This window comes from Pseudomonas sp. Tof1, from assembly GCF_055390395.1.
In genome coordinates this window covers 3021313-3077997 of sequence record NZ_AP024344.1, presented here as the reverse complement: position 1 = coordinate 3077997, position 56685 = coordinate 3021313, and the positions used below count along the sequence as shown (strand labels likewise).

Genomic DNA, 56685 nt, shown 5'->3' with positions numbered 1-56685 from the left:
GCCCAGGGGGACCGCGACCGGAGTCGAGGTCTCCAGGGCGACCGTGGCGGTGTTCTTGAATTGCGTAATGCTCATGGATTGCACTCCAGCGGATGAATGATCCGGCGCCCCAGCGCCGGCTACTGCATGAAACTTTCCATGAAGCCGGCCAGGCGGCTGGCCAGCTTGCGGCGCCAGGGGGCGGCATTGGGGTTGGCCAGCACCTGATCCTCGTGGACGAAACTGCGCACGATCGCGTTGTAGCCCAGCCAGCGGCAGGGCTCGGGCTCCCAGGCCCGGAGCGCGGCCAGCCCGCCTTCATGAATCACCCAGGGCTGCCGGACACGCGCGCTATCCTCGCGCAGGATCAGGTCGGCCAGGGTGCGCCCGCCCAGGTGACTGGCCCCCACGCCCTCCCCGCCATAGCCGCCGGACAGCGCGATACCGTTGGCACGATCGCAGAGCATGTGCGGCCGGAAACGTCGCGACATGCCCAGGTTGCCGCCCCAGGAATGGCTGATACGGACCTTTTTCAACTGCGGGAACAGCTCACCGAACAGGTAGCGACGCAGCTCGATTTCCTGCCCGCTGAGGTTGAAGTCATGCCGCAGCCGGCCGGCGAAGCGATAACCGCCGCGGGCACCGAAGACCAGTCGATTGTCGGCCGAGCGCTGGCCGTAGGTGACCTGGCGGCTGCCTTCGCTGAAGGCCTGGCCGCGGTCGAGGCCGATTTCCTCCCAGGTGGCCGCCGGCAGCGGTTCGGTGGCCACCAGCAGGCTCTGCACCGGTAACTGGTAGCGGCCCAGCGGTGGCAGGGTCACCGAATAGCCCTCGACGGCCGGCACCACCCAGTGGCTGCGGACCTGGGCCTTGGCGGTGCGCAGCCCCCCGGGGCGCCAGTCGGTCACCGGCGTGTTTTCGTAGATCGGCACCCCCAGCCGCTCCACCGCACGGGCCAGCCCGCGGGCCAGCCGGGCCGGCTGGATCGTCGCCATGTGCGGCGAGAAGATCGCCCCGTACGGCCGGGCGATGCGAATCTGCCGGGCCAGCTCGCTGGGGCTCAGCCAGGTGTAGTCGGCTTCGTCCAGGCCCTGGCGGTGCAGGCCCTGCAGGTAGGCCCGCAAGCTGTGTTCCTGCTCGGGATAACGCGCGGCACAGTAGAGCACCCCGCCCTTGCGATAATCGCAGTCGATGGACTCCTGATCGATGACCGCTCTCACCTCGTCGGGAATGCCGTGCAGCAGCTCGAAGGCGTCGCGCCGTTGCTGCGGCGACAATCCGGCCAGCAGGCGATCCTCGCCCAGCAGGTTGCCCATCAGCCAACCGCCATTGCGCCCCGAGGCCCCGAAGCCGGCGGTCTGCGCCTCGATCACCACCACCTTCAGCTGCGGAGCCTGGCGCTTGAGGTAGTAGGCGGTCCACAGCCCCGTGTAACCGGCACCGATGATCGCCACATCGACGTCCAGGTCCTGCTCCAGGCTGGGCCGTGGCGTCAACGGCTCATCGAGCTGATCCATCCATAAACTGATATTTCGCCAGACCGGCATGCAGCACTCCGCAACCTGTAACAGATGGCTGCGATGCTAGTCCGGCTGCTCAAGGCGTGTCTTGCGCGCGTGCACGCAAGGAAATTTGCCGGATATAGGCCTTGGGCGACAGGCCGGTGTGCTGGCGGAAACAGCTGTAGAAGGCCGACAGCGAGTTGAAACCGGCGGCGAACGCCAGGTCGTCGATCCGCGCCGACGGCCCGGCCTGCTCCAGCGCCGCGAGCAGATGCCGCAGGCGGGCCTGGTTCACATAACGGTAGAAGCTCTGGCCGAGCACCTGGTTGAGCAGGTAGGAAATCTGGTTGCGGCTGTAGCCACTCTCCCTGGCCACCCGTTGCAGGTCGAGGCCGGGTCGAGATAGGGTTGCTGGCGCTCGAAATACTGCTGCAGGTCGTCCGCCATGAAGCTCAGTTGCCGGGGCGAAAGGCCCAGGCGGCTGGTCGCCGGACGCAATGGGCTCGCCTCGGGGCTGGCGGCCTGCTCATGCACCAGCGAGGCGTATTCATTGACCCGCCAGATCAGCCCGTCACGGACGGTGATCGCCTCGCTGGAACGAAACGACACCAGCCCCGCGCCACCGCGCAGGGTGAGCTTGTACTGGATGAACGCCGTGTTGCCGTCGAGACGGATCCGGTCGCTGTGTTCCAGCGCCTCACCGCAATCGCGGGGCATGCTGGCCTGCACGTAGTCACGCAACTCGCCCAGGCCCATCACGCGGTTCTGGAAGAAATCGTGGTACTGGACATCCGGGTGATACAGGGCCATGACGCCGTCCAGGTCGCGATGTTTCCAGCGCAGGTGGTAGCGCAGGACGATTTCGCCGGTGGCCCGGGTCTGCAGTGGACCGTCATCGTCGTCGAACATGGAGTGCTCGCAAGTGAAGGTTTCATGACATCGATCAAGTTACAGGAAAACAATCGCCCCACAGGCCGAAAAAACTCCCTGCGGGTGATGGACGGGTGCTATTTTTAGCACTCGGCTTTTTAACACAAGGCCAGGTCGGACCATGAGGTCCTGCCGTTCCTACCCGCGAGCACAAGGAAGCGCTCAATGACACAGGTGGGCAACATGAGCAAATTCTTCAGCAAGGTCACGTTTCCCAATGCCTGCCAACTGATGCGCTGGCATTTTCATCCGATGGGTTTCGAAGCCAGCATGGACGCGCCGGGCAGCATGGTCGCCCGACTGTTCGACCGGGCCAGCGGCGAGACCCTGATCGCCATCGCCGGCATCCCCTGTGCGACGGTGATGAATGCGGCCGATGTGGAACGCATCATCGAGGCGATCGAGGCCGAGCTGGAGTCCTTTGTCCCCCCCAGAACCTGCAGGTCCTGGCCTGATCAGTCACACGCTGTCGCCAGCAGGCCGGCTCCCACGGGGTACACCCGTGCCGGGTGCCTACCTTGTCAGTGACGCCACCGTTCACCTGGCGCGCCAATCGGCAAAAAACGCCTTGCCCGCCGCGATCCGATCGGACGCCTTCGGCGCATTCGCCGCCTGGGCATCCGGAGCGTCCAGAAACCAGTAGCAGTGCTTCACCGCCCGGGTGATGCCCACGTAGGCCAGGCGCAGGATCTCGTCCTTCTGCGCGCTGTCATACGGCTCGGCATCGCCGTCCCGGCCCAGCCCGGCCATCCGGTAGACCTGGTTCTTGTACGGCGAACGCGTCAGGTGCAGGCAATCACCCAGGAGAAACACCGCATCCGCCTGCAGGCCCTTGGCGCTGTGGTAGGTCAGTTGCTTGAGCCGCCGCTGCTCGAACGGCAAGCTAGAATCAGCATTAACTACAGCCTGAATATGCTCTTCAATCAATAACTTATCGCTACTTTTTCGAAACAGCATCAAGATACTGTCGCCGTTCCGATAGTGCTCTGCCAGGCGCCTGCCCAACTCCGCATCATCGCGCTCGAACACCTGCACCGGCCCCCCTTCCCTGGGCTCGCCGGCAGCCTTGGCCTTCTTCCCGGCGATGGCCGGCGCCGCGCGCACGATATGCTCGGCGGCATCGATGATGTGCTGGTGGCTGCGGAAGTTGTCGCTGAGCATCACCCGCGTGGTCGACGGCGACGGGAACTCCTTGCCGAACTCCATGAAGTACTTGGGCGAGCTGCCCCGCCAGCCGTAGATCGACTGCCAGTCATCGCCCACGCACAGCAATGAGGAGTGCTGGGCGCTGCGCCCGACATGCAGTGCCGGACCGCGCCGGCGAATCTCCCGCAGGCTGGCGCGCAGCCAGGAAACGATCTGCGGCGAGACATCCTGGAACTCGTCGATCATCAGGTGCGACAGCGGTCGCAGCAGCTCGTCGCTGAGCAGCGCCTGGTTTTCCGGGCTGTTTTCACCAAACAGCGAGAACATCCGGTTGTAGGTCATGATCGGCGGCGACTGCGCCAGCAGGTGCGCTTCCAGGGCCTTCCAGAACAGGCTCAGGGCTTCGAAGAAGAACCGGTCCGGATCATCCCTGGCAAAGCTCATCCGGCCGACCGCCACGCTGACGTCCAGGCCAAGGTTCTCGATGAACCCGGCCGCCATGACAAAACAGTCGAGCAACGGCGCCGAGGCCAGCTCACCCTTGACCTTGTAGTCGAATCCCGGGCCGGCACTGGCATTATCGCCCAGGGACGCCAGTACGCGCTTGGCCGACTCATAACTATCCAGCCATATCAATGGCTTACGACAGAAAGCTTGAAACAGGGTGCGCTTTACCGCCCACTCCGCACGCACCGTCAGGCGCGACCCCGGGCGGGTGATCTGCGGACTTTCGCGCGGGTCGAAGCCCAGCACCACCCAGGCATCCAACTGCTCGATGTAGCCGTGGCAATGGAACGGCGAGCCGTTGATCTCCAGGGTCTCGCGGTTCGGTTCGATGCCCTTGATCGGCCAGGCACCGGCGCGGAACCACAGGTCCTCGATGGTATCGCACAGTTCCTCATCGCGCCGGGAAGCCAGCTCGGTCACCGCCATGCGCTTCTGCACGTCAGGATGGTCCTGCTCCAGTTCCTTGAGCTGCAGGGCATGCTTGTACAGCGGCGCCAGAATCTCGCGAAAACGCGGATTGTCCCGCTGCAGGCGGTGGTAGCAGGCGTTGAGGTGTTGGCGCTGGGCGTCGTTGATCCGCAGGTCGAACGGGTTGCTGTCGCTTGCTTCGTCGTCGCCGGCCGTGCGTGTCCCCAGGTTCTCGAACGCCTGCAACTGGCCGAAACCCGGCAGGCCGCGAACCATCGGCAGGATTCGCGAGTGGAAAGTGCGCACCACCTCCCTGGCCTCGCGCAGGCCGAGCGGGCGCCCCCACAGGGCGAAGACCTCGATCAGCTTGGCAATGAAATCCTTGCGCGACTCGCGAGTGAAGGTCACCACGGTCAGCGAGTCGAGCTCGAAGCCCAGGTAATGGGTCAGCAACAGGATGCGCAGCACCAGCGAAGTCGACTTGCCCGCGCCAGCCCCGGCGATCACCGCAGTCGACGGGGTATCGCTGAAGATCATCTTCCACTGCGCCGCGCTGGGTTGCCCATGGGCAGGCAACCGTCGGGCGACGTCGGCCTTGATGCGTTTCTTCAACTCGCCGCTCAGCGGCAGGCGCCAGTCGTCGAACAGGTTGTCATCGACCCCGGGCGCCCGGTGCTCCGCAGGACGGGTATCACGGATCAGCAGAACCTGGCGGCCTTGCTCCAGGCCCTCGGCGTGCCCTTCCCGATAGCCGTACTCGACACCGGCGCTGTGGCCGCTGCGAAAGCCGTCCGCCTGGCCCTGCAACCAGGACGCCACGTGCTGCGCCCGCAGGCGGCTCAGGCCACCGCCCAACAGACGGGCCAGCAGGCGCCTGAACAGCGGCAACTGGGCCAGGGAGGAAAGTTCGGCAGGCGGTTCGGGGCTGTATTGCGACACGCTGACTCCAGGTCTGGGACTGTCCGGGCGAAAGGCCTATGGTCGCCCGATTGGACCAGCAGTTCTAGTCAATTGCTTTTCAATCAGCCATTTAGATGACGAAGTGAAAGAACAGACATCACTCTGCCACTGACCAATAATCGATTAAATCGATCATTATGAAGAACAATTTACGCTTTTTATCGATATTGCTTTGACCGATGATGAGTCCATCAACCACCGGTCATCGCGACACCAGCCCGCGACGAACCTGAACAGGAGCAGAATCATGCTGCAACTTCGACCTTTCAACAGCCTGGGCGGGGCCCATCATGGCTGGCTGAACGCACACCACCACTTCTCGTTCGCCGAGTACTACGATCCGCAACGCATGCACTGGGGCAACCTGCGGGTCTGGAACGACGACGTGATCGCCCCCGGCACCGGCTTCCCGACCCATCCGCACCGGGACATGGAAATCATCACCTATGTGCGTGAGGGCGCGATCAGCCACGAGGACAACCTCGGCAACAAGGGCCGTACCGAGGCCGGCGATGTGCAGGTCATGAGTGCCGGCACCGGCATCGCCCACAGCGAGTACAACCTGGAGTCGACACCGACCAAGATCTTCCAGATCTGGATCATCCCGCAACAGGCCGGTGCGGCGCCTTCCTGGGGCACCCGGCCGTTTCCCAAGGGCGAGCGTGGCGAAGGCTTCGTGACCCTGGCCAGCGGCCGGGAGGGTGATGAGCAGAGCTTGCGGATCCGCGCCGATGCACGGCTGGTGGCGGCCAACCTCAAGGCTGGCGAAAGCGCCGAGTACCCTCTGGGCATCGCTCGCCGCGCGTACCTGGTGCCAGCCACCGGGGTGATCGAGGTCAACGGCCTGCGCGCCGAGGCCCGCGATGGCGTGGCCGTGGCCGAGGAAGAGGTGCTGCGGGTCACCGCGGTGCAGGACAGCGAGATCATCCTGGTGGATGTGGCTTGAGGCGGCGGTGACTGTACCGACGCTTTCGCGGCTGAATCCGACGCCCACAGGTTCTGTGCAGTACACAAAATATGTGTGCGCCCCGATCCACTGTGGGGGCCGGATTCAGCCGCGAACGGGCACAGGCATCAGGCCGGGGAAATCGCCCCGTCCACCAGCACCTGCGCCTCTTCCACCAGGCGCTTGAGGTGATCGTCGCCGATAAAGCTCTCGGCGTAGATCTTGTAGATATCCTCGGTGCCCGATGGCCGCGCGGCGAACCAGCCGTTCTCGGTCATGACCTTCAGACCGCCAATCGCCTGCCCGTTGCCCGGCGCATGACTGAGAATCTGCCGAATCGGCTCCCCGGCCAACTGGGTCGAACTCACCTGCTGCGGCGACAGCTTGCCCAGCAGCGCTTTCTGCGCCGGCGTGGCAGCGGCATCGACCCGCACGGAGAACGGTTCGCCCAGTTCGTCGGTCAGGCCACGGAAGATCTGGCTCGGATCACGACCGCTGCGCGAGGTCATCTCCGCCGCCAGCAGCCCCGGAATCAGGCCGTCCTTGTCGGTGGACCAGACACTGCCGTCCTTGCGCAGGAACGACGCACCGGCACTCTCCTCGCCACCAAAGCCTAGGGAGCCGTCGAACAGCCCGTCGGCGAACCACTTGAAGCCCACCGGCACTTCGTACAGGCGACGGCCCAGGCGCGCCGCCACGCGGTCGATCAGGCCGCTGCTGACCACGGTCTTGCCCACGGCCGCCTCGGCGCGCCATTGCGGACGGTTCTGGAACAGGTAGTCGATGGACACCGCCAGGTAGTTGTTCGGCGCCAGCAGGCCGCCAGAGGGGGTGACGATGCCATGGCGGTCATGGTCGGGATCGCAGGCGAAGGCGACGTCGAAACGCTCCTTCAGGCCGATCAGGCCCTGCATGGCATGGCTGGAGGATGGGTCCATGCGGATCTTGCCGTCCCAGTCGACGCTCATGAAACGGAAGGTCGGATCGACCTGGGTGTTCACCACCTCCAGGTTCAACTGGTAGTGATCGGCGATCGCCGACCAGTATCGCACGCCGGCGCCGCCCAGCGGGTCGACGCCCAGGCGCAGATTGGCACTGCGGATGGCGTCCATGTCGATGACATTGGCCAGGTCCGCCACATAGCTGTTGAGGTAGTCATGGCGGTGGGTGGTGGCGGCCTTGAGCGCGCGCGCGTAGCTGATGCGCTTGACCCCGGCCACCTGGTCGGCCAGCAGCTCGTTGGCCTTGGCCTCGATCCACTTGGTGATATGGGTATCGGCCGGGCCGCCATTGGGCGGGTTGTACTTGAAGCCGCCGCTTTCCGGCGGGTTGTGGGACGGGGTGATCACCACGCCGTCCGCCAGGCCACGGGTGCGACCGCGGTTGTAGCAGATGATCGCGTGGGACACCGCCGGCGTCGGGGTGTACTCGTCGCCCTGGGCGATCATGGTTTCCACGCCATTGGCGGCGAACACTTCCAGGGCACTGGCTCCCGCCGGGGTGGACAGTGCATGGGTGTCGATACCGACGAACAGCGGACCGTCGATCCCCTGGGCCTGGCGATACAGGCAGATGGCCTGGCTGATGGCCAGGACGTGCCATTCATTGAAACTCAGCTCGAACGAGCTGCCCCGATGTCCTGAGGTACCGAAGGCGACACGCTGGGTGGAGATCGTCGCATCGGGTTGGCCGGTGTAGTAGGCCGATACCAGTCGCGGGATATCTACCAGCAACTGTGCCGGTGCCGGTTTGCCCGCAAAAGGACTGAGTGTCATGCAAAACCTCTGGAAGTGAAGGGTACGGGGAAAGCGCGCAGTTTACTGGCAGTTCGACACCGCCGGTAAGCTATCTATCCCGTGGCGGGAAAGATTTTTATGAGAGGCACCCCCTTCGGGCAAAGGGGGCGCGGGAGGGAGAGTCGTGCAGCGCGAATCCGGCGTCAGGACGCCCTCGCCCGCTCCTGCTGATGGCCGCCACCCTGGCTGTATTGCAGGTCATGGCGCAGCTTGGCGATCAGCTCCGAAATGGCGCGGCTGCTATCGAGCTTCGAGGCGCAGATGCCGGTGACCATCAGGTCCACCCGCTCGGATTTCCTGTCGAACACCTTGACGGTGAGGGATTCATCCGCCCCGACACTGCACTGGCAGCGCGTCGGCAGAAAGCTGCTTTCAATGATATTGCGTAATTCAAGCGACGATAGCGATAGCATGGCGACTCTCTCCGTTATATGAGACTGCCAGTTTCGAAGCCGGGACGGTCATCGACCGCCTGCGGAGGGTTCACACATCACAAGCCCTGCAAGCGCCACCGCCCTGTCCTATCCTGAAAGGCGGGTGCACCAACACAGACTAGGCCGTTTCCCCGCCATGCGTGAGCGCTGTTCGTCCGACAGGCGCACCACTGGTCGAGTTAATAGCGAAATGCCGCTATTCGGCCGGCAAGAAAAAACCTTTGCCGAGGCGGCATTTGCCCTTATCTTCGCCAGTTGTTTGCGGTTGCACCGTGAAAACGGTGCGGACCACCCGCGTTGTATCTTTCCACCGAGGGCACGACCCCTCCTGACCCCAGGGCACAGAAAGCTCATGAATTCGACGACCATCGCCGCCACCTTCCTGCTGGCCATGACCACAGCCGCCAGTGCGGTCGCCGCCGACAAATCGGACCTGGCGCCCTTCCCCAAGGCGGAAGACGGCTTCACTCGCACGGTCATCCGTGTGCCGAAAATGACCAAGGACTCCGACCACCGGGTCGAGATCATCGCCGGCAAGGTCCTGCCCGTCGACTGCAACCAGAAACGCCTGACCGGCAACCTCGACGAGAAAAACCTGGAAGGCTGGAGCTATGCCTACTATCGCCTGGAAAGCGTCAGCGGCCCGGTTTCCACCCTGATGGCCTGCCCGCCCGGCACCAAGCCGAAAAAGGACTTCGTTCCGGTCGTCGGCAACGGCTACATGCTGCGCTACAACAGCAAGCTGCCGCTGGTGATCTACGCGCCGGACGATGTGCAGATCCGCTACCGGATCTGGAGCCCGTCCAAGCTGATCAAGAAAGCCGTCAGCGAATGACCCGCAGAGCCAGCCGATGATCACCTGCCACGTCAAATACGTCATCGATCCGTATCAACTGGCTGAGTTCGAGGCCTATTCCAAGGCCTGGATCGGTATCGTCCAACGCCTGGGCGGTACCCACCACGGCTACTTCCTGCCCAGCGAGGGCGCGAGCAATATCGCCTATTGCCTGTTCAGTTTCAGCTCGCTGGCCGAGTACGAACGTTATCGCCAGGCGGCCCTCAGCGACCCCGAGAGCACCGCCCTGGTCGCCTCGGTGGTGGAGAAGAAGTTCATTCTCAGCTACGAGCGCAGCTTCATGCGCCCACTGCTGTCCTGAGCCAGCCCGCTCAGGCAGGAATCGCCTGCGGCCTGACCAGGGCCGCACGCTCGACCACATGGCGCAGGCTGTCGAAATTGATGTTGGCACCGGAGTTGATCGCCACCAGCGTCTGCCCCCGGGCCCCACTACCCGCCACGTACTTCCTGATCCCGGCCACCGCCAGCGCGCCCGACGGCTCGGTGATGGAGCGGGTATCGTCATAGATGTCACGGATGGCGCTGCACAACTCGTCATTGCTGACCGTGATCACCTCGTCGACATGCCGCCGGCAGATCTCGAAGCCGTACGCACCGATCTGTGCCACCGCCACCCCGTCGGCGAAGGTCCCGACCTGCGGCAACACCACCCGCTCGCCGGCCTGCAAGGCCCTTTGCAGGCAATTGGAATGCTCCGACTCGACCCCGATGATCCGCACCTGCGGTCGCAGGTATTTGACGTAGGCGGCGATCCCGGCGATCAGGCCACCACCACCGACCGGGACGAAGATCGCGTCCAGGGTTCCCTGGTGCTGGTTGAGCAGTTCCATCGCCACCGTGCCCTGGCCGGCAATCACCTCGGGATCGTCGAATGGCGAGACGAAGGTGTAGCCTTTTTCCTGCGCCAGGGCCAAGGCATGCGTCAGGGCGAAGGGAAAGCTGTCGCCGTGCAGTACCGCCGTGGCTGCACGGCTGCGCACACCCTGCACCTTGAGCTCGGGCGTACTGGTGGGCATGACGATCGTCGCCTTGATCCCCAGGGTACGCGCCGCCAGGGCCACGCCCTGGGCATGATTGCCCGCCGATGCGGTGATCACCCCGCAGTTGCGCTGGGCTTCGCTCAGTTGCACCAGCTTGTTGTAGGCACCACGGATCTTGAAGGAAAAGGTCGGTTGCAAGTCCTCGCGCTTGAGCAGCACCTGGTTGCCCAATGCCTCCGACAACGCCGGGGCCGGTTGCAGGGGCGTGCAGATCGCCTGATGGTAGACCGGTGCCGCAAGAATCCTGCGGACATAGCGGCCCAGCAGTTCGTCATCGACGTTGGCGTGTTGGCTGGCGGTATCGGTGTTCATCTGGCTCTCCGGGTTGGCACTTGACCTCGGAGGCAGAAACGACAAACCCGCCTCGGAGGCGGGTTTGGGTAAACAGGTGCAGCTCAGCCCGCCGGATAAGGAATGGCGATAATAATAATGCTTGGCTGAGGCAGAACGTGGACGTAGGTCATGGCCCGAAACTATCCGGGAGCGATGGACAAGTCAATGGGGAAAATTCGCCGTGGCTTGCCTGAGATATACGAAACATATACGCTTCGTATATCAACTTCCTCAAGAGAACCCCATGGGTATCGTCAAGATCTCCGATGAACTGCATGAACAGGTCCGCATGGCCAGCGCCGCCATGGACCGCTCGATCAACGCCCAGGCCGAGTTCTGGATCAAGCTCGGCCTGCTGGCTGAACTCAACCCGCAACTGGGCTACAACGAGTTGGTCAATCGTCTGCTGCTGAACCGGGACGATCTCATCCGGGGGCGCAGCTGATGTCCGTCGGCCTGATCAAGAGCGAAACCGAACTGGCGCTGATGCGCGAGGCCGGGCGCCTGCTGGCGCAGGTCTTCAGCATGCTCGACGGCCTGGTGACCGCCGGCCTGTCGACCCTGGAACTGGACCGGCGGGTCGAGACCTTCATCCGCCAGGAGTTGCTGGCCCGCCCGGCGAGCAAGGGCCAGTACGACTACCCCTACTCCATCAACACCTCGATCAACGAAGTGGTGTGCCACGGCATGCCCGACGCCCGGGCGATCCTGCACGAGGGCGATATCGTCAATATCGACATCACCCTGGAAAAGAACGGTTTCATCGCCGATTCCAGCAAGATGTACCTGATCGGCGCCGTCAGCCCAAAGGCCCGGCGTCTGGTGGACAAGACCTTCGAGGCGCTCTGGGAAGGTATCCGGGTGGTACGCCCCGGCGCACGCCTGGGCGATATCGGCCATGCCATCCAGAAACACGCCGAAGGCAATGGCTACAGCGTCGTGCGCGAATACTGCGGGCACGGCATCGGCCGGCAGATGCACGAGGAACCGCAGGTGCTGCACTTCGGCCGACCGGGTACCGGCCTGGTGCTGCGCGAAGGCATGGTCTTCACCATCGAGCCGATGCTCAACCAGGGCAGCCCACGCACTCGTGGCCTGAAGGACGGCTGGACCGTGGTGACCCGCGACGGCAGCCTGTCGGCGCAGTGGGAGCACACCGTGGCGGTGACCCGTGACGGCTTCGAGGTGCTGACCCTGCAACCGGAACTTCAGGATTGTCCGACACCTCAGTGAAACCTCACGCAAACGCGATCAACTGACGCGGTCAGCCTTCCCGGCCAGACGATTGAGCCCCACGACCATCAACCCCGCCCCCGCCAGCATCGCCAGCAGGAACAACGGGTAGGATACCCACCACGGCGTGCCGGCGGTCATCATGCTGTATTCGGACATGCCACCGATGCTGGCGATCAGGTTCAGCGGCAGGAATACCACGTTGATCAGGGTCAGCTTGCGCAACAGGCCATTGGTGCTGTTGTTCATCAGGTTGCCACGGGCATCGATCAGCGCGGAAAACACGTTGGAGTAGATTTCCGCCTGCTTGTAGCACTGGTTGTTCTCGATGATCAGGTCGTCGATCAGGCCGATCGCCTGTTCGCCGAAGGCCTGCTTCTGCGCATGATTGCGCAGCCGCGTCAGCACCGCGCCGTTGCTGTGCAGGGCATTGATGTAATAGATCAGGCTCTCGCTGAGATTGAACATCTGGATCAGGTGGCGGTTTTCCATCGAGGCATAGAACTTCTGCTGCAGCTCGCGGGCAACCAGCTTGATCACCTTCAGGTGCCCGAGATAGTGGTGGATGTTGTTGAAGAGCATCTCCAGCAGCACGTCGAGCGGCGTGTTCAGCGCCTTGTGGCTGCCCAGGCCATCGAGCTGGGAGGCATCGGTGGCGATCACCAGCAGGCGCTCCTCGCACAGCAGCAGGCCGCAGGAGGACACTTCGAAGGACAGGCTGTCCGCTCCCGAGTAGTTCAGCGGGCGCTTCCAGATCAGGAACAGGTTGTCCGGGTGGAACTCGATACGCGAGATCTCGTCCGGGTCCAGGGCCGAGGCCAGGGCATGCTCGTCGAGCTTGAAATGACTGCGCAGCAGTTCCCGCTCGACCGCATCGGGGTTGCAGAACAACATCACCGCGGCCTCCAGGTGCGCGACAGCCTGCAAGGCCCCCTGCCGCAATTCGAAACGCCTGATCATCGCCGCCCTCCTACCAGGCCTGGCCGCGACGCTTGAGCTCAAGGCGCCGGATGAACTCCTCGAGCACCAGCCCATACAGGTCATCCTGCAGGTAGGCATCCTCGATCCCGGCATCCAGGTTCGGGTTGTCGTTGACCTCGATCACCACCACCTTGTCGCCGGACTGCTTGAGGTCGACCCCATACAGCCCGTCGCCGATCAGATTGGCCGTCCTGACCGCCAGGTCGACCACTGCCCGCGGCGCCTCGTGAATCGCCAGGGTGCGGCATTCGCCGTTGACGTCCTGGCCCTTGGCCTTGTGGTTGTAGATCTGCCAGTGTCCCTTGGACATGAAATACTGGCAGGCGAAGATGGGTTTGCGATTGAGCACCCCGATGCGCCAGTCGTACTCGGTGTAGAAAAATTCCTGGGCCAGCAACAGCACCGAATGCTCGAACAGTTCGGCGGTCGCCTCCAGCAAGGCCTGCTGGCTCTCGACCTTGATCACACCGCGGGAGAAACAGCCGTCGGGGATCTTCAATACCAGCGGAAAGCCCAGACGCTCCCCCACCCGCTCGAAATCTTCCGGTCGCTCCTTGTACAGGATCTCGGTCGCCGGCATGCCCAGGCCATGGCTCTTGAGCAGGTCGGTCAGGTAGACCTTGTTGGTGCAGCGCAGGATCGACGCCGGATCGTCCATCACCACCACGCCCTCGCTCTCGGCCTTCTTGGCGAACCGGTAGGTGTGGTTGTCGACGCTGGTGGTCTCACGGATCAGCAGGGCATCGTATTCGGCGATCCGCCCGTAGTCCTTCCTGCCGATCAGTTCGACATCGATACCCAACCCCTTGCCGACCCGGATGAAATTCTCCAGCGCACGGGCATTGGAAGGCGGCAGGGCCTCCTGGGGATCATGCAGGATCGCCATGTCGTAGCGGGCCAGGCGACGCGAGCGCGGCAGGCGCCAGATCCTGCGACTGAAACCGTCCAGCGCCTGGGCAAAGTGGTCTTCCTGGTCATCACGCAACTTGTGCAGCGTTCCGGCCTTTACGCCTTCGACATGCCAACCATTGGTCTTCTTGAAGTCCACCAGCAATAGAGGACAGGGAAATACTTCAAACAATTGCCGGGCAAGTTCCTGCAAGGGCTCGATAACCGTACTGCCAAAATACAGCGTCAGGGTAAAACCTTCGGTATCACGATAAAGATGATCACCCAATGCCCGGTCCAGGGTCTTGTCCAGATCATCCAGGGCTAACCCGTAAAGGGATTTGCGGGCCAACTCGCTGATGGTCTTCACCGACGGAATGACCCGATGCCCACGCGCCTCGGCCAGCAACGAGCAGTAGTAGCCGTGCCCCAGGTACTTGTAGCTGCGACACAGGTTGATCACCTGCACGCGCTTGCCCGGCTCACCGGCACGGGACTGTTCGAGGTACTCCTGGGCCGTGACGATATCCTCGCAGGGAAAGTACGAAGCCCAGTCTTCCTTGCGTTCGACAATAATAACCAGCTGACTGCCCAGATTATTCGACAAGGACAAATAAGTTTCTGGGGATATTGCTACCGGAAAACTTTGATCGGATACTTCGCGCCAATCACCTTGCACCGCTGACATAGAGATAGATCCGTTGAACAAGACACTTTCTATTAAGCACGAAGTTTCGGGAAAGTCCCGTTTCGTTACGCAACTTTTACGGTGGTTATATGGATCTTGTCTTTCGCCCTGCCACAACCGATGACTTGCCCGCCCTGCTGCAACTGGAGGAGCACTGTTTCACCAGCGACCGCCTGACTGCGCGCAGCTTCCACTGGATGATCAATCGCGCCCATGCCCGGCTGATCGTCGCCCAGCAGGCCGACGCTCGGCTGGCCGGCTATGCGCTGCTGCTGTTCCATCGCGGGACGTCCCTGGCACGCCTGTACTCCATCGCCATCGCGCCCCACGCCCGCGGCATCGGCCTGGGCAGGCAACTGCTGCAGCGCAGCGAAGCCTGCGCCCTGGACCACGATTGCGCCTACCTGCGACTGGAGGTCCGCACCGACAACGGCGCGGCGATCGCCCTGTACGAGCACAACGGCTATCGCCGTTTCGGCCTGATCAACGACTACTACGAAGACCACGCCGATGCCCTGCGCCTGGAAAAGCGCATCCTGCACCATCCGGCCAGGCGCGAGGCCCAGGTGCCCTACTACGCCCAGACCACCGAGTTCACCTGCGGCCCGGCCTGCCTGTTGATGGCGATGGCGGCCCTGCAGCCCGAACGCCCGGCCACTCGGCGCGAGGAGGTACAGCTCTGGCGCGAGGCGACCACCGTCTTCATGACCTCCGGCCACGGCGGCTGCAGCCCCCAGGGCCTGGCGCTGGCGGCCTGGCGGCGCGGTTTCGCGGTACGCCTGCAAGTGAGCATCGATGGCCCCCTGCTGCTCGACGGCGTGCGCAATGCGCATAAAAAAGCCGTCATGCGCCTGGTGCATGACGGCTTTGAAGAGGAACTGCGAGCGACCGATGTCGAACAGGTGCTCGCTGGCACCCTGGACCTGCCCCGCCTGCTGGCGGCCGGCGGCAAGCCACTGGTGTTGATCAGCAGCTACCGCCTGACCCGCTCCAAGGCACCGCACTGGGTGATCGTCACCGACTGCGACGAGGAGTTCGTCTACCTGCATGACCCGGATGTCGACCACAGCCAGCATCGCCAGCCGCTGGACTGCCAGCATCTGCCGGTCAGCCACGGCGAGTTCGACAAGATGAGCGCCTTCGGCCACCGCAAGCTGCGGGCCGCGGTGATCCTCTACTCCAGGCCGACCCTGTAGAGTGCGCCGTCATCGGCATCGGTCAGTACATACAAATAGCCGTCCGGCCCCTGGCGGACATCGCGTATGCGCGACTTCAACCCACTCAACAGGCGCTCCTCATGCACCACCTGGTCGCCATCGAACTGCAGGCGGATCAGTTCCTCGGCGGCCAGCGCGCCGATGAACAGGTTGTGCTGCCATTTCGGGAAACGGTCGCCGTCATAGAAAGCCATGCCGCTCAGGCCCGGGGATTTTTCCCAGACATGATGGGGAGGCACGGTGCCCTTGACCGTCTTGCCCTGGGCCTCGGGAATGGGCTGGAGCGAGTAGTTGATGCCATGGGTCGCCAGCGGCCAACCGTAGTTCTTGCCGCGCTCGATGATATTGATCTCGTCGCCGCCACGGGGCCCGTGCTCATGGGTCCACAGGGTACCGGTCCAGGGATTGAGGGCGGCGCCCTGCTGGTTGCGGTGGCCGAAGGACCAGATCTCGGGGCGTACCCCCTGCTGGCCGACGAAGGGGTTGTCGTCGGGCACCCGGCCATCGGGGAAGATCCGCACTACCTTGCCCTGCAGCTTGTCCAGGTCCTGGGCGGTCGAGCGCTGGTTGTTTTCGCCGAGGGCGATGAACAGGTAGCCATCACGGTCGAACACCAGGCGCGAACCGAAGTGGTTGCCCTCCGAAAGCTTGGGCTCCTGGCGGAAGATCACCTTGAAGTCGACCAGTTGCTTCAGATCCGCCGACAGCCGCCCACGCCCGACCGCCGTGCCGGCCTTCCCGCCTGCGCCACCGCCTTCGGCATAGGACAGATAGACCAGGCGATCCTCCTTGAACGACGGCGACAGCACCACGTCCAGCAAGCCCCCCTGGCCCTTGGCCCAAACCTCGGGAACGCCGCCCAACGGCGCCGAGAGCTTGCCGTCGGGGCTCACGACCCGCAGCCGCCCCGGACGTTCGGTGACCAGCATGCCCTGTTTGTCCGGCAGGAAGGCCAGCGCCCAGGGATGCTCCAGGCCGCCAACGATCTGCGTGGCAGTGACCGGCCCCAGCTCGGAGTCGACCGTCTGCGCCGCCAGGGCCGGCTGCAGCGGCAGGCTCAGCAAGGCGCCGGCGCAAAGCGCGGCTATCAGATTTTTTCGCAACATGGACAGTTCCTTACGGGGATAAAGAAGGGCCACGGCAACGTTCAACGCTGCGTGTTCGGAGTGCGGGTACCCGGCTGGATCGGCACCGCCATCGGTGCCTGCTGCTGGCGTGGGTAGCCGTTGCCGATCGCGCCGTTCTCGATGGTCGAGGGACGCGGCGTCGGCAGCGTGTTGGGCCCGCGCAGGGGCGGCGTGCTGGGTTCGGAGCCCTGGCGGCTGTTGGGGTTGGCGCGCCGGATCGGGCTGTTGTAGGGGTTGTCGCTGTTGGGCAGGTTCTGCGCCAGTTGCAGCGCGGCGGGCCGGCCGCCGTCCAGGGACGCCGCAACGGCGGGAATGGCGACGGTCAACAGGCCGGCTGCCAACCAGGGTGCCAGGCCGATTACCACTCTGTTCATGACGCCTCTCCTGATGCGATAGATTCATTCCCTTGATTGGATAGCACCCTGGCCCGCAGGTTCGAACCTGAGGGAAATTTCATATGACAGAATGCTTCAGCGCCGCGTCCGGCGCCCCTTCGGCGAAAGCCACAGGCCACCCGGGGGTGGAACTGGACTGCTGGCGCAACCCTCTCGTCGGCTCCCGAGCGCCTCCAGGCCCCCGGGAGCCTCGCCGGTTGCTACTGATTGGCGGGTTGACGCACCCTGTGCATTGGCAGCGATACCGCATAGGCCATCGCTTCTTCCCGGGTCTGGAACGAACCGAGTCGATCGGTCCCGGTGCACACCTTCCAGGGGCCACCGCCAACGCGGATCACATCATAGCCGTTGACATGCGTCTTCAAGAGCTGGGAAACGCTCATGGTCACCTCCTTTTCACGTCCAAAGATCCAAGGCGTTGCCCCGCCACCATACACCCGCCTGGCGCCAACGGCCCCTCCGTATGTCGGGCGCCGGACGGGGGTTGTATTGGAACGATAAGTCCCGCACGATGATGGCGTTTAGACATTTATCGCCGCGAGCAGGCAGGAACCGCCGTTGGGGATGATGAAATCATCAGCACCCCTGCCTCGTGGAGACGCCCTCATGAACAACCGCCCGCTGCAACCCCACCAATACCTGTGCGCGGAGGAACGGGCGGCCATCGCGGAGATCGAGGCGACCACCAGCATCCTGCGGCTGGTCACCCGCGTCACCCAGATGCGCTTCGCCGCCATCGCCAAGTTCACGGACACCGAATGGATCACCTGCTCCGTATACGATCCGAGCAACCTGGGCATCGAACTCGGTGAAAGCGCCCTGGTGGAAACCACCATCTGCAACGAATTCAAGCTCAATCCGCAGGCGCTGCTGGTGCCCGAAATCAGCAAGCACGAGCGTTTCGCGATCAGGCCGATCGTGAAGCGGTTCGAGCTGGAAAGCTACGCAGGCGTGCCGATCTTCCTGCCCGATGGCCGAATGTACGGCGCCTTGTGCGCCCTGGACTCCACGGCGGTGCCCCTCGAGGACCCGATGTCGGCGAGACGCTGGGACTGTTCGCGCGCCTGGTGGGCTGCATCTTCTTCTCCAACCTGGTCGAGCCGGGCGCAACGCCGTCCGGATGACGTTCAGGCGCAGACCGGCGTACAACTGTCATCGCACCTATGCGACAATAGGCGCAATGTCCGGTCTCAACCCCCGCATTCATCGCCCAACCATTGGGCCACAGCCTGCAGATGCTGCTGTCGCCCCATGCCTGTTGGTCCAACTCAAGCTCCGACTGGAGCGGGCTGGAAAGACTCAAGATTGGTATCGAGTCGGTATCGGCTGAACGATCCAGCTGCGCAAGCTATTGATAGGTAAGTATTTTGATCTCCACAGCTAACATCACCATGCAATTCGGCCCCAAGCCGCTGTTCGAGAACGTTTCGGTCAAGTTCGGCAGCGGCAACCGCTACGGTCTGATCGGCGCCAACGGCTGCGGCAAGTCGACCTTCATGAAGATCCTCGGCGGCGACCTCGAGCCGTCCAGCGGCCAGGTCATGCTGGAGCCCAACGTGCGCCTGGGTAAACTGCGCCAGGACCAGTTCGCCTACGAGGAATTCACCGTGATCGACACGGTGATCATGGGCCACGAGGAGCTGTGGAAGGTCAAGGCCGAGCGCGATCGCATCTACTCGCTGCCGGAGATGACCGAAGCTGACGGCATGGCCGTCGCCGAGCTGGAAACCGAATTCGCCGAAATGGACGGCTACACCGCCGAATCCCGCGCCGGCGAACTGCTGATGGGCCTGGGCATCCCCTGGAACAGCACTTCGGCCCGATGAGCGAAGTCGCTCCCGGCTGGAAGCTGCGGGTGCTGCTGGCCCAGGCGCTGTTCTCCGATCCGGAAGTGCTGTTGCTCGACGAACCGACCAACCATCTGGACATCAACACCATCCGCTGGCTGGAAAACATCCTGACCCAGCGTAACAGCCTGATGATCATCATTTCCCACGACCGGCACTTCCTGAACAGCGTCTGCACCCACATGGCCGACCTGGACTACGGCGAGCTGCGCCTGTTCCCGGGCAACTACGACGAATACATGACTGCCGCGACCCAGTCCCGCGAGCAGTTGCTGGCCGACAACGCCAAGAAGAAAGCCCAGATCGCCGAGCTGCAGACCTTCGTCAGCCGCTTCTCGGCCAACGCCTCGAAGGCCAAGCAGGCCACTTCCCGGGCCAAGCAGATCGACAAGATCCAGTTGGCCGAGGTCAAGCCCTCGAGCCGCGTCAGCCCGTTCATCCGCTTCGAACAGACCAAGAAGCTGCATCGCCAGGCAGTCACTGTCGAGCGCATGGCCAAGGGCTTTGACGGTACCACGCTGTTCAAGGACTTCAGCTTCACCGTCGAAGCCGGCGAGCGCGTGGCGATCATCGGCCCGAACGGTATCGGCAAGACCACCCTGCTGCGCACGCTGATGGGCGAACTGACCCCGGATGCCGGCAGCGTGAAGTGGACCGAATCGGCCGAACTGGGCTACTACGCCCAGGACCACGCCCATGACTTCGAAGACGACGTCACCCTGTTCGACTGGATGAGCCAGTGGACCCAGGGCGGCGAGCAACTGGTACGCGGCACCCTGGGCCGCATGCTGTTCTCCAACGACGAGATCCTCAAGTCGGTCAAGGTCATCTCCGGGGGTGAACAGGGCCGCATGCTGTTCGGCAAGCTGATCCTGCAAAAGCCCAACGTGCTGGTGATGGACGAACCGACCAACCACCTGGACATGGAATCGATCGAGGCGCTCAACCTGGCGCTGGAAAACTACCCGGGCACGCTGATCTTCGTCAGCCACGACCGCGAGTTCGTCTCGTCCCTGGCTACGCGCATCATCGAGCTGAGCCCGAATGGCGTAACCGACTTCAGCGGCACCTACGACGACTACCTGCGCAGCCAGGGCGTGCTGTTCTAAGAGGCTCCCGACCGCTGCCATGCTCCCCGTGGCAGCGGTTATGCACTGATGAGTCAAAGACCGTTGGCTGCCCAATCGCGGTGAGGACGCCGCAAAAATTAGTTAGCCTGCTTTCATTTATCCCGGCATGCCGCCATGATGGAGTTCTCCAACCGCCCGCCCGCGAACGAGCCTCCATGTCAGCCCAGCAACCGCCCCGCCAGCCCGGCAACCTGACCGTCACCCTGCAAATCGTCTCCATCGTCTTCTACACCTTCGTCGCCTTCCTCTGCATCGGCCTGCCGATCGCGGTACTGCCCGGCTATGTGCATGAACAGCTGGGGTTCAGTGCGGTGATCGCCGGCCTGACCATCGGCTCGCAGTACCTGGCTACCCTGCTCAGCCGCCCCATGGCCGGACGCATGGCCGACAGCGTCGGGACCAAGCGCGCGATCATCTACGGACTGGTGGGCATCTGCCTGAGCGGCGGACTGACCCTGCTGTCGACGCTGATCCAGCAGTGGCCCCTGGCGAGCCTGATCATCCTGATCCTCGGGCGCCTGCTGCTCGGCACAGCCCAGGGCCTGATCGGCGTCGGCACCATCAGTTGGGGGATCGGCCAGGTCGGCGCCGACCAGACCGCGCGGGTGATTTCCTGGAACGGCATCGCCTCCTACGGCGCCATCGCCATCGGTGCGCCACTGGGGGTACTGATGGTCGCCGACTACGGTTTCGCCAGCCTCGGCATCGCCCTGTCGGCCCTGGCCGCCGGCGCCCTGCTGCTGATCCGCAACAAGCCCTCGGTACCGGTGATCCGCGGTGAACGCCTGCCGTTCCGGGCGGTGTTCGGCCGCATCGCCCCCTACGGCACCAGCCTGACCCTGGCGTCGATCGGCTACGGCACCCTTACCACCTTCATCACCCTGTTCTACCTCAGCCGCGGCTGGACCGGCGCCGCCTACTGCCTGACCGTATTCGGCAGTTGCTTCATCCTTGCGCGGCTGTTCTTCATCGGCAGCATCAACCGATTCGGCGGTTTCAAGGTGGCCATCGCCTGCATGAGCATCGAAACCCTCGGCCTGGTGCTGCTCTGGCTGTCACCCTCCACCGGCTTCGCGCTGGCCGGCGCGGGCCTGGCGGGGTTCGGCTTGTCTCTGGTGTACCCGGCCATCGGCGTCGAAGCCATCCGCCAGGTGCCCACCAGCAGCCGCGGCGCGGGGTTGAGTGCCTATGCGGTGTTTTTCGACCTGGCGCTGGCGATCGCCGGCCCGCTCATGGGCGCGGTCGCGTTGAACCTGGGATATGCGTGGATCTTCTGCTGTGCGGCGCTGCTGTCGATCATCGGCCTGTCGGTCACCGTGCTGCTGGCACGGCGCCCGACAGCCGGATGAGTCACTGATCGGCGGTCTGCATGCCGGCGCGGTTCGGCACGCTCAGGGTCTTGCTGAAGAAGCGCCCGGCCTCGGAGATCAGATCGCGGTGGATATCCGCCCGGTTGACACCTTCGGGGTCGGTACACAATCCCGGCGTGGCGTGCAGCTGTTCCTCGCTGCAGGGCGCCATGAACACGAAGTGTCCTGCCCCGGCGATCAGCTTGAACTGCGGCGCCACCGGCAGCTTGCGCGCCAGGGCCGCGGCGTTCTTGTCGGGGAACACCAGCTTGTCGCCATCGCCGCTGTACATCAGCACCGGCACGTGCACGTCGGCCAGCGTGTGCCGGCCGAACATCAGGCCCAGTGGCGCCATCAGCATCAGCGCATGGACCCGTGGGTCGGCCACCGGCTGCAGGTCATCGCGGTCGACGATCAGTTCGCCCTTGGTGGTGCAGGCGTCCTTGTCGTCCGGAAACTCCTGGCAGTAGCGCCGCAGGCGATCGAGGTTCGGCTGTGCGCCGGAGAGGATCAGGGCGGTCTCGCCGCCGGCGGAATAGCCGATCACCCCGACCTGATCGGCCTCCACGAACGGCGACAGCATCGGGTCGCCGAGGGTGGCGGTGATCGCCTCGGAAATCTGCATCGGCCGGCCGTAGAGGTTGCTCAAGGTACCCAGCCGGCTGTGGTCCTTGCAGTTGTCGCCGGGGTGCAGCACCGCGACCACGACGAAGCCCTTGCGGGCCAGCGAGGTTGCCAGGTCATGCAGGGCCAGCGGCGTGCCGGTGTTGCCGTGGGATAGCATCAACAGTGGATAGCGGCCAATGGCGATCCGCGAGTCCTCGCTGGCCTGGATGGTGTAGCCGCCGATCTTGCTCCACTGCTCACGGCCGGTGGAGGGGTAGAAGACAATCGCCTTCATCGGCTGCAGATCCAGCGGATCGAGAAACGTCAGACGATGAAAACCCACGCTCCAATGAGCCGCGGGAGCCGCCTGCACCGTCGTGAAGCCTGCGGCCAGGCAAATCAGCAATACTGCACAAAGACGCATCATCGGGATGCCCACCTTTGTCGAGTCACTACACACCAAAATCTCTGTCATTCCTTGAAACTGAAGCACTGCACCGGGCTTCGACCGACTCTTCGCAGTTTTCCAGAGCGCCTGTGCGGATGGTTTTTGCACAAGATGGGCCAAACCTGCGCAGACAACGCAAAAAACTCCGTACCCGATCATTCATCATGATCAGAGTACAGAGTTTAGTGTTTGTTACCGGAAGTTTCTTGCGCGTTTACAAAAGCTTTACGCGGCGGCGAACAAGGTGTCGTTTATCCGCGCCTGGGCGTCGCTCATGGCCTTGGTGCGCACTTCTTCACCATAGCCCAGACCGTGGGCGCGAACGAACTCGATGTCGGTGATGCCGAGGAAGCCGAACAGTACTTTCAGGTAGTCTTCATGGCCTACACCGGTCGGCAGGCCTACATGCAGGCCACCGGAAGTCGAGACGATCACTACCTTCTTGCCACCGGCCAGGCCTTCAGGGCCGTTTTCGGTGTAGCGGAAGGTCTTGCCGGCCACAGCGATACGGTCGATCCAGGCCTTGAGCTGGGTCGGCACGCTGAAGTTGTACATCGGCGCGGCAATGACGATGGCGTCCGCGGCCAGGAACTCTTCCAGGGTCGAAGCGCTCAGTTCGGCTTCGTGGCGCTGGGCCGCATCGCGCAGTTCGGCAGCAGTGCCGCCGGCAGCCAGGGTCAGGCTGGAGAAGTGGCTGATGGCATCGGCGGCCAGGTCACGGTAGGTCACCACGCTCGAAGGCTCGGCGGCCTGCCAGGCCTTGACCACGCTTTGGCTCAGTTGGCGCGAAGCCGAGTTGTCACCCAGGATGCTGGAATCGATGTGCAAGAGTTTCATGCGGGATCTCCAAGTGAGGATCGCCACTTGGCGATCGAGTTGGAATAATCCTACTTGCGAAGCCAATAAATGATTAGCCGCTCAAAATGCGATAGATTGTCCTACCCATAGAACGACCGGAACTTCACACCATGCAAGACCTCAACGATCTCTACTACTTCGCCAAGGTCGTGGAAGCCGGTGGTTTCGCCGCCGCCGGGCGCCTGCTGGGGATTCCCAAGTCCCGGCTGTCGCGGCGGATCGCCGAACTGGAAGAGCGCCTGGGCGCCCGCCTGCTGCAGCGCACCACCCGACAGTTGAAGCTGACCGCGGTGGGCGAACGTTACCTGCGCCATTGTCAGGCCATGCTGCTGGAGGCGGAGATGGCCGACGAGGCCGTGGCCAGCATGTCCAGCGAACCTCGTGGACGGCTGCGGGTGTCGTGCCCGATCGGCCTGGCCCAGGTGTTCATGCCCCGGGTGATTGCCAGCTTCCTGGCGGCGCACCCGCTGGTGCAACTGGAGGTGGTGATGGTCAACCGTCGGGTCGATCTGGTCACCGAAGGCATCGACGTCGCTCTGCGGGTTCGTGAACATGGCGACGAGGACCCGTCGCTGGTCACGCGGCGACTGCGCCAGGCCCAGACCTTCATGCTCGCCACCCCGGCCTTTCTGCAGCAGCACCCGATCGACAGCGTCGACGACCTGCTGAACGCCCCCGCCCTCGGCGCCCTGGAGGCCGACCGCCAGGTCCATCTCAGCCTGCTGGACGAACGCGGGCAGAAGCGCGAGCTGGCGCTCGAAGCCCGGCTGGGCGTGGACGACTTCATTGTCCGCAAGGCCTGCGCCCTCGCCGGCCTGGGCTTCACCGTGCTGCCCATGCTCTACTGCGAGGAAGAACTGGCCAATGGTACCTTCGTGCGCATCCTGCCCGAATGGTCACTGCCGGGCGGCTGGCTGCAGGCGGTCTACCCGCACCGTCGCGGGCTGCTGCCGGCCGTACGGGCGTGGATCGACCACCTGGCCGAAGCCTTCAGGGAATGTGGAGACAGAGCACTATGAAAGGAGCCAGCATGAACCAGGAGGCCGTCGCGCGCTTCTGCCTCGACCTGCCCGGCGCACGGGAAGACTACAAATGGGGCGGCGTCAGGGTGTTCTCGATCGCCGAGACCAAGATGTTCGCGCTGCTCAACCTGAGTGGCGACACACTGTCGCTCAAGGTTGGCAAGGAACTGTTCCTCGGTTATGTCGACCGCCCCGGAATCCGTCCCGCACCCTATCTGGCGCGGGCTTTCTGGATCAGCATGAACGCGCCCTACCCGCTGGGCGCCGAGGAACTGCAGGAGCTGCTGCGCCGTTCCCACCAACTGGTGGTCGCCAAGCTGCCCAAGCGCAGTCAGGTCGGCCTGCTGCTGTAGCGCTACCCTACAGAAAGGACAGATGCGCCAGGGTGGCGTCGAGAAACAGCCGATCGATCCAGAAAACCTGGTGCAGCAACACGATCAGCCAGAACACCACCTGGAACGACAGCTTGCGGGTTTTGTGCCGGAACGCCTGCTGGGCGATCAGTGCCCCCGGCCAGCCGCCCAGCAGCTCGACGCCATGCAGGACCTTCTCCGGTATGCGCCAGGCGTCATTGCGCGCCTTGCGCTTGTCGTTCCAGTACAGAACGAACGCCAACAGGCTGGCGCTGCCGTAGAGCCACAGCGGCCAACTCGTCCCGCTGCCCAGCCACAGGCGCAGCGCGCCGAAACCGGGCAAGACGCAGAGCAGCAGCCCCAGCAGCACCTTGAGCTTGAGCTGGCGGACCCGGCCCGTGGGCGCTGGCCGGCCATTGCCGGGAGTGTTCGGCTTGCTCATCCCTTGGTCGACCAGTCGACCCAACCGAACTGCCAGGTGGCCAGGATCACCAGGCCGAAGACGATCCGATACCAGGCAAACGCCGCGTAGCTGTGGCTGGCGATGAACTTCAGCAGGCCGCGCACGGCGATCATGGCGAACACGAAGGAAGTGACGAAGCCCACCGCGAACACCGGCAGGTCGGCCATCTGGAACTGATGGCGGAAACCATAACCGGAGTACACCGCGGCGGCGACCATGGTCGGCATGGCCAGGAAGAACGAGAACTCGGTGGCGGTCTTGCGCGACAGGCCGAACAGCAGGCCGCCGATGATGGTCGCACCGGAGCGGGAGGTTCCCGGAATCATCGCCAGGCACTGGGCGAAGCCGACTTTCAGGGCGTCCTGCCAGCGGATCTCATCCACCGTTTCGGCATGCACCGTGTGCTCGCGCCGCTCGGCCCAGAGGATGACCACACCACCCACCACCAGCGCCGAGGCCACGGTGATCGGGTTGAACAGGTAAGTGGCGATCACTTCCTTGAACAACACCCCGAGAATCACCGCCGGCATGAACGCCACCAGCAGGTTGAGGGTGAAACGCTGGGCACTGCGCTCCCTGGGCAGGTCCCGGACCACGGTGAAGACCTTCTGGCGAAACTCCCAGACCACCGCGAGGATCGCGGCCAACTGAATGATGATGTTGAAGGCGATTGCCCGTTCACCGCCAAAACCCAGCAGATCGGCCACGATGATCTGGTGGCCGGTGCTGGAAATCGGCAGGAATTCCGTCAGGCCCTCGACAATCCCCAGTATCAACGCCTGTGCGGCGGTCCAAAAATCCATCATTCCCCCTCAAGGCCCGCTCCCGCAGGCCCTACAAAAATCGAAAAGCGTGATTCGCCATCTCGGCGATCCACTGGCAAGCCTGCTGCGCAGTTCGTCGGCAAACCGTGAAAAATGCCTGAAAAATCAAACAGCAACTCAGGTTTGTCGAGATTGGGCCGAAATCCTATCAGACATGCCTGTTTATCGCTGCCTCGATAGTAGCCATAAGCATAGTGGGCACTGTGGGCTAAACCTGCTGGTATAAGCTGCATGACAGCAGGACAACAAGAAAAAAAGGAACGGTGGTCTTATGAATAGCTTGCGCAGTGTGTCGATCAGCCGACGCTTGTGGCTCATCCTGGTCCTGGCGGTAGCCATGCTGCTGACCCAGGGCCTGCTGATGCTCAAGCAGACCCATGACAACCTTTACCAGGCCAAGGCCCTGAAAACCCAGCACGTGGTCCAGACCGCCAGCGGCATCCTCGCCTACTACCAGGGGCTGGAAACCGCCGGCACCCTCAGCCGCGATGCCGCGCAGAAACAGGCGCTGAGCGTCATACGCGGGCTGCGTTACGACCAGAACGACTATTTCTGGATCAACGACCTGCGCCCGGTCATGGTCATGCACCCGGCCAACCCCAAGCTCGAGGGCCAGGACCTGTCCGGCATCAAGGACCCCGATGGCTATGCGCTGTTCAACGAGATGGTGATTCTGGCCAAGGCCAAGGGCCGCGGCATGATCGATTACCGCTGGCCGAAGCCGGGCGCCAGCGCTCCGGTGCAGAAAACCTCCTATGTGCAGTTGTTCGAGCCCTGGGGCTGGATCATCGGCTCAGGCGTGTACATCGACGATGTGCAGGCCGAGTTCTACGAGCAGGTGCGCAATGCCTCGCTGGTCGGCCTGGCGATTGCCGTGCTGGTGAGCGTGCTGGTCCTGCTGATCGGCCGCAGCATCGTCCATCCGCTGCGGGAAACGGTCCAGGCCATGGCCAACATCGCCAGCGGCGAAAGCGACCTGACCCGCACCCTCGATACCCACGGCCAGGACGAAGTGACCGAACTGGCCCGCCACTTCAACGCCTTCACCAGCAAGCTGCGTGGCGTGGTCAGCCAGTTGCAGGTTTCGGCCAGTGAACTCGGCCAATCCTCCAGCGACCTGGGTAACAGCGCCATCGAATCCCAGACCCGCAGTCAGCAGCAATCGCAGCAGATGGAAATGGTGGCCACGGCGATCAACGAGGTGACCTATGGCGTGCAGGATGTCGCCAAGAACGCCGAACAGGCCGCCAGCGAGGTGCGCGATGCCGAAGGCCAGGCCCGCCAGGGCCAGTTGAACATCGACAACAGCCTGCAGCAGATCGACCAGTTGTCCGCCACCATCGCCCAGGCGGTCGAGGTGATCCGCACCCTGGCGGCGGAAAGCACGCAGATCGGCAGTGTCCTGGAAGTGATCCGCGCCATCGCCGAGCAGACCAACCTGCTCGCCCTCAACGCCGCCATCGAGGCCGCACGGGCCGGTGAACAGGGCCGCGGCTTCGCCGTGGTGGCCGACGAGGTGCGCTTGCTGGCCCAGCGTACGCAGAAATCCACGGCGGAGATCCAGGCGATGATCGAACGTCTGCAGAATCACTCCGAAGCGGCGGTGAAAGTCATCGGCGACAGCAGCCGTGTCTCGCAGCAGACCATCGAACTGGCCGGGCTGGCCGGCGAAAGCCTGAATGCCATCAGCCAGGCGTTGCGCAACCTCAATGGCCTCAATGCCTCGATTGCCAGCGCCACCCTGCAACAGGCCCACGTGGTCGAGGAGATCAACCAGAACGTCACCGAGGCGGCGGGCCTATCCCACACCACTGCCCTGGCGGCCGAACAGTCGAGCACCGACAGCGACCGGCTCAAGGTGCTGAGCGAACAGCTCAACGGGTTGCTGCGCCAGTTCCGTATCTGACCGCAGAGCCTGTTCGCGGATCAGTCCGGCCCCGACAATTTTGCGGCGCACACAAGACCAGTGCTCACCGCGATGCCTTGTGGGGCCGGCGTCCAGGCTTATCCGCGAACAGGTCGCGGGAGAGAAGCGCAATCGCGCTGCGGCCCTCCCTTCTCCCTGCCACTCTGGGTACAATCCGCCCCTTTCCCTTCGATCCAGAGGTCTCCCATGTCCGGGCTTGAACTGTTCGCCGCCGCCCTCGGCGTGATCGCCGTCTGGCTGACGGTCAAACAGAATCCCTGGTGCTGGCCGATCGGCCTGGTCATGGTGCTGCTCTACAGCTGGATATTCTTCGATGTGAAGCTCTACTCGGACATGCTGCTGCAGGTGGTCTACGCCGTGCTGCAGCTCTATGGCTGGTGGCAATGGACCCGCGGCGGCATCGTGCACCAGGGCCGCGAGGTGTCCAGCCTTGGCCCGCAAGCCCTGCTGGGCGGCCTTGCCGTCGGTGCCTTGGGCAGCCTGCTGCTGGGCGCTGCCATGGCCACCTGGACCGACGCCGCACAACCCTGGCTCGATGCCGCACTGACCGCCTTCAGCCTGGTCGCACAGCTGTGGATGGCGCAGAAACGCATCCAGTGCTGGCCACTGTGGATCGCCGTCGATGTGATCTTCGTCGGCCTGTTCATCTACAAGGACCTGTACCTGACCGCCGCCCTCTATGGCCTGTTCACCCTGCTGGCCGTGCAGGGCTGGCGCGAATGGCGTACCGACCCGGCGTTGCAGGCATGAAGGTGGTGGTGCTGGCGGGCCCCGAATCCAGCGGCAAGAGCTGGCTCTGCGAGGCCCTGCAGGCACGCTTCGGCGGCCTGCTGGTGGGTGAATACGTGCGTCATTTCATCGAGCGGGAACAGCGCGACACCTGCCTGGCCGACATCCCCGCCATCGCCCGCGGCCAGTTGGCCTGGGAGGACGAGGCGCGGGCACGGCAGCCTTCGCTGCTGATTCTCGATACCCACCTGCTGAGCAACATCCTCTGGAGCCAGACCCTGTTAGGCGACTGCCCCGCCTGGCTCGAACCGGCCCTGCTCGCCCGGTATTACGACCTGCACCTGCTGCTCAGCCCCGACGGCGTCGAATGGACCGATGACGGTCAGCGCTGCCAGCCCGACCTGGAGGAACGCCGGGCGTTCTTCGAGGCCAGCCGGCAATGGCTGACCCGGCACCGGCAGACGGTCGAGGTGCTCGGCGGTGATTGGCAGCAAAGGCACCGCCAGGCCATGGGTGCGGTCGAGAAGCTGCTGGGACGCTGACTCCGGCCAACGCCGCAAAAGGCCCGGCCCCGCAGCCGCAGTGTCCACTCATGAAACACCCTGCACCGCCGCAAACGACCAGATTCAACAGCTTGGGGCCCTTGCACGGCCATGTGTCAAGCCACTGATACAGCTGTCTGAAAGCCCCATTCCACGGGGCTTTGCCACCTCTCCAGCGCTCTCCCGGCACGGACCTGTTTCAAAGCTGAAACAGGCAAACAACGTCACCTGCCCGACAGCCCTGGCAACCCATTGATACAGAAGAAAAAACGAAAAGCGGCACAGCTTCTGCTCTTTCCTTCCCAACGCTGAACAGGGCCAGCGCACTGAAGAAGGAACACTGCCGTGGGGATGACAAGAACAGCTTTAACCCGCACCTTGCTGATCGGTTGCGCCATTGGCTCGCTGTTCAGCCTGACCGCCGAGGCCGGTGGCAACAACGGCGTGATCGTCCTCGAGCGCACCGTCCAACCGCAAATGTACGGCCGCCCGCCCCTGCAGCCTGATCCGAATCCGACTACGGTCAATGCCAACCCCTCTGCCCGTGTCATCTCGCTGACCAACGGCATGGAACTGAGCGACGGTGATATCGCCGGCATCAGCACCGGCGCAACCGTTAACCGTGTGATCACGGTCCATACCGAGCACATGCCCGGCCTGAGCAACCCCAACGGCCTGCCGGGCCTGTCCTCCGGACACGGTGGCGGCAGCGGTGCCAGCATCGCCAATACGGTCAATCGCGGGCTGTCGGCCGGCATGGGTGCCCTCAACGCCATCGGCAAGGGGCAATGAAATGAAGCGCACCCTGCTTTTTCTCGCCCTGTTCAGCAGTTTCACCGCCTACGCCGACAGTGGCGTGACCGCCAATGACAATGCCGTGATCAACAACTCCGGCCAGCAGTACAAGGGCAGCCTCATGGTCAACCAGGCCGCCGGCGACCAGCAGCAACAGATCAACAGTCGTGCGATCGCCATCGGCACCGACGCCAGCGCATCGACCGCCCTGACCCAGAAGCTCAGAACCCCGGCCAGCACGGCGATCAACGCCAAGGCGGCCATCCAGGGCAACGCCTTCAGCAATGGCACCGGCATGGTGGGCGTCAACCAGTCCGCCGGCGCCAACAACCAGATGATCAACGCCGTGCGCATCAGCATCAGTGCTGCGCCGCAGAGCGTCGATGACAGCGCCCTGTCGCAACAGAACGTGGCGCTGTCACCCAACTCCGGTTCATCCGGCACCCCAGGCAGTCGCCAGGTCGTTACCAGCGACCAGGCCTTCACCGGCAGCCGGGGCGTGATTCAGGTGAACCAGAGCGCGGGGGTGGGGAACCGCATGGCCAACACCCTCAGTATCCGGGTCGCCGACTGACCCGAGCAGTGCAATTAGAAAGTACCAACACTTAACCAACTAATAAGCACGGAGATACATCATGAAACCTACAATGGCTCTCAAACCACTGGTGTTCGCACTGGCCGCAGTCATGGCAATGGCCGCCCAGGCAGGCGGCAACAACCACGGCCATGGTCACCATGGCCCCAAAGGTCCTGACCTCGGCACCCTGCTGCAGATCACCGCCGGCGCCGGCGCCGCCGTGATCGACACCCAGTACAGCCACAACAACGCCGTGATCAACCAGGGCACCAGGAACAACGCCAGTGCCAATGACTCGCTGAACGGCTCGAGCGGCAACATGGGCGCCAACGTTGCAGCCGGCGACGGCAACCAACAGGACAACGCCGCCGCACTGGCCACCGCCGACGAAAGTTTCATCTTCGGTACCGCCGTCTCGGCCAGCAGCGCCACCCAGACCAACACCAACAACGTCGTGCTCAACCAATCGACCCAGAACAATGCGTCGATGAACAACTCCGGCAACAATGGCTCCGGCAACATGGGCGTCAACATCACCGCCGGCAACTTCAACCAACAGAAAAACAACCTGGCCATCGCCGTCTCCGGTGGCCGCGTAGCCACCGCCGCCGCCGCCGCCAACCAGACCGAAAGCGGCCTGCTGGTGACCAACAGTGGCGTGCAAGCCTATGAGAAAGAAACCCTCAAGGGCACCATCGATCTCAAGGGCAGCTACAAGGGCACCGGCTCCGGCACGATCAAGGGTGACGACGATCATCATGGCCATGGCTACAAGGGTGGTCATGACAACGATGACCAGAAGTTCACCTTCAAGGAACAAGGCTCTGTTGAACTGGCCGGCTACTGGACCCAGCAAGTGCTCACTCCCAACGGCTGGAAAAACGTTGTCACCAACAACGCCAGCATGAACAACTCGGCCAACCACATGTCCGGCAACGCTGGCATCAACGTTTCGGCCGGGGTGGGCAACCAGCAAAGCAACTCGCTGTCCATCGCCGCCGGTTGCAAAGCCTGCATGTAGTCGCGACAGCAGAGAGCCCCGGAAACGGGGCTCTTTTTTCCGCACCTGAAGGCGTATCGACCATGCGTATTCTCGTCCTTGCCTTGCTGATCGGCCTTTGCGACCTGACCCAGGCCGCCACCATGGCGGTCCCCGGCCTGCCCGGCGCCAGCGTCTTCTACAAGAACGTACAGAGCATCCGCGAACGGCGTTTCGCCAACCTGGTCCAGCAGAAAACCGATTTCAGTTGCGGCGCCGCCGCCCTGGCCACGGTGCTGCGCCAGGCCTACTGGCTGGATGTCGACGAGGAGCAGGTGATCAAGGGCATGCTGACCACTTCCGATGCGGAACTGGTCAAGACCCACGGTTTCTCCATGCTGGACATGAAGCGCTACGTCGAGAGCATCGGCATGCGCGCCCGCGGCTATCGCATACCCGCCGACAAGCTGACCAGTGTCAGCATTCCGGTGGTGGTGCTGATGGATATCCGCGGCTACAAGCATTTCGTGGTGATGCAGCGCGCGGACAAGGACTGGGTGTACATCGGCGACCCGGTGCTTGGCCACAAGCGCTACGCTGCCGCGGATTTCGCAAAGGGCTGGAATGGCATCGTGTTTGCCATCGTCGGCCCCGGCTATGACAAGACCAACGCTCTGCTGGCCCCGCCGGCCCCGCTCACGGCGAAAGACAAGCTGGATACCTTCAATCCGGTCAAAGACGCCGAGCTGATGGATTTCGGCTTTATCCAGAGCGATTTTTTCTGAAGTGCAGTAACGAGTAAGGGAGCAGGAAGCCCCGGGAGCAACAGATGAAAACTCCACACTGGCTGGTCGTGAGTTGCCTGGCATTCGCCTGCCTGCCCGCACAGGCGACATCACCCTTCAAACCCATCGAAATCAAGGATCAGGAACTGTCCGAGCTGCGTGGCCGTTATGTCATGCCGGGACGCATCATCAGCTTCGGCGTCGTGATGCAAAGCAGTTGGAAAAACGCCAGTGGCGACATCATCGGCGCAACCACCAGCCTGCAGATCCAGCAATCGACGGTCAAACCGCAGTTCTACGTTTCCACCTACAGCACCCAGGGCAACGGCTCCCCTACCGCCCCGGGCTCCGGCACGGTGGTTGGCGGCAACGGTTTCACCACCTCGGCCGGCGTGACCCAGGTGGTCCGTGCCGCCGGCGATGGCAACAGCGCCTACAACAATGTCGCCATCAACGTCAGCGAAGCCAACCAGGCCCCCGTCAGCGGCCAGCAGGTCGGACAGATTCTCAACAGCGGCGGTAGCATCAGCGGCTCTGGCGCGGCCGGCAATATCACGGTTTCCGCGGTCTCCGGCGGCATTCAGATGGCGATCGCGGCCAGCAACAACCAGGGCCATTCGCTGCAGCAGATCGCCCAGGGTGGCGTCCTGCAGTCCACCGCCCTGCTCGGTGGCCAGAACCTGGTCCACAACATGACTCAACTCAATGTGGTATTGCAGAACAACCTGCAGACAGTGGGAGCCTTGGACTGCAACCTGACCCAACTCAAAGGCCTACGCAACATGGGATTCTGAACTACGCTCACTTTCGACCATTGGAAGTCAGTAAGGGATGGCTAATTTCATGTACCGATCGTTTTCTCTGCGGGCGGCAATTTGTGTGGGGACACTTTTCCCGGCAGCGATGTTGCAAGCGGCACCTGACGCCGAGGTGGAGGCCCTGAAACAGGAACTTCTGGAGCTCAAACAGCGTTACGTTCAACAGCAACAGGCGCTTTCGGTGCTGGAACAGCGGGTTCGACAGGTCGAGGACCAGCCGGCGGCGCCGCCGCCCAAACGCCTGGTCAAATCGCCGGCCGACCTGAGAAAGGGCCAGGCGGTGGCGGGGGCCAGCGCCAATGCCCCAGGTGCCGCGGCAGGGACCTCCGGGGCCTCCTATGGCCAGTCGCTCAAGGATGATTCGGCACCGGCCCAGAGTGTTTCCGACCTGTACAACGAAGCCAGCGGCTTCTTCGGCAATGGCAAGTTCAGTGTCGAAACGGGCATCACCTATTCGCGTTATGACACCCGGCAGCTGACGCTGAACGGTTTCCTCGCACTGGATTCGATTTTCCTCGGCACCATCAACCTCGATCGGATCAAGGCCGATACCTGGACGCTGGATCTGACGGCTCGCTACAACTATGAAAACCGTTGGCAGTTCGACATTAACGCTCCGGTCATCTATCGCGAGTCCACCTATCAATCCGGCGGTGGCAACGGTGGCAGCGCCGCCTCGACCGTGGAAGACACCGTGACACGCGACCCGACACTCGGTGACGTGAACTTCGGGGTGGCCTACAAATTCCTCGATGAAACGGAAAGCCTGCCGGATGCGGTGGTCAGCGTCAGGCTCAAGGCGCCGACCGGCAAAGACCCTTTCGGCATAAAATTTGTCCAGTCGCCAAAGAGCAGCAGCCTGTTCGTGCCTGAGGACCTGCCCACCGGCAATGGCGTCTGGGCGCTCACCACCGGCCTCTCGCTGGTCAAGACATTCGACCCGGCGGTACTGTTCGGCACGTTCGCCTACACCCACAACTTCGAGGACTCCTTCAGCGACATCAGCGCCCAGCAGGGCGTCACGCAGCCAGGCAAGGTCAGTATCGGCGACAGCTACCAGTTCGGTGCGGGCGTTGCCTTCGCCTTGAACGAAAAGATGAGTATGTCGTTCTCGGTGTCCGACCTGGTGCAACGCAAAAGCAAACTCAAGCCCGATGGGCAGAGCTGGCAAAGTGTAGTGGGCAGCGACGCCAACGCCGGCTATTTCAACGTCGGCATGACCATCGCCGCCACGCCGAACCTGACCATCGTTCCACAATTGTCCCTGGGCATGACCCCCGACGCCCCGGACTTCAGCTTCAGCCTGAAATTCCCCTACTACTTCTGATCCAGCCTGATGGCGCCCTCTGCCCCGGCCATCGCCGTGGCAGAGGCGCCTGTGAACGGCGCCATACCTGCCTGGGCAGCCTCCAGTGCCTAGCGAATCTGATGCTTGTGCAGCAGCCGGTAGAACGTCGGCCGGGAAATCCCCAGCACCTTCGCGGCGATACTCATGTTGTCGCCATGCCGATTGAGCACATCGCACAACGCCTGGCGCTCGGCCTGATAGAGGTAATCCTCCAGGGTACCCATGGCCAGCTGGGCACTGGATTCGCTGGCCAGGCCCAGGTCACCGGCCTCGATCTGCCGCCCCTCGGCCAGCACCAGGCCACGCCGGACCCGGTTGGCCAGCTCGCGCACATTGCCCGGCCAGCCATGGTTGCCCATGGCGACCAGCGCCTCCTCGCTGAAACTGCGCGGTCGCCGCCCGGTTTCCTGGCTGTAGAAATGGGAGAAATGGTTGGCCAGCATCCGCACGTCACCGTGGCGTTCACGCAGCGGCGCCGTCACCACCTGCAGTACATTCAGGCGGTAATAGAGATCCTCGCGAAAGCGCCCGGCAGCGATCGCGGCTTCCAGATCGACGTGGGTCGCAGCCAGGACCCGCACATCGACCGGGATCGGTTGGCTGCCGCCCACCCGCTCGATGTGTTTTTCCTGGAGAAAGCGCAACAGGTTGGCCTGCAGCTCCAGCGGCAGGTCGCCGACTTCGTCGAGAAACAGCGTCCCGCCATTGGCTGCCTCGATGCGCCCGACCTTGCGCTGGTGCGCTCCGGTAAAGGCGCCCTTCTCGTGGCCGAACAGTTCGGACTGGATCAGGTGCTCGGGAATCGCCCCGCAGTTGATCGCCACGAAGGGCTTGGCGTGGCGCTGTGACTGACGGTGCAGGGTGCGGGCGACCAGTTCCTTGCCGGTCCCGCTTTCACCCCGGATCAACACCGGCGACTCGGTCGGCGCCAGTTTTCCGAGGAGCTTGCGCAACTCGCGGATCGACCGGCTGTCGCCGAGCAACTCGTGCTCCGGCGGTTCGACAGGGGCCGGCCCCTGCCCGCGCAGGCGCGCCATGCCGAAGGCGCGACCCAATGTCACCTGTACGCGGGAAACGTCGAAGGGCAAAGTATGAAAATCGAAGAACCACTCGCAGACGAAGTCACCCACGTTCTGCAGACGCAGGACTTCCTGGCTGAGCACCGCGATCCATTCGGTGCCGCTGCGACTGATCAGGTCCTTGACCGCATCGGGGCGCTCCAGATGAAACGGTTGCAGGCGCAACAGGCCGATATCGCAGGGCCGATCGACCGCCGCCTCGAGCTCGCAACTGTCGACATCCCAGCCAATGCTGCGCAGGCCGGGAAGCAACTGGTGGCAGTCGTTGCAGGGATCGACCACCAGGAGACGCCTTAGCGGTGTGGCTTCTTGCATGACAGCTCCCTGGCGCCTGAATTATAAAATTTTATTAGAAACAGTAATTTGGCAAACCTGGCTGTAACACTAGCAAGAAATTGACGCTAACTTGTACCGATTGAGCATAAGGGCGAAAGCCGATCGAACGCGCCAAACATAACGGTGAAACCATTTCGGTATTCGAGAGTCTTGTTGGAGGCACTGAAAAAAAGTTGAAAAAAACTGTATTTCCCGTGTGACCTGATGCCCCTCAGCGGACATCAGTACAAGTAACCAGCCGCGACGGTGCGCCCAGCCGACGGCTGACACACTGTTTGGGCATACTTGAGAGAAGACCCCATGAACGCCCCGCTCCGTTTCAACGAAGCACTCCTGATGGCCGGCAACGCATTCAAACCCTTCCAATGCGTGGCCTGGACAGCACAAGACAAAGGCGACCTGAGCCTGACCGTAATCGATCGCACCAACAACAGCATCGACCGCCGGCAGATCTCTTGCAGTGACTATTCGAACCTGGCGCAGTTGAAATCCGTTCTGGAACAGGCCCGTGCCGAATTGAGCAAGAAGGGCTACGACTTGCAGCCCTGGACTTTCTCGGCCTGATTCTCGATCTTTAAAGCGATAAGCTTCGCGGGCAAACCCTGCCCCTACAGTAACCGAGCAAGACACGCCGCAATATCTGCAGGAACGTGGCTTGCCCGCGAATGCGATCAAATGGACACAACGTTGGTAGCTGAAGTTAGAGCAGCTCGATGTGCCGATAATCGGCCCCGAGTTCACTGGCCAGTTGCCGCGCCCGCCCCAGGCGAATCGGCCCCTTCTCCAGGTCGACCAGTAATGTCGGGCAATTGAATGGCGCCAACCCCGTCCAGGCCTTCAGGCGCCCATCGGTCAAGACCAATACCCGCTGCCGCTCCTCGGCAAAACGCCGCTGCCTGACGGCCAACCAGTGGCCGGCCTCCTGCAAGGCCGCCAGCAACGGCGTTCCGCCGCCCGCCCCCAGGTTCTCCAACCAGCCCGCCAGGCCACTGGAGGCCTTCAGCCCCTGGACCTGCCACTGCGGCCGGCTGCCACTGGCGGTCAACAATGCCAGGCGTGCCCGCTGGCGATAGGCATCGTCGAACAACTGCGCGAGCAGCCCCTTGGCATCGCTCAGGGCCTGATGTCGACGGGTGGAAGCCGATGCATCGACGATCACCAGCCACAATTCGTGGGCCGTACTGCTGCGCAAGCGAAAACGCAGATCGCGGCGGGCCTTCGGCCGCCCGCCCAGTAGCGTCCCGAGCCAATCGATCGCCCCGCTCGCCGCACCCCGGGCCGCACCCTGGCGGCCTCCGGGAACCTCACCCGCGCCGGTTCTGGCATTCGCCCCCGGCTTGAGTCGAGGGCGAATGCCTAGGGCTTTTTTGGCCAGCTCGGAATGTCCCGACGAGCCCCCATGGCCATGGCCTTGGCCGGCAGTTCACCCCATTGCCCCTGGGCCTGCTCCGTGCCCGGCGCCGGATCGGGGCGGTTCTGTGGCGCGCCGGCAGGAGGGCTTGACGAGGTTGCGGGCGAGTTCTCGCGACGCCGATGACGCAAGGCAAACTCGGCGACCGCCTCGATATCCTCGTCGGCGATCTGCCGCGCTCCCCGCCAGGCGGCGTGGGCACGGGCCGCCCGCAGCCAGACCAGGTCGGCGCGCAGGCCATCGACCCCGGCGGCAAAACAGCGCTCGCTGATCGCGGCCATCGCCCGATCATCCAGGTCGATTTCCAGCAACAACGCCCGGGCCCGTTCGCAACGCTCGCGCAGCACCTGCTGTTGTGTTGCCCACTGGTCGCAGAAGGCCTGCGGGTCGCTGTCGAAATCCAGCCGGCGCCGAATGATCTGCGTCCGCTCGGCCGGTTCCGGCTGGCCGCTCAGGGCGACATTCAGGCCGAAACGGTCGAGCAATTGCGGGCGCAGCTCGCCTTCCTCGGGGTTCATGGTACCGATCAGCACGAAGCGCGCCGCATGCCGATGGGAAATGCCGTCGCGCTCCACCAGGTTGGTGCCGCTGGCCGCCACATCGAGCAGCAGGTCCACCAGATGATCGGCCAGCAGGTTCACCTCATCGACATACAACACGCCGCCGTCGGCCTTGGCCAGCACGCCGGGGGAAAACTGCGCGCGGCCCTCCCCCAGTGCCGCGTCCAGGTCGAGGGTGCCGACCAGGCGCTCCTCGGTGGCCCCCAGGGGCAAGGTGACGAACTGCCCGCTGGCCAGCAGGTCGGCCAGGCCACGGGCCAGGGTCGACTTGGCCATGCCGCGCGGCCCCTCGATCAGCACGCCGCCGATCTTCGGGTCGATGGCGGTCAGGCACAGCGCCAGCTTCAGCGCATCGGCACCGACCACCGCCGACAGCGGGAAATGCGGGGAGTCAGTCATGGTGCATAGTCCTCAGGCATCTTCTTCAATATCCAGCAGCAGGTTTTCCAGCGCCTCGCGGTAGTCCCCCGGCTCACGCCACAGCCCGCGCTGCTGGGCTTCCAGCAGGCGCTCGGTCATGTCGCGCAAGGCATGGGGGTTGTGCTCGCGGACGAACGCGCGGGTGTCGGCATCCAGCAGGTAGGCATCGGCCAGCAACGCGTACTGGTGATCGTCGATCAGCTGGCTGGTGGCATCGAAGGCGAACAGATTGTCGACCGTCGCCGCCAGCTCGAAGGCACCCTTGTAGCCATGGCGCTTGACCCCGTCGATCCACTTGGGGTTGGCCGCCCGCGAGCGGATCACCCGGTTCAACTCCTCCTTGAGCGTGCGGATCTTCGGCAGGTCCGGCTGGCTGTGGTCGCCATGATAGCTGGCGGCGGTTTTGCCACTGAGGCTTTCCACCGCCGCCAGCATGCCACCCTGGAACTGGTAGTAGTCGTTGGAATCGAGCAGGTCATGCTCGCGGTTGTCCTGGTTCTGCAACACGGCCTGGACCTGGCTCAGGCGTCGGGCGAACGGCGCCCGGGCCGCGGTACCCTCGTCGGAGCCGCCATAGGCGTAGCCACCCCAGTTCAGGTAGACCTCGGCGAGGTCCTCGCGGCTCTGCCACAGGCGCCCGTCGATGGCATTCTGCACACCCGCGCCATAAGCGCCCGGCTTGGCGCCGAAGATCCGCCAACCGGCCTGGCGTGCGGCCTGCTCGGCATCCAGGCCCTGCGCCTGCAGTTGCTCGCGCTCCTGGCGAACGCGGGCCGCCAGGGGGTTCAGGTCCTCGGGTTCGTCCAACGCCGCCACCGCCTGCACCGCCGCGTCGAACAGGCGGATCAGGTTGGCGAAGGCGTCACGGAAGAACCCGGAAACCCGCAGGGTCACGTCCACCCGAGGGCGGTCCAGCAGGCTCAGCGGCAGGATCTCGAAGTCGTCGACCCGCTGGCTGCCGGTGGCCCAGACCGGCCGCACGCCCATCAGCGCCATGGCCTGGGCGATGTCGTCGCCGCCGGTGCGCATGGTCGCCGTGCCCCAGACCGACAGGCCAAGCTGACGCAGGTGGTCGCCGTGGTCCTGCAGATGTCGCTCGAGAATCAGGTTGGCCGACTGGAAACCGATGCGCCAGGCCGTGGTGGTCGGCAGGTTGCGTACGTCCACGGAAAAGAAATTGCGCCCGGTAGGCAACACGTCCAGTCGCCCGCGGCTCGGTGCACCACTGGGACCGGCCGGGACGAAGCGCCCGTCGAGGGCGGCAAGCAGGCCCTGCATTTCCGCCGGCCCGCAAGCATCGAGCCGCGGCGCCACCTGTTCGAGCAGCCCGTCGATGATGCTGCGCACATCGGCCCATGCCTCGCTGTCCGGCAGCTCGGCGAGCCCCGCCAGGGCCTGCTCGATCAAGGCTGCGGCATACAGTTCCAGGCGCTCGCGACTGTCGCCGGCGGTGCGCCAGGTGGCCGCGCCGAGGTCGCGCAGCGCCTCCGGACGGCAGCCGGTCCAGGGTTCGGCCAGGTTACAGTCGAGCGGGTCGAAGCCCAGTTCGAAGGCCTTGGCCAACGCCCGCAGCAGGCTCGACCGGGCACCTCGCCCGTCACCGCGGGGAATACGCAGCAGGGCCAGCAGGGTATCGATGCGCAGCCGTCCCTGCGGCGACTCGCCGAACACGTGCAGGCCATCGCGGATCTGCGACTCCTTGAGGTCGCAGAGGTAGGTGTCCAGGCGCGGCAGCCAGATCGCTGCGTCGGCATCGCTGTCGAGCCCGGCATCCAGCTGCAGCTCGCGGTCGATCTGCGTCTCGCGTACCAGTTTGAGGATGTCGCGCTGCAACTCCCGGGCCCGGCGTGGGTCGAGCAGTTGCGCTTCGTAGTATTCGTCGGCAAGCAGTTCCAGGTCGCGCAACGGGCCGTAGGTTTCGGCACGGGTCAGCGGCGGCATCAGGTGATCGATGATCACCGCCTGGGTCCGGCGCTTGGCCTGGGCCCCCTCGCCCGGGTCGTTGACGATAAACGGATAGATATTCGGCAGCGGCCCCAGCAGCGCATCCGGCCAGCAGTGCTGCGACAGACCGACCCCCTTGCCCGGCAGCCACTCCAGGTTGCCATGCTTGCCGACATGGATCACGCCGTGGGCACCATAGCGGTGGCGCAACCAGAAATAAAACGCCAGGTAGCCATGGGGCGGCACCAGGTCCGGATCGTGGTAGACCGCACTCGGGTCGACCTGATAACCACGGGCCGGCTGGATGCCGACGAAGGTCAGCCCCAGGCGCAGCCCGGCGACCATCATCCGCCCGTCGCGGCACATCGGGTCGTTTTCCGGCTGCCCCCAGCGAGCCAGTATCGCCTGGCGGTTGGCCTCGGGCAATTGCTCGAACAGGGCCTGGTATTCGGCCAGCGCCAGGCTCTGCCGGCAGGGTCGCAGATCGAGGCTGTCGAGATCGTTGCTGACGCCGCCGAGCAGGGCCTGGATCAGGCCGGTGCCACTCTCGGGCAGTTCGGCAACCGGGTAGCCCTGCGCCTGCAAGGCCCGCAGGATATTCAGCGCCGCGGCCGGCGTGTCCAGGCCGACACCGTTGCCGATGCGGCCGTCACGGGTCGGATAGTTGGCCAGGACCAGAGCGATGCGCTTGGCGCCGTTGTCCAGCCGTGCCAGGTCGACCCAGCGCCGCGCCAGTTCGGCGACGAAGTCCATGCGCTCGGGCTGGGCCCGGTAGCAGACCACGTCGCTCTGGCTGCGCTCGCTGCGCCAGGCCAGGTCCTTGAAGCTGATCGGCCGGCTGATGATCCGTCCGTCCAGTTCCGGCAAGGCGATGTGCATCGCCAGGTCCCGCGGCCCCAGGCCCTGCTCGCTGGCCTGCCAGCCGGGCTCGTTGTCCTGGGCGCAGATGGCCTGGATCACCGGAATGTCACGGCGGAACGGCCGCAGGTGCGGCGCCTCGGGGGTCGACTGGGCAAAACCGGTGGTATTGAGGATCACCGCCGCCGACACTTCGTCCAGCCAGTCCTCGACCGTCGCCAGGCAGGCCGGCTCCTTGAGGCTGGCCACGGCGATCGGCAACGGGTTCAGCCCGGCCGCCTGCAGGCGCTGGCAGAACACATCGACGAAGGCGGTGTTGGCCGCCTGCAGGTGCGAACGATAGAACAGCAGCGCCGCTACTGGTTGGTCGGCCTGCCAGTCGGTACGCCAATCCGCCAGTCGCGCATCGACCACGCGGGGGTGGTAGATCGCCGTGCGCGGCAAGGCGCGAGGCTCGTGCCACGGGTAATCGCGCCCCAGCCAGGTACTGGCCAGGCAATTGAACAGTTGCAGGGCGTTACCCAGCCCCCCCTGGCGCAGGAAATGCCAGAGCCGTTCGGCCTCGGCCGCCGGGACGTTGCCCAGGGCGCTCAGTTCCGGGTCGGGACGGTCATCGCCCGGCACCAGGATCAGCGCCACGCCGCGCTCGGCCAGTTGCACCAGGCGCTCGATGCCGTAGCGCCAATAGCCGATCCCGCCGTGCAACGACAGCAGGATCACCTTGGCGTGTTGCAGCACCTGGTCGACATACAGGTCGACCGAGGCATGATTCTGCACCTGCATCGGGTTGGCCAGGCGCAGGCTGGGGTAATCGTCCGGCAGTTGCTGCGCCGCTTCGGCGAGCAACGCCAGGCTGGAATCACCGCTGCACAGGATCACCAACTCGGCGGGGGTCTGTCCCAGGTCGGCAATGTTGTCGTCCGACACGAAACCGCCGGGCTGGGTCCTGAGCAGGTGCATGGGGTCAGACCGTCAGCGCCGCGCGCAGGGTCGACTCGAGCAGGGCGGCATCCAGTTCCTGACCGATCAGCACCAGGCGGGTGACACGCGGCTCGTCAGCGCCCCAGGCACGGTCGAAGTGCTTGTCGAAACGGGTGCCCACGCCCTGGATCAGCAGGCGCATCGGCTTGTTCGGGATCGCCGCGAAGCCCTTGACCCGCAGGATGCCGTGCTTGACCACCAGTTGCGTCAGGGCATCGAGCAGCAGGCTTTCATCGGCTTGCGGCAGGTCGATGGAGATCGAGTCGAAGGCATCGTGGTCATGATCGTCGTGATCATCGCCGTCGTGGTGGTGATCGTGGTGGCTGTGACGGCTGTCGATATGTTCTTCGGAGCCGGCACCCAGGCCGAGCAGCACGTCCAGCGGCAGGCGACCGCTGCTGGCCTCGACGATCTTCACCGCCGGTGGCAGTTCCTCGGCCACTTCCAGGCGGACCTTGGCCAGGTCTTCGGGGGCGATCAGGTCGGTCTTGTTGAGAATCACCAGGTCGGCGCTGGACAACTGGTCGGCGAACAGTTCGTGCAGCGGCGACTCGTGGTCCAGGTTCGGGTCGAGCTTGCGCTGGGCGTCCACCTGGTCGGGGAAGGCGGCGAAGGTACCGGCGGCCACCGCCGGGCTGTCGACCACGGTGATCACCGCATCGACGGTGCAGGCACTGCGGATTTCCGGCCACTGGAACGCCTGGACCAGCGGTTTGGGCAACGCCAGGCCGGAGGTTTCGATGAGGATGTGGTCCAGATCGCCGCGCCGTGCCACCAGTTCGCGCATCACCGGGAAGAACTCTTCCTGCACGGTGCAGCACAGGCAGCCATTGGCCAGTTCGAAGACGCGACCGACCGCCTCTTCCTCGGTGCAACCGATCGAGCACTGCTTGAGGATTTCACCATCGATGCCGAGTTCGCCGAATTCGTTGACGATCACCGCGATGCGGCGGCCCTGGGCGTTGTCGAGCATGTGGCGCAACAAGGTGGTCTTGCCCGAGCCGAGGAAGCCGGTGACGATGGTGACAGGAAGCTTGGCCAGTGTTTTCATCGGGATGCCCCTTGGCAAAAATAGCGGGCATACGGGACGAGAACCGCTGCCGGAACAGGCGCGGGTAGGTTCGCCACCGGATCACCCCGCCCGGTTTAAGTGAAATTCTGTCACGAGGCAGGTCTCCTGGCTTGCGGGCGGGTGTTCGGCAGTCGCCCGATCACCGGGTCTTGCGCCTTCCCGCCCCAAGGGGCAGTGGCCAGGCAAGACTATCAAACCGCTCACAGTTGCGGGGGCAGCCGCGGCTTGCCGCGTTCCCATCTTAGCTTCGGCCGGATGCCGAAGAACCTCGAACCTGCAAGGCTACGCAGTGCGCGGGAGCAGGTCAATCTCGACGGCCGCTGTGGTTTAATTGCGCCCCCTTTCACCCTGCCCGTTTCAAGGAAGCCCCGCCCATGAGTGCCACCGGCACCACCACCGTCCTGGTCATCGGTTATGTCTGGCCCGAACCCCGTTCCTCGGCCGCCGGTGGGCACATGATGCAGATTCTCGAAAGCTTCCTCGAAGCCGGCTGGCACATCACCTTCGCCAGCCCCGCCAGCGTCGGCGAGCACAAGGCCGACCTGCAGAGCCTGGGAATCGACGAACAGGCCATCGAGCTCAACAACAGCAGCTTCGACACCTTCATCACCGCCCTGCAGCCGGATGTGGTGCTGTTCGACCGCTTCATGATGGAGGAGCAGTTCGGCTGGAGGGTCGAGAAGCACTGCCCCGACGCCATCCGCGTGCTGGAAACCTCCGACCTGCAAAGCCTGCGCGACGCCCGCCAGCAGCAGCTCAAGGAACGCCTGAAGGCCGATCCGGACCCGAACGACTTCAGCACGCTGTTTGCCCCCGACCTGCCGCAGGTGTTCCAGCAGATGAGCGAAACCGATCAGGCCCAGCGCGAGATCGCGGCGATCTACCGCTCGGACCTGAGCCTGATGATCTCCGATGTCGAGATTCGCCTGTTGACCGAGCAGTTCCGGCTGCCGCCGGCGCTGCTGCACTGGTGCCCGCTGATGCTCGATCAGCCCGCTGCCTTTCGGCCGTTCGAGGAGCGCGCGCATTTCCTCAGCATCGGCAACTTTCGCCACGCACCGAACTGGGACGCGGTGCTCTGGATGAAAACCACCCTCTGGCCGCTGATCCGCCAGCAATTGCCGAGCGCGCAACTGCACGTCTACGGCGCCTATACACCGCCCAAGGCCACCGCCCTGCATAACCCGACCCAGGGCTTTCACGTGCTGAACTGGGCCGAGGATGCCTTGCAGGTCATGAGTGCGGCGCGCATCTGCCTGGCACCGTTGCGCTTTGGCGCCGGGATCAAGGGCAAGCTCGCCGATGCCATGCTCTGCGGCACGCCAAACGTCACCACGCCGATCGGTGCCGAAGCCATGCACGGCGACTTGCCCTGGCCCGGCGCCATCGAGACCCGCGCCGAAGCCCTGGCCGCGGCCGCCGTGCAGCTCTACCAGGACCCGGCGGCCTGGCGGCAGGCCCAGGCCGCCGGCCACGCCTTGCTGGCCGCCCGCTACGACCGGCGCCAGCACGGCCCGGCCCTGGTGGCGCGTATCGAGCAATGCCGGCAGCGACTGGCACAACATCGGCGCGACAACTTCACCGGCGCCATGCTGCGGCATCACCATCACAAGAGCACCCAGTACATGGCCCAGTGGATCGAGGCGAAAAACCGCAAGGCCTGAGGCCTCATGTCGAAGGCAGGAACAACCGGGCGATCTCGATCAGTTGCGGCCCCCGATCCGGCGCCAGCACCAGGGCCGAACGCGGCGGCAACAGCCGGCCCTCCGGCGAACGGGCGGGTTTCCTGGCGAAGTTCACCGTGATCAGGGTGCCGTCGCTGAACGAGGTACGCTGAACCAGGCGATCGGCCGAAAACACCTGGAAATCGCTCAGCCGCTCGGTGAACAGCCTTTCGTGCAACGGCCGGAACACCTTGTCATAGGCCCGAATAAACGGCAGATCGCGGGCCAGCACCTGGTCGTTGAGGTGATACAGGGGCGGCACCATGTACAGCAACTGCAGCAACGCCGTGGTTTCCCGCTCGCTGGAGAACTTCAGCGAGCCATATTCCCAATGGTGGGTGCTGACCAGGCTGTCGTGGAACACCAGCTGATACAGCGGCAGGCGAAACTGCGCCGAGGTGACGAAGCGGGCGACCGCCGGCTTGAGCGGTATCGGCTTGAAATACAGGTCCGGGGTCTCCGGCGGCCAGTACCCGCCACGGTAGAACGGCGACTGCTTGTTCTTGCCGATATCCGGGTCCATCCAGGCGAACGGCTGGGTGGCGATGCCATGGCTGTAGGCGATGCTGGGCACATAGAAGGCCACCCCACCCTCGCTGCCGGTGACCAGCCCCAGCTCGGTGCCGGGAAACTGCAAGCGGCGCCTGCGCGCCTCGGCATCCTCGCGCTCGCTGGTTTCCCGGCCCGGGGTATAGTCCCTGAACTCGGGACCGGCGGCATCGACATCGAGAAAGTAGCTGTTCAGGCGGGCGCCACGGGCAACCGCACTGATACGCCGTTGCGCATAGGGTTCGACCACCCGGGAATTGACATAGACCCCACGGCCATTGAAGCCGCGCAGCTTTTCCCCCGGCTGTCGCGATAGCCCGCCGCCGCCAGTTCGTCGCCCATCTGCGCCGTGGCCCAGGTGGCCCGCAGGTTGGAGGGATGCGCACTGCCGTAGCTGTCATACACCGCCACCAGATAACCGGCAGCCTTGGCCGCCTCCACCGCCTCGGGGTGCCACAGCGCATCGCGCCAGTCGTCCGCCCCCAGCCAGGCCCGGCTCAGGCCGGCCTTGCGCAGCGCCTCCACGGTCTCCAGCGACAGACCGCCGCCCCAGCGCCGGGGCGATGCCAGCCAGGGGCCGAACGCGTCGAGCAACTGCCCGCGGACCTGCTGCCCCCAGGCCACATTCGCCGCCGGATCGTGATTGCCCGGCAGCGGCTCGACCGGCACCAGTGGCAACGCCGCCTGCAATGCCGTATTGAGCGCACGGGTCACCTCGCGCCGACGAAACAGCGACACCCCGCTCTTCCAGTCACCGGCCTCCTGCAACGCGGCCTCGAAACTTTCCCGTGCCGGTGGGTCGAACGCCGCCCACAACCTCGATGCCAGGTGCCGATGATCCTGGCGACGCGCGGCAAAAAACCTCAGGAACGCCGGCCAGTCCTTGATATCCGCAGTTTTCAGCGGCCCCGCCCCCCACAGATAGATATGCGCGGCCCCGCCAAGCCGGGCGACCAGCGGCTGCCGGGCAATTTTCTGTTTCAGCGAAACCAGGCGGTGACGGGCCTCCAGCCACTGGCGATAGAAACGCGCGCCATACAACGGATCGGCCGGGCCGACCCTGATGCTGACCGTGAAGGGCGCGTCCCCGGCCAACCGGTTGAACTCGTGACTGATCCGCGGCAACGGTCGCGAATCCTGCTCGATCATGCCGAAACGGGTATCGAAGGGCGTTTCGATCAGCCAGGTGATCGAGTGGTCGCCCCGCAACTCACTCCAGAAGGGCATCGACAGCAGGCCGTTGAGGGCATCCGGCTCATAGCGGCGCAACAGCCAGTCCAGCCACTGGCGATCGTCAGCGGGGACATAGGCGCCCTCCCCGAACGGCAGAGCATAGGCCTCGATGGCTGCGGCCTCCAGGGGCCGCGGCCACTCCAGCAGCCCCGGCTGATCGGCGCGGATCGACAGGCGCAAGGCGTCCTGCTCGATCCCGGCCTCGACCCGGAAGCGATTGGCACCGTGGCTGATACGCCAGCTGCGCCCGGTCAATCCGTCGGCCCGGGCACTGTCGGAAAAGGCCGGCGCGCTCAGTACCGAGACCTGGCCATCGTCACGGTGCAGGGTGACCTGCAGGGTCGCCGGATCGACGCTGAACACTCCGCCGCTGTAGGGCAGGTCGACCGGCAACTGCCCGAAAACCGGCAGGCTGGACAGACACAGGGCCAGCGTCAGGAACAGGCGACGAAATCGATCAATAGCGGGTACGGGGCGCATGGCGTTCCACAGAGGTATCCCAGGAATTTTGAGAGCCTGCGGACACTAAACGACATCGCCCTCCTTCTCCGTAAGAACGGTCTCTTAGCGACACCTGAAATATCGCCAAATCGCTGCTACCAGGATCTGTCCTACGAACCCAGCGGGCGACGCAGCAGGTAGGTATCCATGATCCACCCCTTGCGTTGCCGGGCAGCCTCACGCAATTCACGGATCTGTCCGTGCACTTCATGCAACTTGCCGCTCACCAGCAGCTCGTCCTCGGTGCCCAGGTAGGCTCCCCAGTAGATGTCCAGGGTCTGGTCGACGAACTGGCCGAAGGCACAATGGGCATCGAGCATCACCACCACATTGTCCAGGTCGGCCGCTTCCAGGCGCCGGCCAGTGGTGATACGGATCGGTTCGCCGATGCGGTTCAACGGGATTCGATGCCGCGCCGCCAGCGCCTGCACGCTGCTGATCCCGGGGATCACCTCGACCTCGAACGCCGGGCCGCCAAGCGCCACTACCCGCTCCAGTACCCGCAGGGTGCTGTCATACAGGCCCGGCTCGCCCCAGATCAGAAAGGCGCCGCACTCGTTCTCGCCCAGTTCCTCGTCGATCAGCCGGGCGAACAATCCGGCGCGCTGCGCATGCCAACGCTCGACCCCGGCTTCATAGGAATCTTCATCGTCCTCTCGCAGCGGGTCGCTGACCTGCACCAGGCGATAACCCGGCTGTTCGATGTAGCGCTCGCAGATCTCCCTGCGCAGGTTCACCAGCTCTGCCTTGGCCCGTCCCTTGTCCAGCAGGAAGAACACCGAGGCGCGATTCAGGGCCCTGATAGCCTGCAGGGTGATCTGCTCCGGGTGGCCGGAACCGATACCGATCAATAGAACGCTCTTCACCGTTTTGCTCCTGGAAATGGGCACGATAGACGCCGTCCAGCCTGTTTCAGCTTATCCGAAACCTGGCGCAAGGTTGGCAGATGGCCGACGAAGGAGGCATTATCGAGCAGCAATAATAATAAAAGCGCTTCCAATGACTCGAACGACCCGTATCACCGATCCCTCCTATGAACTGATGGATGACCATAACGGCCTCTCCATCATCTACCGCCAGCACGGCTTCCCGTGCCCGCTGGTACGTTGGCATTTCCACAAGGAATACGAGCTGCACCTGATCGTCGCCAGCTCCGGCAAGGTCTTCATCGGCGACTACATCGGCAACTTCCATCCCTACACCCTGTTCCTCACCGGCCCCAACCTGCCCCACAACTGGATCAGCCAGGTGGCCGAAGACGAGGTGGTGCCCAAGCGCGACATGCTGGTGAACTTCACCGACGAACTGTTCGAGGAAGGCCACCAGATCTTCGCCGAGCTGAAAACCCTGGCGCCGCTGCTGGAACGGGCCCAGTACGGTATCGAGTTCCGCTGCAAGGACACCATCGGCCAGGCCGCGCAACTGATGCAACGCATCGCCGACTCCCAGGGCGTGACGCGCCTGGGGCACTTCCTGATCCTGCTGGAACTGCTCAGCACCTGCGACGACTACCAGTTGCTCTCCGGCGTCACCACCCCGCAACTGGCCGACGAAAACAATATCGACCGCACCAACCGCGCCGTCGACTACATTTTCGCCCACTACGCCCGGGAACTGCCGCTGGAAGAAGTCGCCGACTACCTGGGATGAAGCCCACCTACTTCTCCCGGGTGTTCAAGCAGGCCACCGGGCGCTGCTTCGTCGAGTTCGTCAATCGCCTGCGCATCAGCAAATCCTGCGAACTGCTGGTCGATGGCGACAAGCCGGTCACCGATGTCTGCTTCGAGTCCGGTTTCAACAACATTTCCAACTTCAACCGGCGCTTCCAGCAGCTCAAGGGCATGACCCCCTCGCACTATCGCCGCCTGGCCGTCCAGCGCCTGACCGAACAGAACCTCGGTTGACCCCCTTCGGGCGCCCCGCTCGGGGCGCCCCCGGCCGATTGCGCAAAATCCTGTACGGATTTACCCCCGCCCGCCTACCCCGGAACACCCGGCCTTGAGCCTTCGTACGGAGGTTTCAACGAGACGCGCCCTACCCATCGAGTGCAAAAAAGTATCGATCACAGTGTCTTCAAGGATTTGTCTGGCTGGCGATTGAGGGCTGTAATCAGCCACAGATTCTTCCGGGGCACAGGAAGACACAACAACAATAAACCGACCTTCGACCGCCACCGGGCGCCAGAAGAGGAGTGTTCGATGAAAGCCATAGCAAAAGCTCTGCTCGTCTCCACCTGCCTGACCGCCAGCAGCGTCAGCTTCGGCGCCCAGACCCTGACCATCGCCACCGTCAACAACAGCGACATGATCCGCATGCAGAAGCTGTCGAAGACTTTCGAGGCCGAGCACCCGGACATCAGGCTGAACTGGGTGGTACTGGAAGAAAACGTGCTGCGCCAGCGCCTGACCACCGACATCGCCACCCAGGGCGGCCAGTTCGACGTGCTCACCATCGGCATGTACGAAGCCGCACTCTGGGGCGCCAAGGGCTGGCTGGAGCCGATGAACAACCTGCCCGCCACCTACGACATCGATGATGTGTTCCCCTCGGTACGTGATGGCCTGTCGGTCAAGGGCACCCTGTTCGCCCTGCCGTTCTACGCCGAAAGTTCCATGACCTACTACCGCACCGACCTGTTCAAGGACGCCGGCCTCACCATGCCCGAGCGGCCGACCTGGGAGCAGTTGGGCGAATTCGCCGCCACGCTCAATCACCCGGACAAGGAGCAATACGGCATCTGCCTGCGCGGCAAGGCCGGTTGGGGCGAGAACATGGCGCTGATCACCACCGTCGCCAACGCCTATGGCGCCCGCTGGTTCGACGAGAAGTGGCAGCCGGAATTCACCGGCCCCGAATGGAAGAACGCCCTGAACTTCTACGTCGGCACCATGAAGAAATCCGGCCCGCCCGGCGCGTCGAGCAACGGTTTCAACGAAAACCTGGCGCTGTTCAACAGCGGCAAGTGCGCGATCTGGGTCGATGCCAGCGTCGCCGGCTCGTTCGTCACCGACAAGACCCAGAGCAAGGTCGCCGACCATGTCGGCTTCACCTTTGCCCCGCACCAGGTCACCGAGAAAGGCTCGGCCTGGCTCTACTCCTGGGCCCTGGCGATTCCCACCAGTTCCAAGGCCAAGGACGCGGCGAAGACCTTCAGCGCGTGGGCCACTTCCAAGGAATACGCGGCCCTGGTGGCCAAGGAAGATGGCATCGCCAACGTCCCGCCGGGCACCCGGGCCTCGACCTACAGCGACGCGTACATGCAGGCCGCGCCGTTCGCGAAAATCACCCTGGAATCGCTCAAGGTGGCCAACCCGAAAGACCCGAGCGCCAAGCCGGTGCCCTACGTCGGCATCCAGCTGGTGACCATCCCCGAGTTCCAGGCCATCGGTACCCAGGTCGGCAAGCTGTTTTCCGCCGCACTGATCGGCCAGACCACGGTTGACCAGGCCCTGGCCTCGGCCCAGCAGAGTACCGAACGCGAGATGAAACGCGCGGGCTACCCCAAGTAGACGCTGACCTGCAGGCGCCGGGCCTGCCCGCGAAGATCTCGGTCCAGGCAACACGCCATGCCAGGAACACCGAGTCGCACCCTTCGCGGGCACGCCCTGCTGCTGCACAAGATCCGCTCCCTGACCCCAAGCGGTTTTGAAGACCATGAATACCACCACTGCAAAAGCCCATATGGACCGTCCCCAGCCGCTGCGCAAAAGCCGTCTGCGCAACCCCGGCTGGTTTCTGGTCAGCCCCTCGGTAGCCCTGTTGCTGCTGTGGATGATCGTACCGCTGGGCATGACCCTGTACTTTTCGCTGATCCGCTACAACCTGCTCTACCCTGGCGAAAACCAGTACGTGGGCCTTGAGAACTTCAGCTACTTCCTCACCGACTCGGGCTTCCTGCCCGGCGCCACCAATACCCTGTTGCTGGTGGGCAGCGTGCTGCTGATCAGCGTGGTGTTCGGTGTACTGATCTCGGCCCTGCTGGAAGCCAGCGAGTTCCTCGGCCGCGGCATCGTCCGGGTACTGCTGATCTCGCCGTTCTTCATCATGCCCACGGTCGGCGCGCTGATCTGGAAGAATCTGCTGTTCCATCCGGTCTCGGGCGTGCTCGCCGCGCTGTGGCGGCTGTTCGGCGCCGAGCCGGTGGACTGGCTGGCGCACTACCCGTTGCTGTCGGTGATCATCATCGTGTCCTGGCAATGGCTGCCCTTCGCCATCCTGATCCTGATGACCGCCATGCAGTCCCTCGACCAGGAACAGAAGGAAGCCGCGCGCCTGGACGGTGCCGGCCCGCTGGCGATCTTCTGGCATCTGACCCTGCCACACCTGGCCCGGCCGATCGCCGTGGTGGTGATGATCGAGACCATCTTCCTGCTGTCGGTGTTCGCCGAGATCTTCACCACCACCAACGGCGGCCCCGGCTATGCGTCGACCAACCTGGCGTACCTGATCTACAACCAGGCGCTGGTGCAGTTCGACGTCGGCATGGCCTCCGCCGGCGGCCTGATCGCCGTGGTCATCGCCAACATCGCCGCGATCATCCTGGTGCGGATGCTCGGCAAGAACCTGACAGACAAGCCCTGAGGCCCGCGCCATGACGACCCTGACCCTCAAACAATCACGCCGCCTGCAGAGCGTGCTGCTCGGCATCCTGGCCTGGGCCCTGGCCCTGCTGATCTTCTTTCCGATCTTCTGGATGGTGCTGACCAGCTTCAAGAGCGAAATCGACGCCTTCGCCACGCCGCCGCAGTTCATCTTCAGCCCGACCCTGGAGAACTACCTGCATATCCAGGAACGCAGCGGCTACCTGCGCTTCGCCTGGAACTCGGTGGTGGTGTCGTTCAGCGCCACCGCCCTGTGCCTGCTGATCGCGGTACCGGCGGCCTACTCCATGGCGTTCTACGAAACCCAGCGGACCAAGCGCACCCTGCTGTGGATGCTCTCGACCAAGATGCTGCCACCGGTGGGCGTGCTGATGCCGATCTACCTGCTGGCCAAGTCGTTCGAGCTGCTCGACACCCGCCTCGCGCTGATCGTGATCTACACCCTGATCAACCTGCCGATCGTGATCTGGATGGTGTACACCTACTTCAAGGACATCCCCCGGGACATCCTCGAAGCCGCCCGTCTCGACGGCGCCACGCTGTTGCAGGAGATGCTGCGGGTGCTGCTGCCGATCAGCAAGGGCGGCCTGGCCTCGACCATGCTGCTGTCGCTGATCCTGTGCTGGAACGAGGCGTTCTGGTCGCTGAACCTGACCTCCTCCAACGCCGCGCCGCTGACCGCGCTGATCGCCTCCTACTCCAGCCCCGAGGGGTTGTTCTGGGCCAAGTTGTCCGCCGTCTCGACCCTCGCCTGCGCACCGATCCTGATCTTTGGCTGGATCAGCCAGAAACAGCTGGTCCGCGGCCTGTCCTTCGGTGCCGTGAAGTAATGACCCCAACACGGACCGGTGTTCTGCCAAACAATCGAGGAGCCACATCATGGCCAACCTGAAAATAAGACATCTGCAAAAAGGCTTCGAAGGTCTGTCCATCATCAAGGGCATCGACCTGGAAGTGCGCGATCGCGAATTCGTGGTCTTCGTCGGCCCGTCGGGCTGCGGCAAGTCGACCCTGCTGCGGCTGATCGCCGGCCTTGAGGAAGTCACCTCCGGCACCATCGAGCTGGACGGCCGCGACATCACCGAAGTCAGCCCGGCCAAGCGCGACCTGGCGATGGTGTTCCAGACCTACGCCCTGTACCCGCACATGAGCGTGCGCAAGAACATGTCCTTCGCACTCGACCTGGCCGGCGTGGCCAAGGCCGAGGTCGAGCGCAAGGTCAACGAGGCCGCGCGCATCCTCGAACTCGGCCCCCTGCTGGAGCGCAAGCCCAAGCAACTCTCCGGCGGCCAGCGCCAGCGCGTGGCCATCGGCCGGGCCATCGTGCGCAACCCGAAGATCTTCCTGTTCGACGAACCGCTGTCCAACCTCGATGCCGCGCTGCGGGTGCAGATGCGCCTGGAGCTGGCGCGCCTGCACAAGGAACTGCAGGCGACCATGATCTACGTGACCCACGACCAGGTCGAGGCCATGACCCTGGCCGACAAGGTGGTGGTGCTCAACGGCGGGCGCGTCGAGCAGGTCGGCTCGCCCCTGGAGCTGTACCACTCGCCGGTCAACCTGTTCGTCGCCGGCTTCCTCGGCACGCCGAAGATGGGCTTTCTCAAGGGCAAGATCAGCCGCGTCGACGCCCAGGGCTGCGAAGTCGAACTGGAGGCCGGCACCCGCATCAGCCTGGCCCAAAGCGGCGCCAGCCTCAGCGTCGGCAGCCCGGTGACCCTCGGCATCCGACCGGAACACCTGGAAATCGCCAAGCCCGGCGACTGCGTCCTGCGGGTCACCGCCGATGTCGGCGAGCGCCTGGGCAGCGACACCTACTGCCACGTCCGTACCCGTTCCGGCGAGGCGCTGACCATGCGTATCCGCGGCGACCTGGCCAGCCAGTACGGCGAAACCCTCGACCTGCACCTGGACAGCGCCCACTGCCACCTTTTCGATGCCGACGGTGTGGCGCTGCCCCGCGCGCTGCGTGCCGCGGCCTGATCAAGAGAACCCGCAATGAACCTGAACAAACAGAACCTGCACAACCTGTCCCCCCAGGTCGCACTGCCCGGCTATGTGGCGAGCGACACCCGGCAGGGCATCGCCCATATCGGCGTCGGCGGCTTCCATCGCGCCCACCAGGCCTACTACACCGATGCGCTGATGAACCTCGGCGAAGGTCACGAGTGGAGCATCTGTGGCATCGGCCTGCGCCCCGAGGACCAGGGCGTACGTGACGCCCTGGCGGCCCAGGACCACCTCTACACGCTCTACGAACTGGGGGACGGCGACGACACCGAAACCCGCGTCATCGCCTCCATCAGCGGCATGCTGCTGGCCCAGGACGGTGCCCGGGCACTGATCGACAAGCTGGCCTCGGCCGAGATCCGCATCGTTTCGCTGACCATCACCGAAGGCGGCTACTGCATCGATGACAGCACCGGCGAGTTCATGAGCCACCTGCCGCAGGTCCGGCACGACCTCAGCCATCCGGACTCCCCCCGGACGGTCTTCGGCTTTCTCTGCGCGGCCCTGGCGCAGCGGCGGGCCAACGGTATTGCGGCCTTCACCCTGATGTCCTGCGATAACCTGCCGCACAACGGCGCGGTGACCCGCAAGGCGCTGCTGGCCTTCGCCGCGCTGCGCGACGCCGGCCTGCACGACTGGATCGCCGCCAACGTGAGCTTCCCCAACGCCATGGTCGACCGCATCACGCCGATGACCAGCTCGGCGCACCGCCTGCAACTGCATGACGAGCACGGGATCGACGATGCCTGGCCGGTGGTCTGCGAACCCTTCGTGCAGTGGGTGCTGGAAGACAAGTTCAGCAACGGCCGCCCGGCCTGGGAGAAGGTCGGCGTGCAGTTCACCGACGACGTCACGCCCTATGAGGAGATGAAGATCAAGCTGCTCAACGGCAGCCACCTGGCCCTCACCTACCTGGGTTTTCTCAAGGGCTACCGTTTCGTCCACGAGACCATGAACGACCCGCTGTTCGTCGCCTACATGCGCGCCTACATGGACCTGGACGTCACCCCGCAACTGGCCCCGGTGCCGGGGATCGACCTGGGCGACTACAAGAACACCCTGGTCGAGCGTTTCTCCAACCAGGCGATTGCCGACCAGTTGGAGCGGGTCTGTTCCGACGGTTCGTCGAAGTTTCCCAAGTTCACCGTGCCGACCATCAACCGGCTGATCGCCGATGGCCGCGACACCGAACGCGCCGCCCTGGTGGTGGCCGCCTGGGCCCTGTACCTCAAGGGCGTCGACGAAAACGGCGTGCGCTACCGCATTCCCGATCCACGGGCCGAGTTCTGCCAGGCGATGGTCACCGATGACAACCTGATCGTGCAACGCCTGCTGGGCGTGGAGGAAATCTTCGGCACTGCGATTCCCCAGTCCGAAGCCTTCGTCGCTGCCTTCAAGTCGTGCTACGACAGCCTGCGGGAAGTGGGGGTGAGCAAAACCCTGGAGCGCCTGCTGGCGAGAACCTGATCCCATTGCCCTGTAGGAGCCAGGCTTGCCCACGAGGGGTCTTCCTGACATTCACACGTTGTCAGGGCCGACGCCTTCGCGGGCAAGCCCGGCTCCTACAGGGTTGTGTTCACACCACGACCGGGGGCGCGCCCCAACCACCAGGCACCACCATGAACCAGAAACTCTACCTCGGCATCGACTGCGGCACCCAAGGCACCAAGGCCCTTGTCCTCGACAGCGTCAGCGGCCAGGTGCTGGGCCAGGGCTCGGCCCCCCACGACCTGATCAGCGGCGCCAACGGCCGCCGCGAGCAGGACACCGGGCAATGGCTGGAGGCGTTCATCCAAGCCACCCACCAGGCCCTGCAAGCCGCACAAATCGATGGCCACGCCATCCGTGGCCTCGGCGTTTCCGGGCAGCAGCACGGGCTGGTGCTGCTCGACGAACAGGGCCAGGCCCTGCGCCCGGCGAAACTCTGGTGTGACACCGAAAGCACCCCGCAAAACCAGCGCCTGCTCGACTACCTGGGCGGCGAAGCGGGCTCGCTGGCGCGCCTGGGCCTGGTGATCGCCCCCGGCTACACCGTGTCCAAGCTGCTCTGGACCCGGGAGCAGCACCCGGACCTGTTCGCCCGCATCGCCCACGTCCTGCTGCCCCACGACTACCTCAACCACTGGCTCACCGGCCGGGCCTGCGCCGAGTATGGCGATGCCTCCGGCAGCGGCTATTTCGACGTGCGCCGACGTGACTGGGACCGGCCGCTGCTCCAGCACATCGACCCCAGCGGCCGCCTGCAGGCGGCCCTGCCGGAACTGATCGAGGCCCACCAGCCAGTCGGCCGGATACAGCCCGCCATCGCCCGGCGGCTGGGCATCAACCCCCGGGCCGTGGTCGCCAGCGGTGGTGGCGACAACATGATGGGCGCCATCGGCACCGGCAATATCCAGCCCGGCGTGATCACCATGAGCCTGGGCTCCTCCGGCACGGTCTACGCCTATGCCGAGCAGCCGCTGATCAGCCCGGATGCCGCAGTGGCGGCGTTCTGCTCCTCCAGCGGCGGCTGGCTGCCGCTGATCTGCACCATGAACCTGACCAACGCCACCGGCGCGGTGCGCGAACTGTTCAGGCTCGGGCTCGACGAGTTCAACGCCCTGGTGGCCCAGGCCCCCATCGGCGCCGAGGGCGTCAGCA

General features: G+C 64.2%; 47 protein-coding genes, 7 pseudogenes and 1 riboswitch (2 of these 55 cut by a window edge). Of the genes and pseudogenes, 31 read left to right on the top strand and 23 right to left on the bottom strand.

What is annotated here, in order from left to right:
* The 3 genes and pseudogenes from ACZ5KU_RS14155 to ACZ5KU_RS14145 form a co-directional block, all read right to left on the bottom strand.
* A protein-coding gene (locus tag ACZ5KU_RS14155) for a cupin domain-containing protein (protein WP_054061403.1) crosses the window boundary here: on the bottom strand, positions 1-75 show its start. The gene continues 267 nt to the left of window position 1, outside the view; the window shows 75 of its 342 coding nt (coding positions 1-75); its start codon is at positions 73-75; its stop codon lies beyond the left edge, outside the window.
* A 44-nt stretch (positions 76-119) separates the two neighbouring features.
* Complete coding sequence (locus ACZ5KU_RS14150) at positions 120-1526, bottom strand: NAD(P)/FAD-dependent oxidoreductase (protein WP_464737333.1); 1407 nt, start codon at positions 1524-1526, stop codon at positions 120-122.
* 49 nt (positions 1527-1575) lie between these two features.
* A pseudogene (locus ACZ5KU_RS14145) lies at positions 1576-2390 on the bottom strand (AraC family transcriptional regulator).
* Between the two features lie 186 nt (positions 2391-2576).
* On the opposite strand from ACZ5KU_RS14145, the pseudogene ACZ5KU_RS14140 reads away from it, so the two are divergent.
* Positions 2577-2858, top strand: a pseudogene (locus tag ACZ5KU_RS14140) (DUF1652 domain-containing protein); the annotation flags it as partial.
* Between the two features lie 90 nt (positions 2859-2948).
* Here the strand turns inward: ACZ5KU_RS14140 and ACZ5KU_RS14135 are convergent.
* Entirely contained in the window at positions 2949-5411 is a 2463-nt protein-coding gene (locus tag ACZ5KU_RS14135; RefSeq protein WP_464737332.1) for a UvrD-helicase domain-containing protein, read from the bottom strand.
* Between the two features lie 268 nt (positions 5412-5679).
* Between ACZ5KU_RS14135 and ACZ5KU_RS14130 the strand changes: the two genes are divergently transcribed.
* Positions 5680-6378: a pirin family protein gene (locus tag ACZ5KU_RS14130; protein ID WP_464737331.1), complete on the top strand. Its 699-nt coding sequence runs from the start codon at positions 5680-5682 to the stop codon at positions 6376-6378.
* 128 nt (positions 6379-6506) lie between these two features.
* Here ACZ5KU_RS14130 and pgm read toward each other — a convergent pair whose 3' ends face one another.
* Together pgm and ACZ5KU_RS14120 are read right to left on the bottom strand one after the other, a co-directional pair.
* Positions 6507-8153, bottom strand: a complete 1647-nt coding sequence (gene pgm / locus ACZ5KU_RS14125) for a phosphoglucomutase (alpha-D-glucose-1,6-bisphosphate-dependent) (RefSeq protein ID WP_054059435.1) — start codon at positions 8151-8153, stop codon at positions 6507-6509.
* A gap of 164 nt (positions 8154-8317) precedes the next feature.
* Entirely contained in the window at positions 8318-8587 is a 270-nt protein-coding gene (locus tag ACZ5KU_RS14120) for a DUF1652 domain-containing protein (RefSeq protein WP_054059434.1), read from the bottom strand.
* A 373-nt stretch (positions 8588-8960) separates the two neighbouring features.
* Between ACZ5KU_RS14120 and eco the strand changes: the two genes are divergently transcribed.
* Together eco and ACZ5KU_RS14110 are read left to right on the top strand one after the other, a co-directional pair.
* Positions 8961-9443 (top strand): serine protease inhibitor ecotin, encoded by a 483-nt coding sequence (eco, locus tag ACZ5KU_RS14115; protein ID WP_054059433.1) that lies wholly within the window; start codon positions 8961-8963, stop codon positions 9441-9443.
* A gap of 16 nt (positions 9444-9459) precedes the next feature.
* Positions 9460-9765, top strand: coding sequence for an NIPSNAP family protein (locus tag ACZ5KU_RS14110; RefSeq protein WP_416773281.1), 306 nt, complete (start codon positions 9460-9462; stop codon positions 9763-9765).
* A gap of 10 nt (positions 9766-9775) precedes the next feature.
* On the opposite strand, the gene ilvA is transcribed toward ACZ5KU_RS14110, so the two are convergent.
* Positions 9776-10816 (bottom strand): threonine ammonia-lyase, biosynthetic, encoded by a 1041-nt coding sequence (gene ilvA / locus ACZ5KU_RS14105; RefSeq protein ID WP_416773280.1) that lies wholly within the window; start codon positions 10814-10816, stop codon positions 9776-9778.
* Between the two features lie 265 nt (positions 10817-11081).
* Between ilvA and ACZ5KU_RS14100 the strand changes: the two genes are divergently transcribed.
* Positions 11082-11282, top strand: a complete 201-nt coding sequence (locus tag ACZ5KU_RS14100) for a ParD-like family protein (protein ID WP_054059431.1) — start codon at positions 11082-11084, stop codon at positions 11280-11282.
* Positions 11282-12070: a type I methionyl aminopeptidase gene (gene map, locus ACZ5KU_RS14095; RefSeq protein ID WP_273820697.1), complete on the top strand. Its 789-nt coding sequence runs from the start codon at positions 11282-11284 to the stop codon at positions 12068-12070. The genes ACZ5KU_RS14100 and map overlap by 1 nt, the downstream gene beginning before the upstream one ends.
* An 18-nt stretch (positions 12071-12088) precedes the next feature.
* Here map and ACZ5KU_RS14090 read toward each other — a convergent pair whose 3' ends face one another.
* Positions 12089-13030, bottom strand: coding sequence for a magnesium transporter CorA family protein (locus ACZ5KU_RS14090; protein ID WP_416773278.1), 942 nt, complete (start codon positions 13028-13030; stop codon positions 12089-12091).
* Between the two features lie 10 nt (positions 13031-13040).
* Entirely contained in the window at positions 13041-14627 is a 1587-nt protein-coding gene (locus ACZ5KU_RS14085; protein WP_054062287.1) for a RimK family protein, read from the bottom strand.
* Between the two features lie 89 nt (positions 14628-14716).
* Between ACZ5KU_RS14085 and ACZ5KU_RS14080 the strand changes: the two genes are divergently transcribed.
* A complete protein-coding gene (locus tag ACZ5KU_RS14080) occupies positions 14717-15823 on the top strand; it encodes a GNAT family N-acetyltransferase/peptidase C39 family protein (RefSeq protein ID WP_054059427.1) in 1107 nt (368 codons plus the stop codon).
* On the opposite strand, the gene ACZ5KU_RS14075 is transcribed toward ACZ5KU_RS14080, so the two are convergent.
* From ACZ5KU_RS14075 to ACZ5KU_RS14065, 3 genes are all read right to left on the bottom strand, one after another.
* Positions 15802-16950 carry a PQQ-dependent sugar dehydrogenase gene (locus tag ACZ5KU_RS14075; protein ID WP_054062288.1) on the bottom strand — a complete coding sequence of 383 codons (1149 nt, stop codon included), beginning with the start codon at positions 16948-16950 and terminating at the stop codon, positions 15802-15804. The genes ACZ5KU_RS14080 and ACZ5KU_RS14075 overlap by 22 nt on opposite strands.
* A 41-nt stretch (positions 16951-16991) precedes the next feature.
* Positions 16992-17345, bottom strand: a complete 354-nt coding sequence (locus tag ACZ5KU_RS14070) for a hypothetical protein (protein WP_416773275.1) — start codon at positions 17343-17345, stop codon at positions 16992-16994.
* Positions 17346-17566: 221 nt separating this feature from the next.
* On the bottom strand, positions 17567-17749 hold the full coding sequence (locus tag ACZ5KU_RS14065) for a hypothetical protein (RefSeq protein WP_054060094.1): 183 nt from the start codon (positions 17747-17749) through the stop codon (positions 17567-17569).
* Positions 17750-17972: 223 nt separating this feature from the next.
* Between ACZ5KU_RS14065 and ACZ5KU_RS14060 the strand changes: the two are divergent.
* The 4 genes and pseudogenes from ACZ5KU_RS14060 to ACZ5KU_RS14045 all read left to right on the top strand — a co-directional run bounded on the left by ACZ5KU_RS14060 (position 17973) and on the right by ACZ5KU_RS14045 (position 21692).
* A pseudogene (locus ACZ5KU_RS14060) lies at positions 17973-18490 on the top strand (GAF domain-containing protein).
* Positions 18491-18495: 5 nt separating this feature from the next.
* Positions 18496-18721 (top strand): annotated as a pseudogene (locus tag ACZ5KU_RS14055) (site-specific integrase); the annotation flags it as partial.
* A gap of 12 nt (positions 18722-18733) precedes the next feature.
* Positions 18734-20322, top strand: a pseudogene (locus ACZ5KU_RS14050) (ABC-F family ATPase).
* A 176-nt stretch (positions 20323-20498) separates the two neighbouring features.
* Positions 20499-21692 (top strand): MFS transporter, encoded by a 1194-nt coding sequence (locus ACZ5KU_RS14045; RefSeq protein WP_054060118.1) that lies wholly within the window; start codon positions 20499-20501, stop codon positions 21690-21692.
* 1 nt (position 21693) lies between these two features.
* On the opposite strand, the gene ACZ5KU_RS14040 is transcribed toward ACZ5KU_RS14045, so the two are convergent.
* Together ACZ5KU_RS14040 and ACZ5KU_RS14035 are read right to left on the bottom strand one after the other, a co-directional pair.
* Positions 21694-22725 (bottom strand): alpha/beta hydrolase family protein, encoded by a 1032-nt coding sequence (locus tag ACZ5KU_RS14040; RefSeq protein WP_464737330.1) that lies wholly within the window; start codon positions 22723-22725, stop codon positions 21694-21696.
* A 246-nt stretch (positions 22726-22971) separates the two neighbouring features.
* Positions 22972-23583, bottom strand: a complete 612-nt coding sequence (locus ACZ5KU_RS14035) for an FMN-dependent NADH-azoreductase (RefSeq protein ID WP_054060120.1) — start codon at positions 23581-23583, stop codon at positions 22972-22974.
* Positions 23584-23714: 131 nt separating this feature from the next.
* Here ACZ5KU_RS14035 and ACZ5KU_RS14030 point away from each other — a divergent pair, with 131 nt between their 5' ends.
* A complete protein-coding gene (locus ACZ5KU_RS14030) occupies positions 23715-24623 on the top strand; it encodes a LysR substrate-binding domain-containing protein (RefSeq protein WP_054060121.1) in 909 nt (302 codons plus the stop codon).
* Positions 24624-24634: 11 nt separating this feature from the next.
* Positions 24635-24979, top strand: a complete 345-nt coding sequence (locus ACZ5KU_RS14025; RefSeq protein ID WP_054060122.1) for an MmcQ/YjbR family DNA-binding protein — start codon at positions 24635-24637, stop codon at positions 24977-24979.
* Between the two features lie 7 nt (positions 24980-24986).
* Here the strand turns inward: ACZ5KU_RS14025 and ACZ5KU_RS14020 are convergent, their stop codons facing one another.
* A complete protein-coding gene (locus tag ACZ5KU_RS14020; RefSeq protein WP_054060123.1) occupies positions 24987-25421 on the bottom strand; it encodes a DUF1294 domain-containing protein in 435 nt (144 codons plus the stop codon).
* Positions 25418-26245 carry an undecaprenyl-diphosphate phosphatase gene (locus tag ACZ5KU_RS14015; protein ID WP_054060138.1) on the bottom strand — a complete coding sequence of 276 codons (828 nt, stop codon included), beginning with the start codon at positions 26243-26245 and terminating at the stop codon, positions 25418-25420. Before ACZ5KU_RS14015 ends, ACZ5KU_RS14020 begins: the two co-directional genes overlap by 4 nt.
* Before the next feature lie 292 nt (positions 26246-26537).
* Here ACZ5KU_RS14015 and ACZ5KU_RS14010 point away from each other — a divergent pair, with 292 nt between their 5' ends.
* From ACZ5KU_RS14010 to ACZ5KU_RS13970, 9 genes are all read left to right on the top strand, one after another.
* Positions 26538-28172 carry a methyl-accepting chemotaxis protein gene (locus tag ACZ5KU_RS14010; RefSeq protein WP_054060124.1) on the top strand — a complete coding sequence of 545 codons (1635 nt, stop codon included), beginning with the start codon at positions 26538-26540 and terminating at the stop codon, positions 28170-28172.
* A 207-nt stretch (positions 28173-28379) separates the two neighbouring features.
* Positions 28380-28943, top strand: coding sequence for a nicotinamide riboside transporter PnuC (pnuC, locus tag ACZ5KU_RS14005; protein WP_054060125.1), 564 nt, complete (start codon positions 28380-28382; stop codon positions 28941-28943).
* Complete coding sequence (locus ACZ5KU_RS14000; RefSeq protein WP_416773486.1) at positions 28940-29464, top strand: AAA family ATPase; 525 nt, start codon at positions 28940-28942, stop codon at positions 29462-29464. The genes pnuC and ACZ5KU_RS14000 overlap by 4 nt, the downstream gene beginning before the upstream one ends.
* Before the next feature lie 345 nt (positions 29465-29809).
* On the top strand, positions 29810-30256 hold the full coding sequence (locus tag ACZ5KU_RS13995; RefSeq protein WP_416773268.1) for a hypothetical protein: 447 nt from the start codon (positions 29810-29812) through the stop codon (positions 30254-30256).
* A 1-nt stretch (position 30257) separates the two neighbouring features.
* Positions 30258-30833 carry an adhesin gene (locus ACZ5KU_RS13990; RefSeq protein WP_273820687.1) on the top strand — a complete coding sequence of 192 codons (576 nt, stop codon included), beginning with the start codon at positions 30258-30260 and terminating at the stop codon, positions 30831-30833.
* 61 nt (positions 30834-30894) lie between these two features.
* Positions 30895-31857, top strand: a complete 963-nt coding sequence (locus tag ACZ5KU_RS13985) for a hypothetical protein (RefSeq protein WP_054060129.1) — start codon at positions 30895-30897, stop codon at positions 31855-31857.
* Positions 31858-31919: 62 nt separating this feature from the next.
* Positions 31920-32600, top strand: a complete 681-nt coding sequence (locus ACZ5KU_RS13980) for a C39 family peptidase (RefSeq protein WP_054060130.1) — start codon at positions 31920-31922, stop codon at positions 32598-32600.
* 44 nt (positions 32601-32644) lie between these two features.
* Positions 32645-33394: a hypothetical protein gene (locus ACZ5KU_RS13975; protein ID WP_416773265.1), complete on the top strand. Its 750-nt coding sequence runs from the start codon at positions 32645-32647 to the stop codon at positions 33392-33394.
* A gap of 49 nt (positions 33395-33443) precedes the next feature.
* Positions 33444-34745 carry a coiled-coil domain-containing protein gene (locus tag ACZ5KU_RS13970; RefSeq protein ID WP_273820685.1) on the top strand — a complete coding sequence of 434 codons (1302 nt, stop codon included), beginning with the start codon at positions 33444-33446 and terminating at the stop codon, positions 34743-34745.
* Positions 34746-34834: 89 nt separating this feature from the next.
* Here ACZ5KU_RS13970 and ACZ5KU_RS13965 read toward each other — a convergent pair whose 3' ends face one another.
* Positions 34835-36160: a sigma-54 dependent transcriptional regulator gene (locus tag ACZ5KU_RS13965; protein ID WP_054062296.1), complete on the bottom strand. Its 1326-nt coding sequence runs from the start codon at positions 36158-36160 to the stop codon at positions 34835-34837.
* A 321-nt stretch (positions 36161-36481) separates the two neighbouring features.
* Between ACZ5KU_RS13965 and ACZ5KU_RS13960 the strand changes: the two genes are divergently transcribed.
* Positions 36482-36745, top strand: coding sequence for a hypothetical protein (locus ACZ5KU_RS13960; protein ID WP_017906965.1), 264 nt, complete (start codon positions 36482-36484; stop codon positions 36743-36745).
* Positions 36746-36881: 136 nt separating this feature from the next.
* On the opposite strand, the gene ACZ5KU_RS13955 is transcribed toward ACZ5KU_RS13960, so the two are convergent.
* The 4 genes from ACZ5KU_RS13955 to cobW are packed head-to-tail and all read right to left on the bottom strand — an operon-like array spanning position 36882 to position 43406.
* On the bottom strand, positions 36882-37535 hold the full coding sequence (locus tag ACZ5KU_RS13955; protein ID WP_081006057.1) for a vWA domain-containing protein: 654 nt from the start codon (positions 37533-37535) through the stop codon (positions 36882-36884).
* A 2-nt stretch (positions 37536-37537) separates the two neighbouring features.
* Entirely contained in the window at positions 37538-38551 is a 1014-nt protein-coding gene (locus ACZ5KU_RS13950) for an ATP-binding protein (RefSeq protein ID WP_054062297.1), read from the bottom strand.
* A 12-nt stretch (positions 38552-38563) separates the two neighbouring features.
* On the bottom strand, positions 38564-42334 hold the full coding sequence (gene cobN, locus ACZ5KU_RS13945) for a cobaltochelatase subunit CobN (RefSeq protein WP_416773262.1): 3771 nt from the start codon (positions 42332-42334) through the stop codon (positions 38564-38566).
* Between the two features lie 4 nt (positions 42335-42338).
* On the bottom strand, positions 42339-43406 hold the full coding sequence (gene cobW / locus ACZ5KU_RS13940; RefSeq protein ID WP_054062299.1) for a cobalamin biosynthesis protein CobW: 1068 nt from the start codon (positions 43404-43406) through the stop codon (positions 42339-42341).
* A 99-nt stretch (positions 43407-43505) separates the two neighbouring features.
* Positions 43506-43713, bottom strand: a riboswitch (cobalamin riboswitch).
* A gap of 88 nt (positions 43714-43801) precedes the next feature.
* On the opposite strand from cobW, the gene ACZ5KU_RS13935 reads away from it, so the two are divergent.
* The gene (locus tag ACZ5KU_RS13935; protein ID WP_416773260.1) at positions 43802-45091 is read left to right on the top strand and encodes a glycosyltransferase; all 1290 of its coding nucleotides are present in this window, start codon (positions 43802-43804) and stop codon (positions 45089-45091) included.
* Between the two features lie 4 nt (positions 45092-45095).
* On the opposite strand, the pseudogene ACZ5KU_RS13930 reads toward ACZ5KU_RS13935, so the two are convergent.
* Positions 45096-46849, bottom strand: a pseudogene (locus ACZ5KU_RS13930) (glycoside hydrolase).
* Between the two features lie 695 nt (positions 46850-47544).
* Positions 47545-48300, bottom strand: a complete 756-nt coding sequence (gene cobF / locus ACZ5KU_RS13925) for a precorrin-6A synthase (deacetylating) (protein WP_054060684.1) — start codon at positions 48298-48300, stop codon at positions 47545-47547.
* A gap of 133 nt (positions 48301-48433) precedes the next feature.
* Here cobF and ACZ5KU_RS13920 point away from each other — a divergent pair.
* The 7 genes and pseudogenes from ACZ5KU_RS13920 to xylB form a co-directional block, all read left to right on the top strand.
* Positions 48434-49338, top strand: a pseudogene (locus ACZ5KU_RS13920) (helix-turn-helix domain-containing protein).
* A 294-nt stretch (positions 49339-49632) separates the two neighbouring features.
* Positions 49633-50943 (top strand): ABC transporter substrate-binding protein, encoded by a 1311-nt coding sequence (locus ACZ5KU_RS13915; protein ID WP_054060686.1) that lies wholly within the window; start codon positions 49633-49635, stop codon positions 50941-50943.
* Positions 50944-51088: 145 nt separating this feature from the next.
* Positions 51089-52015, top strand: a complete 927-nt coding sequence (locus ACZ5KU_RS13910) for a carbohydrate ABC transporter permease (RefSeq protein WP_054060687.1) — start codon at positions 51089-51091, stop codon at positions 52013-52015.
* A gap of 10 nt (positions 52016-52025) precedes the next feature.
* Positions 52026-52865, top strand: coding sequence for a carbohydrate ABC transporter permease (locus tag ACZ5KU_RS13905; RefSeq protein ID WP_054060688.1), 840 nt, complete (start codon positions 52026-52028; stop codon positions 52863-52865).
* Between the two features lie 49 nt (positions 52866-52914).
* Positions 52915-54018: an ABC transporter ATP-binding protein gene (locus tag ACZ5KU_RS13900; protein ID WP_054060689.1), complete on the top strand. Its 1104-nt coding sequence runs from the start codon at positions 52915-52917 to the stop codon at positions 54016-54018.
* Positions 54019-54033: 15 nt separating this feature from the next.
* A complete protein-coding gene (locus tag ACZ5KU_RS13895; RefSeq protein ID WP_054060690.1) occupies positions 54034-55512 on the top strand; it encodes a mannitol dehydrogenase family protein in 1479 nt (492 codons plus the stop codon).
* Between the two features lie 152 nt (positions 55513-55664).
* Positions 55665-56685, top strand: partial view of a xylulokinase gene (xylB, locus tag ACZ5KU_RS13890; protein ID WP_054062304.1) — the 5' portion only. 476 nt of this gene lie beyond the right edge of the window; 1021 of the gene's 1497 nt are visible here — the first part of the coding sequence; the start codon lies at positions 55665-55667; the stop codon falls past the right edge of the window.

What these genes read in the sequence shown, in the direction of transcription:
- ACZ5KU_RS14150 (WP_464737333.1), bottom strand. Translation starts at nt 1,526, where the DNA reads ATGCCGGTCTGGCGAAATATCAGTTTATGGATGGATCAGCTCGATGAG.
- ACZ5KU_RS14130 (WP_464737331.1), top strand. Translation starts at nt 5,680, where the DNA reads ATGCTGCAACTTCGACCTTTCAACAGCCTGGGCGGGGCCCATCATGGC.
- pgm (WP_054059435.1), bottom strand. Translation starts at nt 8,153, where the DNA reads ATGACACTCAGTCCTTTTGCGGGCAAACCGGCACCGGCACAGTTGCTG.
- ACZ5KU_RS14120 (WP_054059434.1), bottom strand. Translation starts at nt 8,587, where the DNA reads ATGCTATCGCTATCGTCGCTTGAATTACGCAATATCATTGAAAGCAGC.
- eco (WP_054059433.1), top strand. Translation starts at nt 8,961, where the DNA reads ATGAATTCGACGACCATCGCCGCCACCTTCCTGCTGGCCATGACCACA.
- ACZ5KU_RS14110 (WP_416773281.1), top strand. Translation starts at nt 9,460, where the DNA reads ATGATCACCTGCCACGTCAAATACGTCATCGATCCGTATCAACTGGCT.
- ilvA (WP_416773280.1), bottom strand. Translation starts at nt 10,816, where the DNA reads ATGAACACCGATACCGCCAGCCAACACGCCAACGTCGATGACGAACTG.
- ACZ5KU_RS14100 (WP_054059431.1), top strand. Translation starts at nt 11,082, where the DNA reads ATGGGTATCGTCAAGATCTCCGATGAACTGCATGAACAGGTCCGCATG.
- map (WP_273820697.1), top strand. Translation starts at nt 11,282, where the DNA reads ATGTCCGTCGGCCTGATCAAGAGCGAAACCGAACTGGCGCTGATGCGC.
- ACZ5KU_RS14090 (WP_416773278.1), bottom strand. Translation starts at nt 13,030, where the DNA reads ATGATCAGGCGTTTCGAATTGCGGCAGGGGGCCTTGCAGGCTGTCGCG.
- ACZ5KU_RS14085 (WP_054062287.1), bottom strand. Translation starts at nt 14,627, where the DNA reads ATGTCAGCGGTGCAAGGTGATTGGCGCGAAGTATCCGATCAAAGTTTT.
- ACZ5KU_RS14080 (WP_054059427.1), top strand. Translation starts at nt 14,717, where the DNA reads ATGGATCTTGTCTTTCGCCCTGCCACAACCGATGACTTGCCCGCCCTG.
- ACZ5KU_RS14075 (WP_054062288.1), bottom strand. Translation starts at nt 16,950, where the DNA reads ATGTTGCGAAAAAATCTGATAGCCGCGCTTTGCGCCGGCGCCTTGCTG.
- ACZ5KU_RS14070 (WP_416773275.1), bottom strand. Translation starts at nt 17,345, where the DNA reads ATGAACAGAGTGGTAATCGGCCTGGCACCCTGGTTGGCAGCCGGCCTG.
- ACZ5KU_RS14065 (WP_054060094.1), bottom strand. Translation starts at nt 17,749, where the DNA reads ATGAGCGTTTCCCAGCTCTTGAAGACGCATGTCAACGGCTATGATGTG.
- ACZ5KU_RS14045 (WP_054060118.1), top strand. Translation starts at nt 20,499, where the DNA reads ATGTCAGCCCAGCAACCGCCCCGCCAGCCCGGCAACCTGACCGTCACC.
- ACZ5KU_RS14040 (WP_464737330.1), bottom strand. Translation starts at nt 22,725, where the DNA reads ATGATGCGTCTTTGTGCAGTATTGCTGATTTGCCTGGCCGCAGGCTTC.
- ACZ5KU_RS14035 (WP_054060120.1), bottom strand. Translation starts at nt 23,583, where the DNA reads ATGAAACTCTTGCACATCGATTCCAGCATCCTGGGTGACAACTCGGCT.
- ACZ5KU_RS14030 (WP_054060121.1), top strand. Translation starts at nt 23,715, where the DNA reads ATGCAAGACCTCAACGATCTCTACTACTTCGCCAAGGTCGTGGAAGCC.
- ACZ5KU_RS14025 (WP_054060122.1), top strand. Translation starts at nt 24,635, where the DNA reads ATGAACCAGGAGGCCGTCGCGCGCTTCTGCCTCGACCTGCCCGGCGCA.
- ACZ5KU_RS14020 (WP_054060123.1), bottom strand. Translation starts at nt 25,421, where the DNA reads ATGAGCAAGCCGAACACTCCCGGCAATGGCCGGCCAGCGCCCACGGGC.
- ACZ5KU_RS14015 (WP_054060138.1), bottom strand. Translation starts at nt 26,245, where the DNA reads ATGGATTTTTGGACCGCCGCACAGGCGTTGATACTGGGGATTGTCGAG.
- ACZ5KU_RS14010 (WP_054060124.1), top strand. Translation starts at nt 26,538, where the DNA reads ATGAATAGCTTGCGCAGTGTGTCGATCAGCCGACGCTTGTGGCTCATC.
- pnuC (WP_054060125.1), top strand. Translation starts at nt 28,380, where the DNA reads ATGTCCGGGCTTGAACTGTTCGCCGCCGCCCTCGGCGTGATCGCCGTC.
- ACZ5KU_RS14000 (WP_416773486.1), top strand. Translation starts at nt 28,940, where the DNA reads ATGAAGGTGGTGGTGCTGGCGGGCCCCGAATCCAGCGGCAAGAGCTGG.
- ACZ5KU_RS13990 (WP_273820687.1), top strand. Translation starts at nt 30,258, where the DNA reads ATGAAGCGCACCCTGCTTTTTCTCGCCCTGTTCAGCAGTTTCACCGCC.
- ACZ5KU_RS13985 (WP_054060129.1), top strand. Translation starts at nt 30,895, where the DNA reads ATGAAACCTACAATGGCTCTCAAACCACTGGTGTTCGCACTGGCCGCA.
- ACZ5KU_RS13980 (WP_054060130.1), top strand. Translation starts at nt 31,920, where the DNA reads ATGCGTATTCTCGTCCTTGCCTTGCTGATCGGCCTTTGCGACCTGACC.
- ACZ5KU_RS13975 (WP_416773265.1), top strand. Translation starts at nt 32,645, where the DNA reads ATGAAAACTCCACACTGGCTGGTCGTGAGTTGCCTGGCATTCGCCTGC.
- ACZ5KU_RS13970 (WP_273820685.1), top strand. Translation starts at nt 33,444, where the DNA reads ATGTACCGATCGTTTTCTCTGCGGGCGGCAATTTGTGTGGGGACACTT.
- ACZ5KU_RS13965 (WP_054062296.1), bottom strand. Translation starts at nt 36,160, where the DNA reads ATGCAAGAAGCCACACCGCTAAGGCGTCTCCTGGTGGTCGATCCCTGC.
- ACZ5KU_RS13960 (WP_017906965.1), top strand. Translation starts at nt 36,482, where the DNA reads ATGAACGCCCCGCTCCGTTTCAACGAAGCACTCCTGATGGCCGGCAAC.
- ACZ5KU_RS13950 (WP_054062297.1), bottom strand. Translation starts at nt 38,551, where the DNA reads ATGACTGACTCCCCGCATTTCCCGCTGTCGGCGGTGGTCGGTGCCGAT.
- cobN (WP_416773262.1), bottom strand. Translation starts at nt 42,334, where the DNA reads ATGCACCTGCTCAGGACCCAGCCCGGCGGTTTCGTGTCGGACGACAAC.
- cobW (WP_054062299.1), bottom strand. Translation starts at nt 43,406, where the DNA reads ATGAAAACACTGGCCAAGCTTCCTGTCACCATCGTCACCGGCTTCCTC.
- ACZ5KU_RS13935 (WP_416773260.1), top strand. Translation starts at nt 43,802, where the DNA reads ATGAGTGCCACCGGCACCACCACCGTCCTGGTCATCGGTTATGTCTGG.
- ACZ5KU_RS13915 (WP_054060686.1), top strand. Translation starts at nt 49,633, where the DNA reads ATGAAAGCCATAGCAAAAGCTCTGCTCGTCTCCACCTGCCTGACCGCC.
- ACZ5KU_RS13910 (WP_054060687.1), top strand. Translation starts at nt 51,089, where the DNA reads ATGAATACCACCACTGCAAAAGCCCATATGGACCGTCCCCAGCCGCTG.
- ACZ5KU_RS13905 (WP_054060688.1), top strand. Translation starts at nt 52,026, where the DNA reads ATGACGACCCTGACCCTCAAACAATCACGCCGCCTGCAGAGCGTGCTG.
- ACZ5KU_RS13900 (WP_054060689.1), top strand. Translation starts at nt 52,915, where the DNA reads ATGGCCAACCTGAAAATAAGACATCTGCAAAAAGGCTTCGAAGGTCTG.
- ACZ5KU_RS13895 (WP_054060690.1), top strand. Translation starts at nt 54,034, where the DNA reads ATGAACCTGAACAAACAGAACCTGCACAACCTGTCCCCCCAGGTCGCA.